Below are 45,232 nucleotides of genomic sequence, written 5' to 3' on the forward strand. Positions count from 1 at the left end.
CGCCGACACCACCCCAGCAATCACACCCCCCACACGATCAACCTCGACCGACTCGACGTCGAGGTGAATGCGTGCTTCCTCCGGCGTCAGCACGAGCTGATACCCCGTGCCGTCGACCTCGGGATAAATGGTCCGAAGGATCTCGTGACGATCGACGACGTCACCGACTGCCGATTCGAGCGCGTCTAGATCGAGGTCTCCGTGCAACCTGACGGGCATCGGAATGTTGTTCGCTGCCGAATCGGTGTCGAAACGGTTCAGGAACCACATCCGCTGCTGCGCCAGAGACAACGGAACACGATCCGGTCGCGCCTGCGCGACCAACGGCACGTGCGTTGCGTCGCCTATGTGTGACGAGAGCGAAGCGGCAAGGCTCTCCACCGTCGACGCTTCGAAGATGGTGCGAACGGCCAGCGTCGTATTCAAGGTCGACCCGAGACGAGCAGACACGCGTGTTGCCACCAACGAGTTTCCACCGAGCTCGAAGAAATCGTCGTCCAAGCCCACCTGTGGCACTCCGAGTACATCGGAGAACACCTGCGCCACGGTCTGTTCGACGCTCGACTCCGGAGCGCGGAACGCTCGAACCTCGAAGATCGGAGATGGCAACGCCTTCCGGTCGACCTTGCCACTCGCATTGAGCGGCACCGCGTCGATCACCATCACGCTTGCCGGAACCATGTACTCCGGCAACCGTTCCCCGGCAGCTCGCCTGACTGCGGCGGTTTCCACGACGAATCCCGGTGCCGGGACAACGTACCCGACCAGTCGATCGCCGAGGAGGTCGTCGTGATGCAGGACCACGATTGCCACCGAAACCGCATCGAGGGCCGAAAGCACCGACTCGATCTCGCCTAGTTCGATTCGCTGTCCCCGGAGCTTGACCTGAAAGTCGGTTCGACCGACGTACTCGAGTTCACCGTGCTTGTTCCACCGAGCCAGGTCACCGGTGCGGTACATGCGGGCGCCACTGTGTCCGTTCGGATTCGCCACGAAACGCTCCGCAGTGGTGGCGAACCGGCCACCGTAGCCGCGCCCGACTCCTACTCCCCCGACGTACAACTCGCCTGCCACGCCCACCGAGACCGGATGGAGTCGTTCGTCCAATACGAACAGATCGATTCCCGGGACGGGTCTGCCGATCGGCACGCCGGCGCTGTCCTCACGTGACGCAATCTGGAACGACACCACGTCTGACGCCTCGGTCGGACCGTAGCTGTTGACGACGGACACTCCTGAATCCATCAGGGCCGCAATGCGATCGATCCTGATTGGTTCTCCACCGAGGAATACGACATCGAGGCCCGTCAGGACACTACCCGAATCGTGCTCCACCAATGCCTCGAATGCACTCGGCGACATGTTTGCCACCCGGACGTCGGCCGGTTGCGCTGCTGCCAGCACCTCGGCCGGTTCGAACCCTTCCGGTGCCAGATGAACTGCCGCACCTGAACTCAGTGCTGCCCACACGTTCTTCTGCGTCAAGTCGAATCCGGGTGCGGAAGCTATGAGCATTCCGGCACCGAGCGGCACCTGTCCGCGGTACCAACGGACGGTGTTCTCGATACCGGCCATCGGCACCATCGTGGGTTTCGGCCGGCCGGTCGAACCAGACGTGGAGATCACATAGCCCAGGTGCGCCAGGGATGTGGGCGCACTCCACGGGTCCTCCAACGACGGGACAGACTCCTCCGGTGTGTGTTCGATCCGATCCACTCGAATCGACGGAACCGGCAGTGTCCGCTCGTTTACGACGATCGCTGTTCGTGCTGCCGTGTCCTCCAGGATCATCTCGATGCGGTCGTCGGGATAGGCAGGATCAACCGGCGCGTACGCGGCACCGGCCTTCCAGACCGCCACCATCGCGACAATCCAATCGATCGAGCGCGGGAGGACTATCGCCACGACATCGTCCGGCCGTACACCGGATTCGATGATTTTGTGGGCGAGGACCGAGCTTTTGGCGTCGAGTTCGGCATAGGTCACCGTGGTCTCGCGCGACAGCACGGCAGACGCGTCCGGACGAGTCGCCACCACCGCAGCGAACTCGGAGATCAACGATGCCGAACGGGCCGGCGCCGGCGCGCCGCTCGTCCAATCGACGATGTGTTCTTTCTCCGTGGCCGAGAGCAGCTCGAGATCGCCGACAACGACCCCGGAATCCTGAACAACCTGATCCACGACCTGTCGGAAGCGCGCTGCGAACGAAGCGATCGTGCTCTCGTCGAACAAGTCGGTTGCATAGTTCCACGTCAACGACAGACCGCCGGCCGTATGGTCCGCAGGTTCCGTGACAGTCAGCTGCAGATCGAACTTGGCCGACTCCAGATCTATTTCTACCGGAGCCACCGATACACCCGGAAGAACCAACTCGTTACTTCCGATGTTCTGGAACGCCAACATCACCTGGAAAAGCGGCGAACGAGCTTGGGAACGAGCCGGGTTGAGAATTTCCACCAATCGTTCGAACGGCACATCGGCGTGACCGAAGGCGCCGAGATCGGTCTCGCGGATTTCGGCCAGCAATTCAGCGAAAGTGGCACCGGAATCGACCTTCGAACGCAGGACGAGAGTATTCACGAACATTCCGACCAGATCGTCGAGCACCTGCGATCCTCGACCTGCGACCGGAGTTCCCACAGCAAGATCGCCGGTACCCGACAGTCGTGAGAGAACAACAGCCAGAGTCGCGTGCACGACCATGAACAGAGACGAATTATTCTCCGTTGCAATATGATTCAATTGTCCGTGCACATCAGCCGGAATTGTGGACAGGTAATCTGCACCTCGGTTGGAGGCAACCGCAGGACGTGGACGGTCGATTGGAAGCTCGAGCAACTCCGGCAGATCCGCCAAGTTTGACCGCCAGTACTCGACCTGTTGCGACATCAGCGACGCAGCGTCGTCCTCCGAGCCGAGAACCGCGCGCTGCCAGAGGGCGTAATCGGCATACTGAATGTCCAGCGGAGCCCAGTCCGCGGCAGTGCCCCGTGATCGCGCCACATACGCAGTCATCACGTCTCTGACCAGCGGCCCCATCGAGAAGCCGTCCGCCGCGATGTGATGCATGGCTACAGCCAAGATCCACTCGGACTCACTCACCCGGAGAAGTCGGGCTCTGAAGGGAATCTCTGATACCAGATCGAACCCTCGGGAGAAGAAATCCGTGAGCACCTGCGAAACCTCCGCAGATGACGATTCGACGACGGTCCACTCGAGCGTTTCGTCTTCGCCCGAGGTGATCCGCTGAAATCCCACACCGTCGAGCGACGGATAGACCGTCCGGAGAACTTCGTGTCGATCGACCACGTCGAAGATCGCGAGCCTCAAGGCATCCACATCGAGCGAGCCGCTCATGCGAAGCGCCAGCGGAATGTTGTCGACAGTCGATTCGGGTTCGAATCGATTGAGGAACCACATTCGTTGCTGCGCAAGTGAAAGCGGAATTCGATCAGGTCGATCCTGCCGAACGAGTGCATGCCGCGCACCGTCCCCGACCGTCGATTCCAATCGTTCCGCGAGTGCACCGACCGTGGACGCTTCGAACATGATTCTCACGGGGACCGACGTATCGAGGGCTTCGCCCAGTCTCGCCGCAACCCGAGTGGCGATCAATGAGTTTCCACCCAGTTCGAAGAAATCGTCATCGAGGCCGACACGTGGTACTCCCAGCACATCCGCGAATACCTGCGCGACAGCCTGCTCGACAGGATCGATCGGCGCACGGAACGCACGAGTACGGAGTTCCGGGATCGGCAGGCGACCGAAGTCGGTCTTGCCGGCGGTGGTGAGCGGAATCGCGTCGAGTACGACGACAATATCGGGAAGCATGTACTTGGCGAGGAATTCCGACGCCGAATCGATCACGCGGTCAGGGTCGACGACGCTGCCACTCGCGGCCACGACGTACGCCACCAGACGGGTACCGTGCACATCGTCCGCGACCACCCGCACGACCACCTGCGAGACCGTGGAGTCACGCAGAAGGACCGCCTCGATCTCACCGAGTTCGATTCGGTATCCACGTACCTTGACCTGTGAGTCCCCACGGCCCACGTACTCGATACCGCGATCATCCGTCCAGCGGACGACGTCACCCGTCCGGTACATCCTCTCACCTGGAGTGCCGTAGGGATTTGCAACGAATCTTGTTGCGGTGAGACCGAACTGATCGAGATACCCACGTGCGATTTGGATTCCCGAGACGTAGAGCTCTCCCACGACTCCGACAGGGACAGGTTGCAGACGCTGGTCGAACACGTACGCGGCCAGGCCGTCGACCGGACCGCCGATAGTGACGCTGTCCTCGGATGTCAGGGCCGTGCTGATGTTCGTCGCCACCGTGGCTTCGGTGGGACCGTAAGCATTGAAGAATTCGCGTCGGCGGCCGTCGGGGAGTTCGAGCGCCCATGCCGCGATCAACGACGGTGAGCATGCCTCGCCACCGACAACCACGACGCGAAGTTCGTCGAGCCCGATCGGATCGACGGACGCCAACGCAGCGGGTGTCACAAAAGCGTGTGTGACGTTCTCGGCGCGAAGGATGCTCGCCAACTCGGCGCCGCCGTACACGGAAGGCGAAACGACGACCATCCGAGATCCGGCCCCGAACGCCATCAGCAATTCGAGTACCGAAGCATCAAAACTGGGGGATGCGAAATGCAGGGTCACGGCGTCAGCAGTAAGACCGAAGCGTTCGATCTGAACTGCCGCAAAATTGGCGACACCGGCGTTCTGGATCGTCACGCCCTTGGGCAAGCCGGTAGTTCCGGAGGTGTAGATGACGTAAGCGGGGTGACGGTGATCGAGCGGACGAATCCGTTCGGAATTAGACACGGGGGCACCCGAAACACGCGCGCAGCGCGCGGAAACGGTCGGATCGTCGATGGCGACCCAGGAAAGCTCCGCCGGGAGCGAACCGATGCTGGCAGCGGTCGACAACCCGAGAACGGCACCGGAATCGCGAACCATGTGCACGATGCGCTCCGACGGGTACGCCGGATCCACGGGAACAAAAGCGGCACCCGACTTCGCGATTCCCCACCAGGCGACAACCGACTCGACAGAACGTGCGATGGCAACAACGACCCGGTCTTCCGGACCGACTCCGTCTTCGATCAGAATTCGCGCAATGCGAGAGGAACGATCGTCGAGTTCTCCGTACGTGAGCGATCGGCCATCGAATCGCACGGCGATCGCGTCCGCGTCGACCGAAGCCGCGCGCGAGAGGATTTCGGCCAAGGTGCCGGAAACCTCCGCACCGCCACGCACGCTCGTGAGCGAGCGACGCTCGTCGGAGGACAGTATCTCGACGTCGCCGATCGTGCGTTTCGGGTCGGCAACCACCTGGTGCAGGATTCGCACGAATCGTTCGGCAAACGCTTCGATCGACTGCGCGTCGAACAAGTCGGTGGCGTACGTGAACTCGGCCAGCATTCCGTTACTGTGACCGTCGCCGATCTCCGACAGAGCCAACTCCAGATCGAACTTTGCTGTTGCCGTGTCGATCTCAGTGGTCTCTACCTCGAGTCCAGGCAGCTCGAAGCTGGTATGCGCCAGGTTCTGGAACGAGAGAACAACCTGAAAGATCGGATGTCGAGATTGGGTTCGATCCGGGTTGAGAGCGTCGACGAGAGTCTCGAACGGCACATCCGCGTGGGCGAATGCATCGAGCGACATCTGAGACGAGCGATCGAGGAGATCCGCGAACGAAATTTCCGGATCCACGGCGGTCCGGAGCACCAGTGTGTTCACGAACATTCCGACCATGTCGTCGAGTACACGTTCACCGCGCCCTGCCACCGGCGTGCCCAAGACGACGTCGCGGGAGCCGCTCAGCCGCGAGCAGAGAATCGCCAGGGCTGAATGCATGACCATGAACAGCGTTGCATTGTGCTCACGTGCAAGGGCATCGAGCGCTCGACGTACGTCGCCGTGAATCTCGAAGCGAGTGCGAGCGCCGCGGAAGGACTGCGCAGGCGGGCGGGGGTGATCGAGGGGTAGTTCCAGTTGATCCGGCGCTCCGGTCAACGTCTGCTTCCAGAATTCGATCTGATCGGACATCAGAGAACCAGCGTCATCCGCCGAACCAAGCAGGTCTCGTTGCCACAACGCGTAATCGGCGTACTGCGCCTCGAGCGGCTCCCAGCCGGGTGCGTCACCCGAACTGCGTGACACATAGGCAGTCATCACGTCACGCGCGAGCGGCCCCAGGGACCATCCGTCGGCCGAAATATGGTGGACCGAGATCGCGAGCACGTGCTCGTTGTCGGCGATCTGGAACAGCTCCATGCGGATCGGGAACTCACGTGTCAGATCGAATCCACGCGAGCCGACCGCCGAGACTGCAGTGTTGACATCAGCTCGGTCGATCCCAATCGGGACCAATGCGATCTGGACTTCTTCGGACGTGCAGACGACTTGATTTGGTGCGCCGTTGATCTCCGGATATATGGTGCGCAACACCTCATGTCGATCAACCACGTCGACGGCTGCTGCGGCGAGGGCCGCAGTGTCGAGCGCGCCGACCAACCGCAACCCGAAGGTGATGTTGTACGCGGCCGAATCCGGATCGAAACGATTCAGGAACCACATGCGCTGCTGAGCCAATGACAGCGGAACACTTTCAGGACGCTTCCCCGCCGCCAGCGGTGTGCGTGATCCACCGTCCACATGTGATTCGACGCGCGAGGCGAGTGCTTCGACTGTCGACGCTTCGAAAAGAACACGAACCGCAACAGTCGCGTTGAGCGCGTCGCCCAACCTAGCCGCAACCTGCGTCGCGATCAGCGAGTTTCCGCCGAGTTCGAAGAAGTCGTCGTCGAGGCCGACCTGATCGAGTCCGAGGACGTCGGAGAACACCCGGGAGACGATCTGCTCGACGACGGTCGTCGGCGCCCGAAACTCACGCTCCTCGAATACCGGATCCGGCAACGCATTTCGATCAAGTTTGCCGTTCACCGTCAACGGCAACGAATCGATGACGACCACTGCATCGGGGACCATGTAACCGGTGAGGAATTCTGCCGCCGATGCGAGGACGTTTTCGGCCGACAGAACTGCTCCACTGACAGGCACCACGTAGGCGACCAGTCTGGCGCCGAATCGTTCGTCCGACCGGACGACAGCCACGGCCTGCGCGACGCCCTCGGCGCGCGCGAGCACAGTTTCCACTTCGCCCAGTTCGATGCGGAAACCGCGAATCTTGACCTGCGAGTCGCTTCGACCGACATACTCGATATCGAGATCCCTGGTCCAACGCACGACGTCTCCGGTGCGATACATACGCCCTGCGGTGCTGCTGAACGGGTCCGCGACGAAACGGCCGGCCGTGAGACCCGGGTTCGCGTGATAACCCCTCGATACCTGAGCACCCGAAAGATAGAGCTCACCCGTCACACCCACCGGAACGGGCTCGAGACTCGCATCGAGTACCAACGCCGACATTCCACGCACCGGGCCACCGATGGTAACTCGATCGCGAATCGTCAACGGGGCACTGATGTTCGACATAATGGTCGTCTCGGTGGGGCCGTATCCATTGTGGAACGCGCGTCCTTCGGCCCACCGAGACACCAACTCCGCGGGAACCGCTTCCCCGCCTGCTATGACCACTCGGAAATCTTTCAGCCCGGTCGGGTCGACCGAGGCCAACGCAGACGGGGTGACGAAGGCGTGCGTGACCCTCTCGTCGCGGATCAGATTTGCGAGTTCGACGCCGCCGTAGATATCGGGCGGCACTACAACCATGGTCGATCCGGCACCGAAGGCCAACAACAACTCCAGGACCGACGCGTCGAAGCTCGGCGATGCGAAGTGAAGAGCTCTGGTGTCGGAGTCGAGTCCGTACCGCTCGATCTGGACCTCGCAGAAGTTCGCAACTCCCGAGTTGGGAACGACGACCCCCTTCGGAAGACCTGTGGTTCCCGAGGTGTAAATCACGTACGCGGCGTTCAGCGGACGCAATTCGCGAATGCGATCGCATTCCAGGATCGGTGTATCCGTGAGCTCGTCCAAACGCTCACGCACACCGGCACTGTCGATCGCCCACCAGGCGACCACGGCCGGCAGATCGTCGGCAACCGATTCAACTGTCAGACCAACGGTTGCGTTCACGTCGGTCACCATGTGGACGATGCGCTCGGAGGGATAGGCAGGATCCACCGGGACAAAGGCAGCACCGGTCTTGGCGACCGCCCACCACCCGACCACCGATTCGACCGAACGCGCGATAGCGATCGCCACTCGATCTTCCGTCCCGATCCCCTCGGCGATCATCAGACGTGCAAGTTGCGACGATCGCGCGTCCAGCTCACGGTATGTCACCGAATCACCGCGGAACCGCAATGCAACAGCGTCAGGCGCCTGGGCCGCCGCGCTTTCCAGAATCGAGGCCAGTGTCCCCGAGGCCGGGGCGGCACCCCGAATTGCCGTCAGAGTCCGGCGTTCGACGGCGTCGAGGATCTCCACGTCTCCAATGCGGACAGCCGGGTCGGCGACAACCTGATCCAGGATTCGCAGGAAGCGTTCCGCGAACCGTTCGACGGTCGATGCGTCGAAAAGGTCTGTCGCATATTCGAACACGGCGTGGGTATCGCCATGCACATCCGGGGAGACGAATGTTTCCGACAGCGTCAACTGCAGATCGAATTTGGCGATGGGAATGTCGAGTTCAGTTGCGACAGCGCTGATCCCGGCAAAATCCAGCTCTCGCGGACCGGACACCTCGGTACTCAGCACAACTTGAATGATGGGGTGGCGCGTCTGGGAACGGGCCGGATTGAGCACCTCGACCAAGCGCTCGAACGGAACACCCGAATGCGCAAAAGCACTCAGATCCACGTCGCGTACCCGTGTCAGGAAGGCCGCGAACGACTCGGCGGCGTTGACCTCGGTACGCAAGACCAAGGTATTGACGAACATCCCGATAACAGTGTCGAGCGATTTGTGACCGCGCCCCGCGATCGGTGAACCGATGGCGATGTCCGACGAGCCGCTGAGTCTGCTCATCAGAATCGTGAATGCCGCCTGCGTGACCATGTACGGGGACGCGTTGACTGAGCGGCCGAGATCGACGAGTTTGCGGTAGGTATCCGCTTCCACGACGAACCGGTGCTTGGCACCTCGATAGCTCGCAACAGCAGGCCGCGGCCGGTCCGTCGGCAACTCCAACTGTTCAGGCGTGCCTGTCAGCGTTTCCTTCCAGAACTGAATCTGGCGCGACACTTCCGAGTTCGAATCGTCTTCGGAGCCGAGGACCTCGCGTTGCCACAGCGCGTAGTCGGCGTACTGCACCTCCATCGGAGGCAACACCGGTGTCGTCCCGTCTACCCGGGCTGTGTAGGCAACCATGATGTCGCGGGCGAGAGGACCGAACGAAAGTCCATCTGCCGCAATGTGATGCAACACCATCACGAGGACGTGATCTTCGGTTCCGACAGATACGAGTGCGACCCGGAAGGGGACCTCGCGAGTCACGTCGAATCCGCGACGAGCAAATTCGTACAGGTATCCCGTCAATCCTGATTCGGTGACCTGAACCGGGGCAAGTTCGAGGTCGCGGAGAACCTGCTCAGCCGGCAAGACGATTTGCTGTGCGTCTCCGCTGATTTCCGGGTAGATCGTGCGCAATGACTCGTGACGGCTGATCAGGTCCGCAAAGGTGTGTTCCAGTGCTGCAACGCTGACCGATCCGGACAGACGAACGGAAAACGGAAGGTTGTACGTGCCCGAATCGGAATCGAATCGATTGAGAAACCACATGCGTCGCTGTGCAAGTGACAGCGGGAGAACATCCGGGCGTTCTCCGGCCACGAGTGCCGGCGCCGCGCGGGTCTTTCCCACCGATGCCTCCGCGCGTGCTGCGAGGGCGGTCACCGTCGACGATTCGAAGAGATCCCGCACCCCCATCTGCACATCCAGAAGCGTTCCCACTCGCGTGACGAGTTTGGTTGCCACCAAGGAATTTCCGCCGAGATCGAAGAAGTCGTCGTCGATACCGACTTCTTCCACCTCGAGGACCTCCGCGAACACCGCGGCAACAATGCGTTCGGTTTCCGTTCGCGGCGCCCGATACTCCTTCGCGCTCGCGAAGACCGGATCGGGCAACGCTGCTCGGTCCAGTTTGCCGCTCGTATTGAGAGGCAGAGCGTCGAGAATCATGAGCGAGGCGGGAACCATGTACGACGGAAGGGACAGGCCCGCGAATTCCATGAGGTCGGACTGAACGACAGCGGTCCCCGGGACGGCCACCAGGTATCCGACCAACTGATCTCCCGTCGGCGTGCCGACAACGAGTACAACTGCCTGCGTGACGCCGGGGTGAGCCGCCAGAACCGTCTCGATCTCACCCAATTCGATCCGTTGCCCGCGGAACTTCACCTGAAAGTCGGTGCGCCCGATGTAGTCGAGATTGCCGTCCTCACGCCAACGGACCAAATCGCCGGTGCGATACATTCTTTCGCCGGGTTCACCGAAAGGTGCGGCCACAAATCTGTCGGAGGTGATGTCCGGACGACCGACGTATCCCCGCGCCAACTGAATTCCCGAAAGATACAACTCTCCGGGCTGCCCGATCGGAGTCGGATGCAGATGTGCGTCGAGGACGTGAGCCTGGGTGTTCCACTCGGGGATACCGATCGGAACCGAAACAGTGTCCTGGCTACCACTTTCGTAGTAGGTGACCGACACTGCCGCCTCTGTCGGTCCATACAGGTTGTGCAGCCCTGCGCTGGACAGATCGCGAAACGCCGAAGCGGTTTCAGGCGGGAGCGCTTCGCCGATCACAAAGACGTGCCTGAGGGAGTCACACGAACCCGCAGGTGCATTCGAAGTGAACAAAGTGAGCATTGACGGAACGAAATCCGTTATGGTCACGCCATGTTCGACGATCTTGTCGGCCACGTACATCGGATCACGGTGACCGTCAGGGGTCGCTATCACCATCGAGGCGCCGACATGCAACGGCATGAAGAACCCCCATAGCGACACGTCGAAGGTCGTTGCAGTCTTCTGCAGATAAACGTCGTTCGCACCGAGTTCGTACTCGGTATTCATCCACTGCAACTGGTTGTTGATGGCAGCGTGGGTGACCGCGACACCCTTAGGTCGCCCGGTCGATCCTGACGTGTATATCACGTAGGCGGTGTTGTCCGCCCGTACCGGCGCCAGACGCTCATGATCTCTGACGGGCCTGTCGCCCAGCAGACTCAGATCTACGACATCGATCTCGAGGAAAGTCGTGCCGACCGGGAAGTCGACCGCGTCACGTGCCGTCGTCAGCACACAGACCGGGCGGGCGGATTCGAGAATGTAGGCGGTTCGATCTGCCGGATGATCAGGGTCGACCGGAACCCAGGCGCCACCGGCTTTGACGATGGCGTACATTCCGATGATCAGGTCGAACGAGCGTCGAATCGAAAGCCCGACAAGAGATTCGGGACCAACACCCATCGTGATGAGTTTCCTGGCAAGCCGGTTTACGCGCGCATCGAACTCCGCGTACGTCAATGTCGCACCCTCATACACCAACGCCGTGGCGCCGGGTGTCTCGGAAACCTGACGATCGAATTCCTGGATCAACGTTCGTGCCGGCACTAGGGACTGCGTCTCGTTCCAGCCGGCGATCTGTCGCCGTTCGTCTTCAGTGGCGACCGGGATGTCCCACACCCGCTGGTACGACGGCGCGGATACGAACTTTTCGAAGAAATCGATGAACCGTAGGTGATTCTGCTGCGCCTGATGCGGAGTGTAGAGGTTGGGATTCGACTCGAAGTCGATGTGCGTACGCGAGTCTCCGACGCTTCGGTAGATGTTGACACCGAGATCTTCGATGAGTCCGGTCGACAAGATATGCAGTTCACCGACCATCGGGCCGAACTGCAGTTCCGACGAGAACAGCATGATGTTGACCCAAGGCCCGAAGAAAGCGCCCTGGCCCGGAACGAATTCGCCGTCCCGAATCATGTCCTCGTGGCGATACAACTGATGACGGAGTGCGCCGGATACCTCTGTAGCAACCGAGCTGAGCAATCCTTTGACCGTTGTCGACGGCGATATGTCGAATCGCAGCGGAACGACGTTGGAGACCATTCCGCCCGATCGCCGAAGTACGGCGGTCGTACGGCCCGAAACAGGCAGACTCAGTGCAACACGCTCGCTACCGGTCATCTGTGCGAGGTATGCGCCGAAGGCCGCGATCACCGCGCTCGCGACCGTGACCTCTTCACGTTCGAGAAAATCGGTGAGCCGCTGCCCGACCTGGTGGCTGAGAGCAGCTGACTCGATTCGACTGCGAGGGGCCGGCGGAGCCGATCGACCGGCCAGGCTGGTCGTTTCGCCGAGCCCGGCAATGCGCTCGGCCCAATACTCTCGGTCGGCCTCGAAACGGCTCGAATTCCGATACTTGATCTCCGCGTCGTAGACCTTGCGAAGGTCGGATGCTTGACTGGGTACCGGCTCTGTATTCGCGACAAGTGCTGAATACAGTTCCGCAACTCTGTTGACGAAGGTCGATGCACCGAGCCCGTCGAGAATCGTGTGGTGGACACGTGTGTACCAAAAGAATCGGTCGTCGCCGAGTTGGACGACGGTCGCCGCGATCAACCGATCGGTCAGCATGTCGATGGGTCGACTGCGATCGGTGCGCATCCAACGCATCGCGGCCTCGAGCGGATCCGGCTCGCCCCGGACGTCGACGAAGCCGAGCGGAGCCTCGAGGTTCGGATCCACCTGCTGGAACGGTTGAGCGTTCACCTCGAAGATGCGAACGAATGCCGATCCGATCTCGAGTCCGGCAGTCGCAGTTGCTTCGCGGAGCACCTCCAATTGAAGCGGTCCACGGAGTTCGACGTACTGTGCAATGTTGACTGGCACACTGGGATCAAGGTGCTGAGCGAACCACATGCCGAGCTGCGCAGCCGAGAGTGGGAATGCGCCTGATCGCTGAACGTCTTCCGGCGAGCTGCCGACCTCCGGCTTGCCGCTCCCCAGTTCTCCGTTACCCAGCGAATTCACGCCCACAGCCTCTCTTCCACACCATTGCGCACCCGCGTGAATCGAACGTCCGGTTCACGCGACTACCGATCTCGCCAACCTGCCGCGAGCCAGAACCACCCATTGTCTCTGATGTGTCAAAGGCACGACAAAGCCACACCGACATATCGAGTTCCTCGCTACGGATTGTTACAGCCGCCCCCGTCACGACGCTCCGGATTCGCCCCCATGTCCGGGAACTCCCGACGTCCTGACTTCATCCCCCTTCGATCCGTTCTCGTCGACAATGTTCGAGAGTGCAGCACCGTCGAACCGTGCCAGAAAGTCGCCGATTCTCGATTGCGCCGACTTGAACAATCTACCCGCTCCATTCGGACTCCCATCCCCACAGGTCGAGACAAGAAGGTCGAAACAATTGCCGGAATTGTCCACTTCACCACAGGGTAGCTCTGACCTCCGACATCCAGACGCGAAAACGCGCCGATCATTGATCGGCGCGTTTCGAGTCCGAGGACTTCGCGGCTCTCAAGACACGGTTACACCCGTCACACTCTGCAGGTGTTCGCGACTGACACCCGGAGCCAACTCCACAAGCTCCAGCCCCTCCGCGGTGACGTCCAGCACTGCCAGGTCGGTGATGATCCGGTGGACGACGCCCTGCCCGGTAAGCGGCAGGGTGCACGCCTCGACGATCTTGGGGTTTCCGTCGCGATCGGTGTGCTCCATCACGACGATGACGCGGCGGGCACCGTGGACCAGGTCCATCGCCCCGCCCATGCCCTTGACCATCTTGCCGGGGACCATCCAGTTGGCGAGGTCACCCGTCTTCGACACCTGCATCCCGCCGAGCACCGCGGTGTCGATGTGGCCGCCGCGGATCATCCCGAACGAGAGGGCCGAGTCGAAGAACGCGGCACCAGGATTGACAGTGACGGTTTCTTTACCTGCATTGATGAGGTCGGCATCGACCTGATCATCGGTCGGATACGGTCCGGTACCGAGGATGCCGTTCTCGCTGTGCAGGACCACCTTGACACCCTCGGGCAAGTAACTGGGGATCAGCGTCGGCAGGCCGATACCGAGGTTGACGTACTCACCCGGCCGCATCTCGGCAGCAGCGCGAGCGGCCATCTCGTGGCGGGTCCAACCGATACGAGTTTCCTCTGCGCTGCTCACTTGGTACCCCCTGAGACGGTCCGCTTCTCGATCCGCTTCTCCTGTGGGCCTGTGTGCACGACCCGCGCGACGAACACACCAGGTAGGTGCACGTGTGCGGGGTCGATGTCGCCCGGCTCGACGAGGTTCTCCACCTGCGCGATGGTGATCCGGCCGGCCATGGCAGCAAGCGGGTTGAAGTTCATCGCCGTCTTGTTGAAGACGAGATTTCCTTCGGTGTCGCCGTAGTCCGCGTGCACGAGCGCGAAGTCAGCGGTGATCGCCTCTTCCAATACATACGTGCGGCCACCGAACACTGCCGTCGCCTTCGGTGGCGACGCCACGGCGATCGAACCGTCCGGGTTGTATCGCCACGGCAAGCCGCCCTCGGCGATCGGTGTGCCGACGCCGGCCGGAGTGTAGAACGCCGGGATGCCGGTACCGCCAGCTCGCAGCCGCTCGGCCAGCGTCCCCTGCGGCGTCAACTCCACTTCGAGCTCACCGGCGAGATACTGGCGCGCGAACTCCTTGTTCTCCCCCACGTACGACGCCGTCACCCTCGCGATCCGGTGCGCGCCGAGCAGAATGCCGAGACCGTAGTCGTCGACACCGCAGTTGTTGGAGAACACCTCGAGATCGGTGGCGTCGCCGTCGGCGATCGCCGCGATCAGTGCGTCGGGAATACCGCACAGCCCGAAGCCGCCCACTGCGAGCCTGGATCCGCTCGCGATGTCGGCAACTGCCTCAGCTGCCGTATTCACGACTTTGCTCATCCGTTAGTTCTCCTTCTGCTGAAAGATTCCGGCTCGGTGAAGAAGCTTCTCGGCGTGACGAAGAACGGGAGCGTCGACCATCTTGCCCTCGAACGCGAACACACCACGTTCAGTAGACACCGCGGCAAGCACTCGTGTGGCCCAGTCGATCTCTTTTTCAGAAGGTGCGAAGGCACCACGGATGACCTCGACCTGACTCGGGTGGATCGCAACCTTCACGTCGAAGCCGACTGCGACAGCATCAGCGGACTCGACGCCCAGGCCTACGAGGTCCTTGATATCGAGATAAACGGAATCGACAGCCAACCGGCCGTAGCTCTTCGCAGCCAGGAGAGACGTCGATCGGACGTGCTTGGCAACGTCGCGGTACGAACCGTTCGGGTGCCTGCTCGAATTACCGCCGAGACCGGCCACAAGATCCTCGGCTCCCCACATGACACCGATGGCGTTCGCAGCAAGCGCGATGTCGGCCACGGCGAGGGCTCCTCGCGGGGACTCGACGAGTGCAACCACGTCCGCCGGTGCGAGCGAGAGGACGTCCTCGGCCGATTCGCACTTGGACAGCATGAGACGCGAATAGTGTGTGCCGTCCAGCGCGATCAGATCGAGTTCGTGATCAGGTGTACCGACCGGATTGACGCGCACGACCGTCCGCTCCGGATCGAGAGGCGTGTCGATCAGGGCTGCACGTGCGGCTTCCTTGTCGGCCGGAGCCACACCGTCTTCGAGATCGAGGATCACGACGTCGGCAACAGCCGCGGCCTTCGCATAGCGCTCGGGACGATCCGCCGGGCAGAACAACCACGCCGGCCCCGGCGGTGTCCATGTCATGAGGACACCTCTGCCGGACGCAGTTGCACCAGTGTCTTGCGCGTGGCCAGTGCGACGACGTCACCGTGCTGGTTACGCCCGGTGTGCACGAGCGTCACGATGCCTTCACCTGGACGGCTCTTCGACTCGCGCTTGTCCGCGATGAGCGTCTCGGCATACAAGGTGTCGCCGTGAAAGAGCGGCTTCGGGAAGCTGATCTCGGAGAAACCGAGGTTCGCCACGATGGTGCCCTGCGTCAACTGCGCGACGGACAGGCCGACGATGGTCGACAGGGTGAACATCGAATTGACCAGCCGCACACCGAATTGAGTGTCCTCGCTGTACGCGGCATCGAGATGCAACGCCTGCGTGTTCATCGTCAAAGTCGTGAACAGGACGTTGTCAGCCTCGGTCACGGTCCGGCCTGGGCGATGCTCGTAGATCGCGCCGACCTCGAACTCCTCGAACCAGAGCCCGCGCTGAGTGATCTTCTTGGGGTTCGTCACAACCCTGCCTCACGGGCGATGAGCATCAACTGCACCTCGGTGGTTCCCTCACCGATTTCGAGGATCTTGCTGTCACGGTAGTGGCGCGCGACGGCGTACTCGTTCATGAAGCCGTATCCGCCGTGGATCTGGGTGGCGTCGCGGGCATTGTCCATGGCAGCTTCGGAGGAGATGAGCTTGGCGATGGACGCCTGCTTCTTGAACGGCTTGCCCGACAACATGAGTGCGGCCGCGTCGTAGTACGCGGTACGTGCGACGTGGGCACGAGCCTCCATACGCGCGATCTTGAACGCGATGGCCTGGTTGTGTCCGATGGGGCGACCGAACGCCTCGCGTTCCTTGGCGTACTTGATCGACTCGTCGACACAGCCCTGGGCGGCACCGACGCTCAACGCGGAAATCGCGATGCGGCCTTCGTCGAGGATGCGCAGGAAGTTTGCGTAGCCGCGGCCGCGCTCACCGAGCAGATTCTCTTCGGGGACACGAACATCGGCGAACGTGAGCGGATGGGTGTCGGATGCGTTCCAACCGACTTTGTTGTACGCCGGTTCGGCCGTGAAGCCGGGCGTCGTGGTCGGCACGAGGATCGTCGAGATCTCCTTCTTGCCGCCGTCCTTGACACCCGTGACCGCGGTGACCGTCACGAGCTTGGTGATGTCGGTGCCCGAGTTGGTGATGAACTGCTTGTTGCCGTTGATGATCCACTCACCGCTGTCGAACTTCGCGGTGGTCTTGGTTCCGCCGGCGTCGCTACCCGCACCGGGTTCGGTCAGGCCGAAGGCAGCCAACGACTTGCCGCTGGTGAGCTGCGGAAGCCACTCCTGCTTCTGTGCCTCGTTACCGAAACGGTAGATCGGCATGGCCCCAAGGGACACACCAGCTTCGAGAGTGATCGCGACGCTCTGGTCGACCTTGCCCAGCTCTTCGAGCGCCAGGCAGAGTGCGAAGTAGTCGCCGCCCATTCCGCCATACTCCTCGGGAAACGGCAGGCCGAACAGTCCCATGTCGGCCATCCCGGCCACTACCTCGTACGGGAAGGTGTGGTTGGCGTCGTGCTCGGCAGCAACCGGTGCCACTACGGTCTTCGCGAAGTCCGCAACCGTCTTGGCGAGCTGCTGGTATTCGTCCGGAAGCGCTCCGGTGGCAAGGTAATCGGACATCAGGCGTCTTCCTTCTGCGTCGTGTTCTCGGTCTTTACTTCTGCAGTCTCTTCGTCCGTGACAGGTACCACGCGGGCCAGAACCTGATCCACCATCACCTGATCGCCCTGACGGACAAGCACTTCCACGATCCCGTCGATCGGGGATGTCAAGGAGTGCTCCATCTTCATGGCCTCGACCACGACGAGTGGTTGTCCCGCGCTCACTGCCGCGCCGTTCTCGACGTTGACTGCGATGACGGCACCGGGCATGGGGCTGGCGATTTCGGCGTCACCGGCGTGCTTGTCCTCACCGCGAACGCTGACTTCGGCAACCTCGCGCACGTGCCAGGTTCCGCCGCCTGCCAGCCACAGACCACCATCGGTCTCGGCGACGACAAACGTGCGTCGGCGTCCGTCGATGACTACCGCCAGTTCGGATCCCGTCAGGGTCGCGCTGAATGCGCGCGACTGTGAACCTTCGACCTCGACCTTTGCATCCGCGGGAACGCCGACGATCGCAACGTGCGACGTTCGGGTGCCGGCGGCGAGCCTGATGCTGGTCGGAGCGGGAGTTCCGACGCGCCACCCACTCGGGACGTCCCAGGGATCAACGGATTCCGAAGTTGTCCATCGCGAGAGCCAGCGATACGCCGCGGCAGCAATGAGAACCTCGTCGGAGGCGTCGGCTGCGACAAAGTCTTCGACGCGACGATCGAGCAGACCGGTGTCGAGGTTGCCCGCGATCACATCCGGATCAGCGAGGAGGAATCGTGCGAACTCGATGTTGGTCACGACTCCGAGCACTGCGGTGTCACCGAGTGCGCGATCGAGTTTGCGCAGTGCGCCTGCGCGGTCGGGAGCATGGGCGATGACTTTGCTGAGCATCGGGTCGTAGTCACTGCCGACGACGGTGCCTGCGAGCAGTCCGGAATCGACGCGCACGCCGGAACCTGACGGCTCGACCAGATCGACGACGCGGCCGCCGGTCGGCAGGAATCCACGGCCCGGATCCTCCGCGTACACACGAGCTTCGATGGCGTGCCCGGTCAGCGTGATGTCGCTCTGGGAGAAGGCCAACTTCTCTCCCGCTGCCACACGGACCTGCCATTCGACCAGATCCAGTCCGGTCACCATTTCGGTGACGGGATGCTCGACCTGCAGGCGGGTGTTCATCTCCATGAAGAAGAACTCGTCCGGCTTGTCGGCGGAGACGATGAACTCCACGGTGCCGGCGCCGGTGTAATCGACGCTTCGAGCGGTGTTGCACGCTGCCGCGCCGATCCGGTCACGGGTCACCTGATCGAGCAGCGGCGACGGAGCCTCTTCGATGACCTTCTGGTGACGCCGCTGCAGGCTGCATTCGCGCTCACCGAGGTGAACGACGTTGCCGTGCTGGTCGGCGAGAACCTGGACCTCGATGTGCCGGGGCCGCAGGACGAATCGCTCGAGGAACAGGGTGTCGTCGCCGAACGACGACGCGGCCTCACGGCGGGCACTGCGAAGAGCCTCGGCCAGATTGGCCGGATCCTCGACCAGACGCATTCCCTTGCCACCGCCGCCGGCCGAAGGCTTGACCAACACCGGGTAGCCGATGTCCTCGGCTGCTGCGATCAGTTCTTCGTCGGTCAGGTTCGGACGAGCGATACCCGGGACCACCGGCACGTCGAACGCGGCAACCGCGTTCTTCGCGGTGATCTTGTCGCCCATCACCTCGATAGCCCGCTCGGAGGGGCCGAGGAAGGCGATTCCGGCGGCCGCGCAAGCAGCCGAGAACGCCGAGTTCTCCGACAGGAAGCCGTAACCGGGGTGAATACCCTGAGCACCGGTGGACTTGGCAGCGTCGATCACCTTGTCGATGACGAGGTAGCTTTCACGCGCCGCGGCCGGTCCGATGTTGACGGCAGTGTCGGCCTCGCGGACGTGGCGAGCATTCGCATCGGCGTCGCTGTAGACGGCGACGCTGCGAATTCCCAATTCACGCAACGTGCGGATCACGCGAACCGCGATCTCACCGCGGTTGGCCACGAGAACAGTATCGATAGTGCGCAACTCAGTCATTTCGCTCACATCCGGAAGACGCCGTAGGAGACCGGCTCGATCGGTGCGTTTGCGCACACCGAAAGGGCCAGGCCGAGAACAGTTCTGGTATCTGCGGGATCGATGACACCGTCATCCCACAGCCGCGCAGTGGAGTAGTACGGATTGCCCTGAGCCTCGTACTGCTCACGGATCGGCGCCTTGAACGACTCTTCATCCTCGGCCGACCATGGATTGCCCGCGCTGTCGAGCTGCTCGCTACGAACCGTCGAGAGCACCGAAGCTGCCTGCTCGCCGCCCATGACCGAGATGCGCGCGTTCGGCCACATCCACAGGAAGCGAGGCGAATACGCGCGTCCACACATGGAGTAGTTGCCGGCGCCGTACGAGCCGCCGATGACAACCGTCAGCTTGGGGACCCGTGCACACGCAACTGCCGTGACCATCTTGGCGCCGTGCTTGGCGATGCCGCCGGCCTCGTAGTCGCGTCCCACCATGAAGCCCGCGATGTTCTGCAGGAACAGCAGCGGCACACTGCGCTTGTCGCACAGTTCGATGAAATGTGCTCCCTTCATGGCGGATTCGCCGAAGAGAACGCCGTTGTTGGCGATGATGCCGACCGGGTGGCCCTCGATGTGCGCGAAACCGGTGACGAGCGTCTTGCCGTATTCAGCCTTGAACTCCTGGAACGCGCCACCGTCGACGAGCTTGGTGATCACCTCGTGCACGTCGTACGGAGTACGAGGATCGGTCGGGACGACGTCGTAGAGTTCGCTTTGATCTGCGACAGGCGGAACCGTGGAGATGACGTCCCACGGGCGCTCGGAGCGGGGGCCGAGCGTGGCAATGATGTTGCGCACGATACGAAGTGCGTCGCGGTCGTCCTCGGCCAGGTGGTCGGTGACGCCGGAAACCTTGGAGTGCAGGTCGCCGCCGCCGAGCTCTTCCGCCGTCACGATCTCACCGGTGGCTGCCTTCACCAGCGGCGGGCCGCCGAGGAAGATGGTGCCCTGGTTGCGGACGATCACTGCTTCGTCGCTCATCGCGGGCACGTAGGCGCCGCCCGCGGTGCACGAACCGAGAACTGCGGCGATCTGGGGAATCCCCTTGGCACTCATGGTCGCCTGGTTGTAGAAGATCCGGCCGAAGTGCTCACGGTCCGGGAAGACCTCGTCCTGGCGCGGCAGGAAGGCGCCGCCGGAGTCGACGAGGTAGATGCATGGAAGGTTGTTCTGCAGCGCAACTTCCTGCGCGCGCAGGTGCTTCTTCACCGTCATCGGGTAGTACGTGCCGCCCTTGACCGTTGCGTCATTGGCAACGATGACGCACTCCCGGCCCGACACACGGCCGATACCGGTGATGACGCCGGCGCCGGGGCACTCGTCGTCGTACAGGCCGTTGGCCGCCAGCGGCGACAACTCGAGGAACGGGCTGCCCTGGTCGAGCAGCGAGTCGACGCGATCTCGCGGCAGCAGTTTCCCTCTGCTCACGTGGCGCTCGCGAGAGCGCTCGTTGCCACCCAGCGCTGCTTGCGCCAGTTTCTTCTTCAGTTCGTCCACCAGAACGGTGTGATCGGACCGGTAGCCCGATCCTTGCGTGATTCCACTGGGAGTCATCCCGCCGCCTTCGCCATGAGTTAATGCTCGATAACTGAAACTAGATTAACTATGATTAACTGAGTTGTCCAGAACACAAGCGAAGAAAGATCGAGAGAATGACCTCTGAGCAGGTAGCAGCTCCGACGCGACGCGATCAGATGAAGGCCGACCGTCGTCGTCAGCTCTTGGATGCCGCCGCACGGTTGATCGCCGAACGCGGATTCGTGAGTGTGCGACTCGAAGACCTCGGCGCGGCCGTCGGTATCAGCGGCCCGGCCGTGTACCGGCATTTCCCCAACAAGGATGCCGTCCTCGTGGAACTTCTCGTCGGCATCAGCACGCGCCTCCACGAAGGCGGTTCTGCGGCAGCGGAGGCAGCGGACTCACCGAGCGCCGCTCTCGACGCACTGGTGGAGTTCCACCTCGACTTCGCGCTCGGCGAGCCGGACCTGATCCGCATCCAGGACCGCGACCTCGAAAGCCTGCCGGCCGACGCGCGTCGACAGGTGCGCCAAACGCAGCGCAAGTACGTCGAGGTGTGGGTCGGAGTCCTCGAGCAACTCGATCCCCAGCTCGACCAGGCGGATGCCCGCATCAAAGCGCATGCCACTTTCGGTCTGATCAACTCGACCCCTCACAGCGCCAACCCAGCTTCGCCGGCACGCGCACGTCGCGTCCTGCGGGATATGACGCTCGCCGCACTGCGCACCCACTGAAACCGGACACGGCACAATCGGTGGCAGACTGGTTACACCAGCTAACAGATGAGGGTGCCGAACGTGGAGGACAGCAGTGGGGTCAGCAGAGCCGATTTCGCCGAACTGCGGACCGAGTTCTCCCGCTTCATGATGTTGTACCAATTCGGAATCTCCGAACTGATGACCAAGGTGAACATTCTCAAGGACGAGTTCACTCACATCAATCAGTACAGCCCCATCGAACACGTGACGTCACGGGTCAAGTCGCCGGACAGCATCCTGCGTAAGGCTCAACGCCTGAACATCCCGCTCACGATCGACGACATCTCGAAGAACATCTTCGACATCGCCGGCGTGCGCATCACCTGCAGCTTCATTTCCGACACGTACCGGATCGCCGAGATGCTCACCAGCCAGACGGACCTTCGGGTGATCGAGCGCGAGGACTACATCGCCGATCCGAAACCCAACGGCTACAAGAGCTTGCACCTGATCGTCGAGGTCCCGGTTTTCATGAGCGACCGCGTCAGGCACGTACCGATCGAACTTCAGATCCGCACCATCGCGATGGATTTCTGGGCGAGCCTCGAGCACAAGATCTATTACAAGTACAACCGCGAGGTTCCCGTCGAGCTTCTCGACGAACTCACCGAGGCTGCTGCCGCGGCACACCGCCTCGACGTCAAGATGGAGCGCCTCAACGACGAGTTCGCGAAAATCAAAGCGCTACCGCATCCCGATGACGAAATCCTCGAGCAGGATCTGCCGGCGCAGTTCCTCGAGGCGCTGCATCTTCAGCGACGGGCGCTCTGAATTCGGTCCCCCTCCCCCTGAGCGAACGCGCCTTTCGGCGCATCTGAGGCGACGAGAGTGCCGTTCGCTCACAACCGGGGTCGGACAACTAGGGCAAGCCAAAAGTGCGCCCTCCCGAACTTCGGGAGGGCGCACTTCGCGAATTGCGTTGGCTTGCTATTTCTTGCCAGTGACGGCGCTGTAGCCGATCGAGAGCACGGCCGCCGCGGCGATGCTGATGATCCAGCGGATCCAGTCGATTCCACCCGTGTCGCCCTTGTCCGAGATCGCTCCCCAGACCCAGTACCCGATAAGCGCTCCGGCGACACCCAGGACGACGGTGATGATCATGCCGTACTGCTGCTTACCTGGCAGTACGAGACGAGCCAGGATTCCGATGACTGCGCCGAAAATGATGGTTCCGATAATTTGCCCCATGACAGCCCCTCTCACACGTCGTGCATGCACGCGGACGGAAGATCACCGCTCAGGGAAACAATAACCACAGTCACACACAACTGTCGCTTGTTGACCGAATTGTTGTCCGAGATGCAACCTCGACGCGTTACATCCACGACATTCGCGAGTTATTTTTTCGCAATCAAGCAGACCTACCGTTCCCATCCATGTCAACTTCCGTAAAACTGCCGAACAGCGAGCTCGCGCGACTCGCCAACAAGCCGCCCTGGTACCGATCACTGTTCGTGCAATTGATCGCCGCTATCGTCATCGGTGTTCTCATCGGCTGGTTGTGGCCGGAATTCGGCGCGAATCTCAAGCCCCTCGCCGACGGCTTCATCAAGCTGATCAAAATGCTGATCGCACCGATCATCTTCTGCACCGTCGTGATCGGGATAGCTCACGTCGGGGATCTGAAGGCCGTGGGGCGTATCGGCGTCAAAGCACTCATCTACTTCGAGGTGGTGACCACCTTCGCCCTGTTGTTCGGGCTGCTCATCGGAAATCTGATGAAGCCGGGTGCGGGATTCGACATCGATCCGGAGACGCTGGCGAACGGTGCGGACGCCGTGGCCGCCAAGACTGGAAGCGGCGAGCTTCCCCACACCGTCGAATTCCTGCTCAATATCATTCCGGTGTCGATAGTTTCGGCCTTCGCCGAGAACGCACTCCTCCAAGTCCTCTTCTTCGCCGTACTGTTCGGGCTCGCCTTGGCCAAGGCAGGTGAGAGTGGACCACCAATCGTGTTCGAACTCGTCGATCGTCTGAGCCATCTGTTCTTCACAATCATCGGCTGGATCATGAGACTGGCGCCGTTGGGCGCTTTGGGCGCGATGGCGTACATCGTCGGCCAGTACGGGATCGCTTCGCTCGGAAGTTACGGAAAGCTGATCGCCGCATGCTATCTCGCCGCCGTCCTGTTCATCCTCATCCTGGCCGCGATAGTCAGGTACTTCGCGGGCGTGAACCTGTGGAAGTTCGTCAAGTACATCAAGGACGAACTCTTCCTCGCGTTGGGAACGGCGTCGACCGAAGTAGTTCTGCCCCGAATCATGGTCAAGCTCACCAACGCCGGATGCTCGCGCACTACAACAGGATTGGTGGTGCCTACCGGCTACTCGTTCAATCTCGACGGCGCCACGCTGTACCTGTCGATCTGCATGCTGTTTCTGGCTCAGGCACTCGGCGTGGACCTGACACTCGGTGAACAGATCACTGCCGTCCTGGTACTGATGCTCACGTCCAAGGGAATGGCCGGCGTGCCGGGATCGTCATTCCTGGCACTGTCCGCCACCGTGGCCGCAATCGGTCACGGCGCAATTCCAGTTGCCGCAGTCGCCCTCCTGCTGGGCGCCGATCGAATCATGGACTCGATGCGAGTCTCGGTGAACCTGCTTGGGAACTGTGTCGCTACCTTCGTGGTCGCAAATTGGGAGGGGCAGCTCGACAAGGAGCGCATGCGCCGAGTGCTCGACGGAGAAGACGTTCCACCGCTCGAGGAAGTCGATCCGATCACCGGGAAAACTGTTCCGGCACCGGAGGCCGAAGCACTCAAGACAGTTTCAACGCCGTGATGCGGTCTTCACTGGAACGCAACAGCACTTTGTCCCCCGCCCACAGCTCCCGCGGCATCGCCCAGGGGGTGAACTCGTCGTCCCCGTCCTGATCCACTCGAACCTCCCAACTACGTTGGCCTGTACGGACATCCGTTCCGTAGACGTTTCCCTCGTCGATAACGACATCGCCGTGCCAGACAACCGCCCCGGCGCGCTCGGCGTTCGATCGCCACAGGACCTCACCGGTGAAGAGGTCCACGAACTGGACCTCGGGTTCGGAACCGGAACGTGTCACGGCAACCACGTTGCCGATCACCGCCAACGACTGTGCGGTGTCGAAGAGTTCACTGTTGGACCACAATTTCTCGCCGGAAGTCCGGTCGAAACCGCTGTGTCCCAGAATGATCGGAGTCGATCTTCCCGCGGGATCATCTCGGCTGTATCGCCCGCCGTAGTACGAGGACTCCGAGGGCAGTTCGTCCGTCCTGGCGAACTCGCGCCCGTTCTGATCGAGCGCGTACTCACTTGTCGGACGGCCATTGCCTTCGCAACCGCCATCCGACACCAATGTCACGCCGTCCGACGATGTATGCGCAGTCGAACAGGTGGAGTAACCGTGTACCCACCGCTGTTCGCCCGTCTTCAGATCGAATCCCAGAGACTCGTCGAGAGCGATCACACCCAGATCGCCGTGCACCGACATCACTGGATCGACGTATCCGGCTTCCCACGATCCACCGACGTCGAACGCTTTGGACCAGTTCGCTTCCGGATCGTCGACGGTTCCGCTGTGCACGCGAACGTCGTTGCTCTCGATATCACCCTCGAGCGCGAAGACCGTGTCACCCGAGACAACCGCGATGATCGGTGCCCACGGAGTCTTGATGTCTCGACGCTCTCCTGTCTCGATATCGAAAAGTGAGTACGAACCACCGGAAACGTACGGCCCGGAGAAACACAGCACCGAACTGCCGAGCAGAGTCTCGGAGCAACCACCGATGTCGACCGCCGACGTGCGCCAACGAACTGTGCCATCTTCGGCGTCCAATCCGACCAATTCTGCGTCGTCCAACGAATACGCCTGACGATCCGGCATGCCGACCATCGTGACCACGAGTGATCCGGCGTCGATGAATCCGCCCATGTCCATGTTGAATTCGGTTCCAACAAGCGGGCTCCGAAATATCGCGAACTCGCGCCCGAGAATCTCGGAGGCCTCGACGCTCCATAGCGGCGACGAGATCGCTGTCGGTTCGGAACTCGTCGACGTGACCACCGTGGCGATGGCGGCAGTGACGGTGACTACGGCTGCGGCGGCCGCGATCCGAAGGCGCGATTTCGGGGAGAATCTGGTGGTCATCGAATCTCCAAGCCTTCGGTCGTCGCGAGAAACTCCAACTGCTCGAACGTCATCGGCACGTTCGGTGCCTCTGCCGAAGAGCTCACCGTTACTCGCGTCCCACCGGGACGGGTAACGACTACCGATCTGTGGACCTTCTCCCCGCGACTCTCATCACGTTCGATCACGGACCCGTCCTCGGCGGTCACCATCGAGAGCGGGTGTCCGTCGTACGAAGGGTCGTACTTGTTCGGAGGTGTGGGAAGCGGTTGTCCGCTGGTGATCGAGATACTCAGACGCGACTCGTTACTTCCCGACCGTGCAACAAGATCCTGGCACGTGGTGGTGTCGTCGTATTCGGCCAGAACCAGATCACCCAGCTGGCTGCCGAGGTCAGGCGCTTCTGGCGGTGCTGCGCGCCAACCCGATCGGAGCGCTTGACCGAGCGCCTCGACGATTCCTCGATCCAGTTTCCGCCCAGATGACTCGTCCGTCCAACCGCCACAATCAGTCTCAAGCGGGGCAGCCCCCGGCGGAGCAGGCGTCGTAATTCGCAGTTGCGGCAGGCTGACCAAGGACACCAGTTCGTCGATGGTCAGTGGAAGCGCGCCGCTTGCCTGAACCTCGGCGCCGACTCGATCGCCAGTGTCATCGAGATAGGCGTGAACTCGTGTGCCATCGATGCCGTAAAGGAACGCCGAACGAGAAAGAGTGCGTTGTCCGTTGATTTCACTCCACGAGTCCTGCACGTCCACAACTGAACCATCCGCGAGTGAGCGACGTTCGACGAGAGAACCGGCGACGCACGGAGGAACCGGCGCCTTACTGCTGTTGACCGAGACCGACAGTCCACCACTGGCCTCGCCTCGAAGTATTGTCGCCGACGCATCAGTGGACGCCAGATCCTCGATCGTCCATCCCTCGGGCAACTCGTCCGAGGTCGACGGTGCCGAGATCGGACCGAACTGGAGTGATCGGCGCGGACTGGCGAACTTGATCTCGACGCCGTCCGGAATCGCATCGGCGACCGAATCCGACATCGATACAGCCTTGGCGCCGGAAAACCACGGAAAACGTGGGTCGTCGTACGCCTCGTCGCCGCCTGTCGATGTGAAGATCGAGATTCCGTGTTCGTCGTCCGGCGCTTCGACGCTTTCACAACCCGGAATCGTTGTCGGGTACACCGCGCTCGGCGTGACGTACGAGAATTCAGGCACGTCTTCCGCCGGAATCTCGTCCGGTGTGGACGTCATGCTGATCGACGAAGTCGCAGTTACCGAGATGTCATCGGACGGCGAACTGCTCCACCGATCCACCAGCCCGGCAACCACTGTCCCGCCGGCGATCAGGGAGACGACCGTCAGCGCGAAGGTCCACTTCTCCACCCGATTCGAATCGGTTTGCTCCTTCGACACGTACCCTCGCAGTCACCGTCACGGCTCGCCCCCGATGCGCGTCGCCTCTGGAATTCCTGTCGCGATCACAGCAATTTCTGTTACCAACCGGATGGTTTCCTATCGCGCGGGCTCCGTATGAACACAGAAGAACGGGTGCCAGTTGCTGTGCAACCGGCACCCCGTTCTGACTGCCTGAGTGCTTACACCCTCACAGGCACCTGATTCGGGTCTGGATCGGAATCCGGATCCTGCTCGATCGGAATCCGTCGAATCGCTTCACCCTCGATGTCGACGTTCGGCAGGATCTTGTCGAGCCACGCCGGCAACTTCCACGCCGAATCACCGAGAATCGACATGACCGCAGGTATCACGATCATGCGGATGATGAAGGCGTCGAAGAAGACTGCCGCCGCGAGGCCGAAGCCCATCATCTTGCTTGTCGTCTCCGAGGACAGCATGAATGCGCCGAACACGGAGATCATGATGATGGCCGCCGACGCGACCACGCGAGCACCATGGGTGTAGCCGGAGATGATGGCGTCCTTGGCTGACAATCCGTGCACGTATTCCTCGCGCATTCGCGTCACGAGGAACACTTGATAGTCCATCGCCAACCCGAAGACCACACCGATCATGAAGATCGGCAGGAACGAGATGATGGGTTGTGTGTGCTCGATCAGCCCGAAGTCGCCCAACTGGAAAATGGCCACCGTGGCGCCGAAGGTCGCACAGACGGAAAACAGGAATCCGAGAGTTGCGGTCAGCGGCACCAAGATCGAACGGAAGACGACCATCATGATGATGAACGCCAGCCCCACAACCACGATGAGATACGGGATGAGCGCGGAACTGAGCTTCGACGACATGTCTGCAACGATCGCGGTTTGACCCGCTACACCGAGTTCTGCGCCTTCCGACTTCACCGTCGATCCGTAGTCCCGGATCTGATTCATCAGCTCGTGGGTTTCGGGGCCGCTCGGAGACATCTGCGGGGTGACCGCGATGAGCGCAGAGTTTGCGCCCGCCATCGGGTTTGCCGCGTCCGGTCCGTTTCCGACCCACATCAACTGATCCGGCGTTGCGACGTTGTCGAGGCCCTTGATGTGCGCGACAGTGCCTTCGGCAATCGCAGTGATGTCGGTACCGTCGGGCGCGTCGAGCACGACGAACAATTCGCCGTTGACGCCTTCACCGAATCCTCGTTGCAGGAGGGCCAGTGCCGGTCGCTCTTCGTCTTGAGTGAACGAGAGTCCGAGTTCGAGCTTCGTCATCGGAATAGCCGCGATCACCAGGAGGACCAGAGCAGCACCCGCGATCGGCCACGGGTACTTGGTGACTATCTTGGCCCAGCGATGTCCGTTGGATTCCATCGTCTCGGGCTCGTCACCGTGGCGAAGCCCGGGAATACGAGGCGAGAACGCGAACCGACCGAAGATGCCCAGAACTGCCGGGATCAACGTGATTGCGCCGAGCACGGCGATGATGACGGCAACCGCTGCCGAGATTCCCATCTGCGTGATCATCGGGACCCCGACCACCGCCAGGGCTGCCAGCGCAACCACAACTGTCAGGCCCGCGAATACGACCGACGAACCGGCTGTACCTACTGCGCGTCCGGCAGCAGCTTCCCTGGTTCCGCCCAGATTGAGCTCACTGCGGTAGCGCGAGACGATGAACAACGCATAGTCGATCGAGACTGCGATGCCGATCATCGTGACGATTCCCGTGACACCTTCGTTGATGTCGAAGAAGCCCGAGCCGAGTGTGACCGTCAGAGTGGCCAGCGCAATTCCCAAAATTGCAGTGAACAACGGGATGAACGCCGCGATGAGTGCGCCGAACGCCACGATCATCACGATGAACGCCACCGCGAAGCCGAGCATCTCCGACAGTCCGCCCGCGGCCTGCACCTGCATCATCGAACCGGTGCCTTCGACTTGCAGGCCACCAGTGCGGAATTTTGCCATCAAATCGAGCAACGCCGTCTTGTTCGCCTGCGTCTGATCCTCGATGCGAATCGACTGATTGAGCTGGATCAGCCCGACCTTGCCGTTGTCGCCGAGAACGGCGGACGCTACCGCCGGATTGGCCTCCGCGAGAGTGACCGGATTGACGATCTTCTCGGGATCGACGATGTCCGGCAACGTCTTCGCCTGTGCGATCAACTGGTCGATCTGATCGCTGTGCGCGGCAAGCCCGTCGTCTGCCGCGATGAGAATGCTGGTCGACGCCTGAGTTTGCTGCTCCGCTGCCGCTGCAAAGTTCTCGTTCATCAACTCGGTCGCACGCTGTGAATCGGTGCCCGGAAGATTGAATTCTTTGGAGAACGTCGGATTTGTGGCGCTGATAGCGCCCCCCACCACCGCGATCACGATAATCCACGCGGCCACCACAAGATACTTGTGGCGGAAAGCGAACTTCCCCAACCTGTAAAGATACGTAGCCAACGTAGGCCTCTCTCGCCGTGGACTGGTCTGTCCGAAGAACACGGAGTCTTTCGGTGCCAAGGTCATACGGTACGGACCGACCGGCTCGTTGGCACCTGGTATATCTGCGAAAACGGCATATCCGGCGCGCTCTCCGTCTCCTTTTCAGACCGCTCGGTACCGTGGACACGACACGGGCAGGCGCCTCACCAGAGCAGACGTCGCGTAGTACGAAAGGCAATCCCATGAATCACGGCCAGGCCGTCGATCGCGATCTCCTCCTTGCAGGCCAACAGCGACTCGACGCGCGGGGGCCACGATTGACGGGATCACCTTCACACCACGCGGTGGTGGAGGAAGTCGCGAACGAACTGACCGAACTGGGCCTCGAAGTCCGGCGTGATTCACACACTTTCGAACGCTGGGATCTACCGGCAACGTCTGACGGACTTCGCATCGAATTGCCCACGGGGCCGATCAAGGTTTCGTCCGCATTCCCCTACTCGGGATTGACCGGACCACAGGGAATCTCCGCTCCCCTGGTCTTCGTCAGCGCGCGACGCCCCAAATGGTCCGCGGCCAAGGGCGCGATCGCGGTGATCGAGGTCCCGCACGTCGATCTTCCCCGCAAGCTCCTGGTCAGCGAGTGGGGTCCGATCGCCACCGACGAGACTCTTCGAAATCCGGTTCTCTCCGCAACTCTTCTGGGCCCGAAACTCGACAAGGCCCGCAAGGCCGGAGTGCTCGGCGTGATCGCGGTGTGGCGTGACATCGCTCCGGACAACGCGCTGGGACAATATCTTCCGTTCACGCAGCCGTACCACGACATCCCCGCCGTCTGGGTGGCCGGCGACGAGGGCAAGAAGGTTGTCGCTGCAGCTCGTTCCGGTCAGCGGGCGACTCTGGTTCTGGATGCAACTCTGCATCCGGACACCCGGACCGACACGGTGTGGGCGGTATCCCCGGGGACATCACCGGAAGAGACGATTCTGCTCATCACTCACAGCGACGGAACCAACGGCGTCGAGGAGAACGGGCATCTGGGAATGTTGGCCTTGGCGCGGCACGCCGTCGCGCAGCCGCATCGACGGTCGTACGTTTTTGTGCTGACGACTGGCCACCTGCGAATTCCAGCGGTGTCCAAGCACGGACAGGCAACCTCCACCTGGCTCGAAGCGCACCCCGAGATGTGGAAGGGCGAAGCCGGTCAGGCGCGCGCAGTAGCCGGGATCGCGATCGAACACCTCGGCGCGCTGGGTGATACCGAGGACACCTCGACCGGCAGCTATGCGTTGGTGACCACTCCGGAACCGGAACTGCTCTACGCGACGAGCCGAGAAGTACACGACATCGTTGCACCGCTGTGGCGCGACATCGGGGCAGGCGATCGCCGAATCGTGGCGCCAGGACCAGTCATTCATTTCGGCGAGGGTGAACCACTGTTCGAGCGGAAGATCCCGGCAGTCGCCTTGGTGACGGCGCCGCAGTACCTGCTCGCTCTGCGCGACGCCGACACAGTCACGCACGTCGATCTCGACGCGATGGTCAAACAGGTCGAAAGTTTTCGCGATCTGCTCGACGCCTTCGACGCAACCGACACCGCGGCTTTCGGTCCGGTGGTCTCGCGCTCGGTGTTCGCGAAGTTCTCGGCGCTACTTCAGTTGATGCAGATTTTGTCGAAAGCCAAGAAATAGTGCTGTGCGCCTTTATTAACCGCCCGCGGTTAATAAAGGCGCACAGCAGTTGTCCTACTTGTCGTGAATGATCACGCCACGGATATTCTTGCCATCACGCAGATCCTGGTAGCCCTGGTTGACGTCTTCGAGGCTGTAGGTGTTGGTGATCAGTTCGTCGAGCTTGAGCTGACCCGCATCGTAGAGACGAAGCAAACGCACGATGTCGTACTGCGGGTTCATTGATCCGAACAATGTGCCCTTGATCGTCTTCTGGTTCAGCGTCAGATCGGTTCCCGACACGTGCACGGTCAGCTTGGCCGGATCGGCGAGACCCGTGATCACCACGGTGCCGCCCTTGCCGATCACTGCTGTCGCTGCACTGACCACGTCCTCGTCGACGGTGCCGACAAGGATGAGCGCCGCGTCGGCGCCCTGTCCCCAGGTCAGCTCGTTGACCTTGGCAGCAGCGCTCTCGGCGTCTGCAAAGGCATGGGTTGCACCGAACTTCAGTGCGGTCTCACGCTTGAGAGCAACCGGGTCGACCACCACGACATACTTGCAGCCGGCCGAAACGGCGCCCTGGACGGCGTTGATGCCGAGACCACCGATGCCGTAGATCACAGCGGTGTCACCGGCGCGAAGGTTACCGGCATTTACTGCCGTTCCCCAACCCGAAGGCACGCCGCAGCCGACGACCACTGCTGTCTCCAAGGGAAGCCAATCGTCGATCTTGACCACCGAGTGCTGAGAAATGGTGGCGCGCTCGGAGAATGTTCCGAGCATGCACATTCCGCCGAAATCCATTCCATTGCCGTGGAAACGGAAGGAACCGTCCGTCATCGAACCTTCGAGGATGGTGGCACCCATGTCACAAAGGTTCTGGCGACCGGTCGAGCAGTAGCGACAGGTGCCGCAGTTGGGGATGAAGCTACACACGACGTGGTCGCCCGGCTTGACCTTCGTGACGCCGGGTCCGACCTCTTCGATGATGCCCGAGCCTTCGTGTCCGCCGACAATCGGGTAACGCGGCGGGAGATCACCGTCGGTCAGATGCAGATCCGAATGGCACAGTCCGGCAGCGGTGTACTTGATCAGTACCTCACCCACCCCGGGGCCGTCGAGGTCGAGTTCCATGATCTCGAAAGGCTTTCCGGGCTCGAGCAGTACAGCAGCTTTGGTCTTCACTGGTGATCTCCTTGATTGTCGGACGAGAGAATGAGCGATGGGGGTCGGTCAGAGGGCGATGTTGACGGCCTTGGTCTGGGTGTAGAGATCGATAGCCGAAGCGCCGAGCTCGCGGCCCCAACCGGACTGCTTGTATCCGCCGAAAGGCATTGCGGTGTCGAAGCCGTTGTACTGGTTGATCCACACCGAGCCAGCCTTGAGACGCTTGGCCGTGCGGTGGGCCTTGGAAATGTCACGGGTCCAGATGCCGGCGGCAAGTCCGTAGATGGAATCGTTTGCGGCAGTGATGGGTCCGTCGTCCGCGTTGAACGGCAGCGCTGCCACGACGGGTCCGAAGATCTCCTCCTGAACGATGGAGAATTCGGGCTTGACGTCGACGAAGACAGTCGGCTCGACGAAGTAGCCCTGATCGCCCCAGCGGTTACCGCCGGTGAGTGCACGTGCGCCGTCGGCGATTCCCTCACGGAGGTAACCGGTGACCTTGTCGAACTGCTCCTGCGAGACCAGCGGTCCGAGCTGGGTGGTGGGATCGAGGCCGGGTCCGATCTTGACCTGGCTCGCTGCGTGCGCGACGGCCTCGGTGAACTTCTCGAAGATGGTGTCCTCGACGTACAGACGGGTACCCGCAACGCAGCACTGGCCGTGGTTGAACAGCCAGGCGTTGAGTGAACCCTCCACAGCGGAATCGAAATCCGCGTCGGCGAATACGATGTTGGGGCTCTTGCCACCGAGCTCGAGCGTAACCTTCTTCAGGTTGCCCTTGGCGGCGTCGACGATCTTCTTACCCACCTCGGTGGAACCGGTGAACGCGACCTTGTCCACGTCGTCGTGGCCGGACAGTGCAGCACCTGCATCGCCGAAGCCGGGAACGATGTTGACGACGCCGGGCGGGAATCCGGCTTCTTCGAAGACCTCCGCGAGAAGCAGTGCGGTGAGCGGGGTCTGCTCAGCGGGCTTGAGGATCACCGTGTTGCCGGCGGCGAGCGCGGGGGCGAGCTTCCACGACGACATCAGCAGCGGGAAGTTCCACGGCACGATCAGTCCACAGACGCCGATTGCCTCACGCAGGGTGTAGGCGTGGAACTCGCCGCCCGGAGAGAAGGGCATCGACACGTTGACGGTGCTGCCTTCGATCTTGGTGGCCCAACCCGCGTAGTAGCGGAAAACGTCTGCAGCCCAAGCCACGTCGACGGCGGTGGCGATGGCAACGGACTTGCCGTTGTCGAGAGCTTCGAGCTGACCGAATTCCTCGGCACGAGCACTGAGAATGTCGCCGACGCGCCAGATCATCCGCTCGCGCTCGTTTGCCTTCATCCGAGACCAGGGGCCGTCCTCGAAAGCCGTTCGAGCGGCGCGTACCGCGCGGTCGATGTCTTCGGCCTGGCCGTGTGCCACGTCTGCGAGCTTCTGTCCGTCAGCCGGGTTGTACGTCGCGAAGGTCTGACCCGAAGCGGCGTCGACGAATTCGCCGCCGATGTAGAGCTTCTTCGGTCCGTTCAGGAAACCCTGTACCGCGGAACTGATGGTGTGTTCGGCTACTGCCGTCATCGGAAACTCCCCTGAAGTAGTGAGGTGCGAATGTGATGCACGCCATACTTCCGCGCTTCCGGGGGTGCTAACTGTCCGAACTTTGTACAACTCAATTCGGACAGCAAACTACACAGTGATGTCGAGCGCCCGCATCCGTGTGTAGAGAGTGCTTCGGCTGATTCCGAGTTGCGCCGACGCGTGAACCTTGTTGCCGCCGCAGTCTTTCAACGCTCCGATGATCGCCTGGCGCTCGGCCTTCTCCCGCCCTGCCAACCGCGACACCTTGGCCGTGGTGCGATAGTCCTCGGGCAGATCGACGACGTCGATGCGATTGCTCGAGCGTTCACCTGAGGCCCGATTCAACACGACGCGCAATTCGGCCAGGTTGCCCGGCCAACTGGCCGCAGCGAGCGCTTCGGCAGCGCTGGCAGTCAACCTCAACTCGGGCGAGATCCCCTCCAACATCGCCTGAGCCAACTCGGCGATCTCAGCCTGTCGCTCGCGCAGAGGGGTGATGACAACCCTGGAGGCGCATCGTGAAAGCAGCGCCGCGATGGTCGGCGGAAGATCAACTGCCGCCCCGCTGGTCAGTACGATCTTCGGCCCCTCGGCGCTGGCGTCAATCAGGTCTGCGACCAGCGGCAACACCGAACCGGGAAGGAGCTGCACCTGTTCGATCACGACCACGCCCGAACGCTTACGGGCTGCTCGCACAAGATCGGTGATCCACTGCTCACGGCCGTCGAACGCGATCCGCGTGGCATCGTGCCAACTGGCGTCGACGCTCCCGACCACGTCCGATGCTGCCGAAGTTCGACCGGAACCTGCTTCACCCGAGATGGCAACTGCGGACGACGAGGCCCGCGCTCGCATGAGGTCTCGGCGCAGTCGCTCCCCCGGAGATGGTGCCCGCTCGTGGGTTCTGCGGATGGGTGCCCGTTCCCGCTGGAGTGGTTCGACCAGGAAGAGTGCGCCGCCGTCGGCCCCGGAAATCCGGTCGGCTTGAACTCGCGCCAGCGCACCGGACGCCAATTCGACTGTCACAAGCCTCGATTGATCAGGATTGAGATCGGCGATCAAGGACCGGAGTGATACGTGGTCGGCGGTGTCGAGCAGATCCAAGGCCGTTCGGTTGCTCAGCAGGATGTCGTCGCCGATGGCCGCGACGGCAATGTGGCGCTGATGTGACACTCGCTGGAATGCGTCGACCAGCCGCTGCTCCGACGCTTTGGAGCCTTCGAGCAGTCGTTTTTCGATATCCGCTGCAGCACGCGCAAGGAAGGGCGCGAACAGCGGGTTTGCCTGCGAGACAACGCCGGTCATGTCGAGAATACCCTCGACGCGACGTGTGACGGGATGCAGGATCGGCTGGCCGTAGCAGCTCAATCCCTTGAGGCTGTCGAGAAAATGCTCGTCCCCGTGGATCACCACGCTTCGACCTACCTCGAGCGGCGTACCGAGTGCATTGGTACCGGCGTGCTCTTCACCGAAGCGTGAACCGTTGACGACGCCCAACCGCTCGATCGTCCGCTCGACGCGGCTGTCGGAGTACACCGAAGCGACCACGCGACATTCTCGATCAGCAAGCAGCACACAGAAACCGGTGCCCGCGATCTGTTGCGACACCTCGTCGAGCACGGGCGCGGCGGCCCGGAGCAGACGAGACTCGCCGTCTTGCTCCTCGGTGTCCACGGCGATTGCCGACGACGGATCGAGGCCACTCAGTCGAGAACGCTTCCAGGAGAGCGCGATCTCGGGGCGTACCGGCTCACGCTCCCCTGGGTTCGCGGACATATGCTCAGGCCTGACCGATCAATTCGATCGCCTGTTCTCGCATCGCGATCTTGCGGACCTTGCCCGTGACTGTCATCGGGAACTCGTCCACGACATGGACGTACCGCGGAATCTTGTAGTGCGCGAGCTTGCCGGTGCAGAAGGCACGGACCGAATCGGCGTCCAGATCGTCTGCACCTTCGCGCATCTGGACCCACACCATCAATTCCTCGCCGTACTTTGCGTCAGGCACACCGATGACCTGCGCGTCGAGAATGTCGGGATGGGTGTAAAGGAACTCCTCGATCTCACGCGGATATACGTTCTCACCACCGCGGATGACCATGTCCTTGATGCGTCCCGTGATAGCGACGTATCCGGCCTCGTCCATGACTCCGATGTCTCCGGTGTGCATCCACCGGGCAGCGTCGATCGCCTCGGCGGTCTTCTCCGGGTTCTCCCAGTAGCCGAGCATGACCGAGTAACCACGCGTGCACAGTTCGCCCGGCTCGCCGCGCGGCACCGTCAGTCCGGTTGCCGGATCTACGATCTTGATCTCGAGGTGCGGCCCCACCCGACCGACGGTTTCGGTGCGCTGCTCGATCGAATCGTCCGAGCGGGTCTGCAACGACACCGGCGACGTCTCGGTCATGCCATAGCAGATGGACACCTCTGCCATGCCCATGCGATCGATGACCTGCTTCATCACCTCGACCGGGCAGGGCGAACCCGCCATGATGCCGGTGCGAAGGGACGACAGATCGAAGCTGTCGAAGTCCGGCAGCGCCAACTCGGCAATGAACATCGTCGGAACGCCGTAGAGGGACGTGCACTTTTCGGCCTGGACGGCCTCGAGCGAAGCGCGCGGATCGAAGGCGGGGCCCGGAATGACCATGGCAGCACCGTGACTGGTGCACGCAAGGTTGCCCATCACCATGCCGAAGCAGTGATAGAACGGCACCGGGATGCACACCCGATCGACCTCGCTGTAGTGGCACAACTCGCCGACGAAGTAGCCGTTGTTGAGGATGTTGTGGTGGCTGAGCGTCGCGCCCTTCGGGAAACCGGTAGTGCCCGAGGTGTATTGGATGTTGATCGCGTCGTCGGCCGACAGCGCGGCCTGGGCTGCGGCGAGCGGAGCCGGATCGTTGGCCTGGGCCGCCAACCCGTCGGCAAGCACCGCGTCCCACTCGGGTGAACCGAGCAGGAGCACCGACGTCAGATCCGGGCACTGCGGCCGCACCGTCTCGATCATCGACGCGTAGTCCGAGGTCTTGAAGCTGGCCGCAGACACCAGCGTCGAGATTCCGGCCTGCTCGAGCACGTACTGCAACTCGTGCGAGCGGTACGCCGGATTGATGTTGACCAGGATCGCGCCGATCTTTGCCGTCGCGTATTGCGTGAACGTCCATTCCGGACAGTTGGGAGCCCAGATTCCCACTCGGTCGCCCTTCCCCACACCACGGGAAAGTAGTCCGGCAGCGAGCCCGTTCACCTGCTCGGCGAACTCCCGGTACGTCCATCGTCGACCGCTGGCGTGGTCGATCAACGCATCGCGGTCGCCGTGTGCGGCAACCGTGCGATCGAGGTTGTCTCCGATGGTGTCGCCCAGCATCGGACCGTCCCATACTCCGGACGTATAGCTGGGCAGCGGCGTACTCATGTGTTCTGTCCTCTCCGGTTACCTGTTCAGGCACCTATGAGAGGGGCCGCCGCAGCGGACCCTCTCATCTACGAATTTACTCGATTCGGTGTGATGCACGACATACTTCCCGGTGCGGGGTGCCTGTAACTGTTCGAAGTCCGGACACCCCACCCGCCTGCTGTGCAGTGTTTACAAGGCGTGGTCCTTGGTCTCGACGAGCGCCCAGGTGCAGACCAGACTCACCACGCCGAGGATTGCCAACATGATTCCGATGGCCATACTCCCGTAGGCCGAGGCCAGCGGTGCGGCGATCAGCGGCGGCACCGCGCCGCCGAGCACTCCGGCGAGGTTGTAGCCGAGGCCGGCTCCGGTGTAGCGGTAGCGGGTCTGGAACATTTCCGGAAGCAGCGCACCGCAGGGGCCGTACGCGATTCCGAAGATCATCAGCGTGCCGAACATTCCGAGGATGAACGCGATCGGTGTTCCGGTGTCCAGGAGCGGGAACAGAATGAGCGCCCACACCACAGCCAGACCACAAGAGATCATGATGACCTTGCGACGCCCGATGCGGTCCGAGTACAAGGCGGAGACGATGATCGCCGCACCGAAGACGAAGGCGGAAGCGATACCGACCGACAGGACGAACGGGCGGGAGAAGCCGAGGGTCTTGGTTCCGTAGCTCGTGAGGAACGCCGTGCCCATGTAGAAGAACGCGAACAGGCAAGCGAGGGCGCCGGCCGAGAGCAGGATTTCCTTGGTCTGGAACCGCCAGGCATCCAGGAACGGAAGGGTGCGAGGTGCTTCGTTCTTCTGCTCTGCGACGCGCTCTGCCTGCTCCGCCTTGAAGACCGGGGTCTCCTCGATGGCGAGTCGCATGTAGAGGCCGATGCCGACCAACACGATGGAGAACAAGAACGGGATACGCCAGCCGTAGTCGAGGAAGGCTTGGTTGGTATCGCCGAGAACAGCGCCGGTGATGAGGAATGTACTGCTCGAGAGCACGAAGGCGATTGCGGGGCCGAGCTGCGGGAACATCGCATACAGACCACGTTTGCCCGGTGGGGCGTATTCCGCGGTGAGCAGAGTTGCGCCTGCCCATTCACCACCGACCGCGAAGCCTTGGCCGAATCGCAAGAGCACCAGGATGATCGGAGCCGCAACACCGATAGTTGCCGCACCGGGTAGCAAGCCGATCAGGAGCGTCGAGATACCCATGAGCAGGAGCGTCGAGATCAGAGTCTTCTTGCGACCGATGCGATCACCGAAGTGTCCGAACAGCATTGCGCCGACGGGCCGGGCGATGAATGCGACTGCGAAGGTCGCAAACGATGCGACGGTTCCCGCGGTGGCACCGAGCGCGGGGAAGAATACCGTCGGAAAGACAAGTGCCGCAGCAGTTCCGTAGATGAAGAAGTCGTAGAACTCGATGGTCGTGCCGATGCAGCTCGCGATCGCGACGCGCCGCACACTGGTGGTCTGCGGGGGTTGTGTCGCGCCTGCGGCACTCGCACCCCCGGCGCCGGCGGCGCTGTTGCCGCCTGTGGGAGAGACTGTGGTCACTCGATTCCTCCGTGGTCCCGTGGTGTCGCCCTGTGGGCATCACCGTCGATAGGAGGAAAGGTAGTGATGTGGCTCACCCCTGCACTACCCCCGAAAGGGGGTAGGAGTGATCTCGGTCACGACTTGTATGCAATGGTAACGAGTTTCACCGCTCTCCACATGCCGTGGGCCGTCCGATTCGTTCACACGAATCGGACGGCCCACGCTGAACTGCGTCAGGGTCCAGCTCTACGAATCAAGCCTTTCCGGCAGCCCCGAAAAGCTCCTGACGGATCTCTCCCCACACCGTGGCGTAGGAGTCGATGATCGGTTCTGAAATCCACTTGGACTCCCCCGCTTGAACTTTCGCGAGAGCATCCGAGAAGAGATCCTGGTAGCGGGACAACCGCGGAACGAATGCCGACAAATCGTCGAACAGGTTTGCAGCCCGGCGGTCCAGCTCGGCAAGGGAATTCGCGTCCGCGTCGTCGATAAGTGCAACGAACTCCTCGTCCAGCGGAACGAAAGCCTCGTACACCTCGCCGATGGAGTCCTCGTCGATCGAGACCCGCTCAGCGTCCAACTGATCTTCGAGTTCCGCGAGGCCTTTCTCGGTCAGGCTGATGGCACCTTCTGCTTCGGCCGCTTTACCCTGCGCGACAAGTGCGTCGTACGCAGCTTGACCGGACGCTGCGCTGACGCCCAAGTGCTCGGCCAGTACAACCGCTCCGACCCGCTCCTTGAGACGTACTGCTTGGAGCAGTGCCAACTCGTCCACATTGCCAGCGAAGGCCATCGATTTCTCCTACTCACGTGCCGCCTCTGCGGCTCCAGCATCACAGCGGACACCCGTGGGTTTCCGCAGCCCGACAAAGGGCTCGAAAGAATCAGATCACACGCCGATCGATCGTTGTGAAGTCACCGCAGCAAGCCGACTGTCACGCGACGGTATCGGCCTGATCGGGGATCACGCTGCCGTCCGCACGAGTTACGGCGCCTTTGGCCCCGGCCGCGTCGGTGTAGGCATCGGTCGAGCAGTGATAGGGAGCATCCGCCTGTGCTTTCGGTTCGATGAACATGGGGTTGACCAGCCATTTTCCGTCACTGTTGTCGTAGGCATTGCACATCAGTTCGGGATTGTTGCGGTTGATCACCAGGCGCGCACCGGTCGCATCTCCGAGGAACGTCACGTCGGTGACAGAATCACCGGCAGCAAACACCTGACGCCGATCGGCAGGCAACTGCTCGAACGCCGTAGGCCCTTGGACCCCGTAGACAACCTCGTTGACCTGACACCGCTTCCCATCGATGTACGGAATGACCGAGTCGTCACCGTCCGCAACCCCACCACATCCCCGCAGGCGCCCCGTCAGAACGCCGCCCTCGACGATCGGCCGAACTCCCATCACGTGATCGGCATCCAATCCCAGCTGCTCCGACCAGACTCGAACGACCGGTTCGGCCGACGCGGAGATGATCCGCACGTCGAATCCATGAGCGCCGAGGGCTTTCACCAAATCTTCGATTTGCGCGTAGTAACGCACCGAGCCGTCGACTTCCGTGGTACCGACGGTCTGATCGGATCCTTCTGCAGCAGCGAGATTCTCAGCACGCGCTGCGCGGGCGTACTCGGTGATCTCGTCCTCGGTGTGCCCTGCCATCAACTGCACCGCCCACGCGTATGCAGCCTTGGTCCGGCGGTGATCGTAGCCGTCGAATGCAACCTGTCCGTCGCGAGTCTTCTCCTCGAGTACCGCAACGATCTCGTCAGCGCAGTCCAAGTCGGTACTGGTTACCAAGGGTTGACCCGGTGCGGTCTCCGAGCCACACGCGGCGGAAAGTGCGGCAGCGCCGGCTGGAGTCATGAAGCGACTGGTGGTTGCCCAGTCCGCTCCGGCGGGCTGTAACACCTTGTTGTTCTTGATCATCCAGAATGCAGTGGCGCTTCCGATGTCGTTCTTGACAACTGTGTTGTCCCAGTCGAAGAGCGCCAACGGTGCGCCGTCATCGACATCACCTGCAGCTCCACACGTTCCGAACTCCGTCATCATGGCATCCAACCTCACACGGTTGTCGCCGTACCACGCCAGACTGGGATCCAACGCCGCGCAGGATGAACCACTCTGCACCGCATCATCTTTCGTGGCACTCTCGGCCGAACTACATGCAGTTGCACTCAACAGGACACTACCTACGGCCAACGCACACAGGGCGCGGGCATGCAGCGAACGGAACATCGATTCCCTCATTTTCGTCGTGATTCGGGTACGACGGCATACCCGAGTGTCGATCGACCCGGGTATGCCGTGCAGCTGTCAACTAATCGAGCGTCAGCACTTCTCCCGACGCAACGGCGTCGGCGCGAGAGGTGTCCTTGAGGTCGACGCCGGAGCGGCCCAATTGGCGCGCTCCCGTCACCAACCCCAGGACGACACGAGCAGCCTGCTCGTATCCGAGGCCCTCGGGTGGGTGGACATTGGAAATGCAGTTTCGATCCGCGTCGGTACGACCGACGCGGGGAAGATGAGTCAGATAGATCCCGACGCTGTCCGCAACGGAGAGCCCTGGACGTTCGCCGATCAGGACGATCGCCGTCTGCACTCCCATCGCGGCGGCGATGTGATCACCCAGTGCCACACGGGCATTCGTGGCGATCACCGGCGGCGCAATCGAGTACCGCTCCCCCAACGCCGTGACCAACGCGGACAGTAGTTGCTCGCCGTGGTCCATCAGTGCTCGCGGGGAGAGTCCGTCGGCGAGGATGAACCCGATTTCCTTGTCGGAGCTCTTGATCGCGCTCAGGTCCGCGGGTTGTCGCCCCAGGTCGGGTCTCCGGAGATACTCGCTGCGAGTGGAGACGCTGCTCGCGACCACCACCGGCGCCCCGATACCCACCCCGTCGACCCGACTGGCGAGAGTCTCGGAATCGAGTGGCTCGTGCACTGCGTCGCGGGCTGCGGCGTGTGCTGCCTTGAATTCGAGAACCCGCTTGGTGGGCAACGAATCTCCGGCACGCCCCAGCCCGATACGCGATTGTGTGGTCTTGCGCAGTGGACCCCAGAAATCGAGGATCGGTGCCTGATCTTCGGTCATGAGTTCACCGTCAAAGCCCGCAGCGGCGACATTTCGGCGTCGATCGGAAGAACCCGACCGTTTGCGTCGGTCATCCCCAAATTGTGGAGCCAGGTCTCGAACTCCGGGGCGGGCTGCAAACCGAGGACCTTACGCACATACAGCGCGTCGTGGAACGCCAGACTTTGATAGCCGAGCATCACGTCGTCGGCGCCGGGCACCGCGATCACGAACGCCGCGCCGGCGACGCCCAGCAAGGTGAGGAGGTTGTCCATGTCGTCTTGATCGGCTTCGGCGTGGTTGGTGTAGCAGACGTCCACTCCCATCGGCAGCCCGAGGAGTTTTCCGCAGAAGTGATCCTCCAAGCCCGCGCGAATGATCTGCTTGCCGTCGTAGAGGTACTCGGGACCGATGAAACCGACCACCGTGTTGACCAGCAGCGGCTCGAGATCTCGAGCCACGGCGTATGCCCTGGTCTCGAGTGTCTGCTGATCGACCGGGGCTCCGCCGGTGCCGTAGTGGGCACCTGAACTGAGGGCGGACCCCTGCCCTGTCTCGAGGTACATGACGTTGTTGCCGACCGTTCCGCGGTTCAAGGAGCGTCCGGCCTCGTTACCTTCGCGCAGTAGCGGAATGTTCACTCCGAAACCGGAATTGGCGCCTTCGGTACCGGCAATCGATTGGAAGACAAGATCGACCGGCACCCCCGATTCGATCAGTCCGATCGTGGTGGTCACGTGAGAGAGCACGCACGACTGAGTCGGGATCTCGAATCGCTGACGGATGTCGTCGAGCAGGTGGAGCAGATCCGAGGTGGCCTGGGGTGAATCCGTCGCAGGGTTGATGCCGATGACGGCGTCGCCACATCCCATCAGGAGACCGTCCAATGTGGCCGCCGCAATGCCGCGTGGATCGTCCGTCGGGTGGTTTGGCTGGAGTCGGGTGCTCAGCCGTCCAGGCAGTCCGATGGTAGTGCGGAACCCCGCGGTGACCGTGATGGCCTTGGCGACGGCGATCAGGTCCTGATTGCGCATGATCTTGCTGACCGCGGCAACCATCTCGGGGGTCAGACCGGGACTCACGGCAGACAAGCGTGCTGAAGCTTCCGGCGCCGACGCAGTCTCGAGCAGCCAGTCCCGTAATCCGCCAACAGTCAGGTGGGCCACCGGCGCAAATGCGAGGCGATCGTGGCTGTCGATGATGAGCCGGGTCACCTCGTCGTCCTCGTACGGAACCAACAGATCTTCGAGGAACACAGTCAACGGAAGATCAGCCAGAACCCATTGGGCAGCAGCACGTTCAGCATCGGAGCTTGCCGCGCAACCGGCTAGTTCGTCACCCGACCGCAGTGGTGTCGCTTTTGCCATCAGATCGACGAGACCGTCGAACGAGTAGTTGGTTCCGGATACCTGCTGGTGATACTTGGCCATCCCGCGACTCATCCCAATTCTTCTTCCGCCTGTGCAAGTACAGCAAACTCCTCGTCCGGCGAGTTGGCAACAAGGTGGTGGCGACTGTAGAGACCGAAGTATGCCATCAGAACGCCGAAGGCGACCAAGGTGAGCAGTGCCGCAACGGGATCGACCAGGAAGGTGGCCACCACCGACACTGCCGCGATCACGAGCGCAAACGAGGTGGTGGCGATACCGCCGGGCGTGCGGTACGGGCGCGGCATGTTCGGCTCACGCTTACGAAGAACGATGTGACTCACCATCATCAGGACGTAGCTGACTGCCGCGCCGAACACCGCCATGTTGAGCAACATGGCACCTTCACCGGTGAGTGAGAGCGCGAAGCCGATGATTCCAGGAACGACGAGCGCGAGAGTGGGGGCCTTGCGCTTGTTGGTCACCGACAGGTTCTTCGGCAGGTAGCCGGCGCGGGAGAGCGCAAACGTCTGGCGTGAGTAGGCGTACATGATCGAGAAGAAGCTCGCGACCAGACCGGCAAGTCCGATGTAGTTGACGGCCTTTGCCGCTCCGCTGTCCCCCAGAGCCTCGACGAGCGGATTTCCAGAGGTGGACAGGGCGTCGGCGCCGAGCGCGCCGGTGGCGAGGAAGAGAACCGTTGCGCCTGTGACGATCAGGATCAACATGCTGATGATGATGCCGCGGGGGACGTTCTTCTCCGGTTCACGCGCTTCCTCGGCGGCCAGCGGCACACCTTCGACGGCAAGGAAGAACCAGATCGCGAAGGGCACGGCGGCCCAGATTCCGAGCAGACCGAATGGCAGGAACGACGAGGATCCGACTGCGCTGGTGTCGACGGCGATATCGGTGAGGTTGGACGAATCAAAAAGGCCGACAGCCGAAACCGCGAACACGACCAGGCCGACGAGTGCAATGGCGGTGATGATGAACATCGCCTTGAGTGCCTCACCGGCGCCGGTGAGGTGAATGCCGATGAAGATCGCGTACACCGCGAGGTACACCCACCACCCGTCGGTGATCCCGAACAGGTTCAGGGACTCGACGTACGCACCGATGAAGGTTGCGATCGCTGCGGGTGCTATCGAGTACTCGATGAGAATTGCTGTGCCGGTGGCAAATCCGCCCCAGGGCCCCATGGCCCGTCTGGCAAACGTGTATCCACCACCAGCGGCAGGAAGTGCCGACGACATCTCGGCCATACCGAGCACCATCGCCAGGTACATCCCCGCGATGACAACCGCCGCGATGAGAAGGCCACCGAAACCACCTTCGGCCAGACCGTTGTTCCAACCGGCATAGTCACCGGAAATCACATAGCTGACACCCAACCCCGCAAGCAGCACCCACCCTGCTGTTCCCTTTCGGAGTGTTCGTTTCTCCAGATACGAATTGTCTTCCGCATGGAAGTCTGCGCCGTCGTGGTGTGCACCCGCGGCACCGGCGTTTTTGCCGGTTGCGTGGTCGGAAAGAGACATGTCCATCCTCTGAATCGGTCAAGAATGAGACGACGCACGGTGGATGCGTCGCGTGAAATGAACGGTATGTGGGCGATGTACGGAGAAGGTCGCCTGGAGATGACCGTGCTGTTAACTGGCTGTCATGTGGGTCAAGTCCAAATGTGTGGTGTGTGAGGACGGGCACTGCGTGATCTCCTCGTTCAGGCTGTCAGTGCAGCAGAGGTAGTCGAGTTCATCTCCTCATC

Annotated in this window: 26 protein-coding genes; 4 read left to right on the forward strand and 22 right to left on the reverse strand. The window is 61.9% G+C overall.

Annotated elements, in window-relative coordinates; all coding sequences use genetic code 11:
- The 8 genes from H7C86_RS32255 to H7C86_RS32290 form a co-directional block, all read right to left on the reverse strand.
- On the reverse strand, window positions 1-13,014 hold a 13,014-nt coding region (locus tag H7C86_RS32255), incomplete at its 3' end, for a non-ribosomal peptide synthetase (protein ID WP_182263014.1).
- Window positions 13,015-13,518: 504 nt separating this feature from the next.
- On the reverse strand, window positions 13,519-14,124 hold the full coding sequence (locus tag H7C86_RS32260; protein WP_182263024.1) for a 3-oxoacid CoA-transferase subunit B: 606 nt from the start codon (window positions 14,122-14,124) through the stop codon (window positions 13,519-13,521).
- A 41-nt stretch (window positions 14,125-14,165) separates the two neighbouring features.
- Window positions 14,166-14,921 (reverse strand): CoA transferase subunit A, encoded by a 756-nt coding sequence (locus tag H7C86_RS32265; RefSeq protein WP_007730192.1) that lies wholly within the window; start codon window positions 14,919-14,921, stop codon window positions 14,166-14,168.
- A 3-nt stretch (window positions 14,922-14,924) separates the two neighbouring features.
- Complete coding sequence (locus H7C86_RS32270) at window positions 14,925-15,752, reverse strand: CoA ester lyase (protein WP_003942031.1); 828 nt, start codon at window positions 15,750-15,752, stop codon at window positions 14,925-14,927.
- Window positions 15,749-16,237, reverse strand: coding sequence for a MaoC family dehydratase (locus tag H7C86_RS32275; protein ID WP_003942078.1), 489 nt, complete (start codon window positions 16,235-16,237; stop codon window positions 15,749-15,751). The genes H7C86_RS32270 and H7C86_RS32275 overlap by 4 nt, the downstream gene beginning before the upstream one ends.
- On the reverse strand, window positions 16,234-17,397 hold the full coding sequence (locus H7C86_RS32280; RefSeq protein WP_007730190.1) for an acyl-CoA dehydrogenase family protein: 1,164 nt from the start codon (window positions 17,395-17,397) through the stop codon (window positions 16,234-16,236). Before H7C86_RS32280 ends, H7C86_RS32275 begins: the two co-directional genes overlap by 4 nt.
- Window positions 17,397-19,436, reverse strand: a complete 2,040-nt coding sequence (locus tag H7C86_RS32285) for an acetyl/propionyl/methylcrotonyl-CoA carboxylase subunit alpha (RefSeq protein ID WP_182263015.1) — start codon at window positions 19,434-19,436, stop codon at window positions 17,397-17,399. Before H7C86_RS32285 ends, H7C86_RS32280 begins: the two co-directional genes overlap by 1 nt.
- A 5-nt stretch (window positions 19,437-19,441) precedes the next feature.
- Window positions 19,442-21,031, reverse strand: coding sequence for a carboxyl transferase domain-containing protein (locus H7C86_RS32290; RefSeq protein WP_021334316.1), 1,590 nt, complete (start codon window positions 21,029-21,031; stop codon window positions 19,442-19,444).
- A 98-nt stretch (window positions 21,032-21,129) separates the two neighbouring features.
- On the opposite strand from H7C86_RS32290, the gene H7C86_RS32295 reads away from it, so the two are divergent.
- Window positions 21,130-21,729, forward strand: coding sequence for a TetR/AcrR family transcriptional regulator (locus tag H7C86_RS32295; RefSeq protein ID WP_003941968.1), 600 nt, complete (start codon window positions 21,130-21,132; stop codon window positions 21,727-21,729).
- Window positions 21,730-21,777: 48 nt separating this feature from the next.
- Entirely contained in the window at window positions 21,778-22,524 is a 747-nt protein-coding gene (locus H7C86_RS32300; RefSeq protein WP_019744227.1) for a GTP pyrophosphokinase family protein, read from the forward strand.
- A 156-nt stretch (window positions 22,525-22,680) separates the two neighbouring features.
- On the opposite strand, the gene H7C86_RS32305 is transcribed toward H7C86_RS32300, so the two are convergent.
- Window positions 22,681-22,941, reverse strand: coding sequence for a GlsB/YeaQ/YmgE family stress response membrane protein (locus H7C86_RS32305; protein ID WP_021334317.1), 261 nt, complete (start codon window positions 22,939-22,941; stop codon window positions 22,681-22,683).
- Window positions 22,942-23,129: 188 nt separating this feature from the next.
- Between H7C86_RS32305 and dctA the strand changes: the two genes are divergently transcribed.
- Window positions 23,130-24,536, forward strand: coding sequence for a C4-dicarboxylate transporter DctA (gene dctA, locus H7C86_RS32310; protein WP_182263016.1), 1,407 nt, complete (start codon window positions 23,130-23,132; stop codon window positions 24,534-24,536).
- On the opposite strand, the gene H7C86_RS32315 is transcribed toward dctA, so the two are convergent.
- The 3 genes from H7C86_RS32315 to H7C86_RS32325 form a co-directional block, all read right to left on the reverse strand.
- Window positions 24,514-25,878 (reverse strand): PQQ-binding-like beta-propeller repeat protein, encoded by a 1,365-nt coding sequence (locus H7C86_RS32315; RefSeq protein WP_182263017.1) that lies wholly within the window; start codon window positions 25,876-25,878, stop codon window positions 24,514-24,516. The two genes, dctA and H7C86_RS32315, sit on opposite strands and share 23 nt — an antisense overlap.
- On the reverse strand, window positions 25,875-27,272 hold the full coding sequence (locus tag H7C86_RS32320) for a hypothetical protein (protein ID WP_182263018.1): 1,398 nt from the start codon (window positions 27,270-27,272) through the stop codon (window positions 25,875-25,877). Before H7C86_RS32320 ends, H7C86_RS32315 begins: the two co-directional genes overlap by 4 nt.
- Before the next feature lie 182 nt (window positions 27,273-27,454).
- Complete coding sequence (locus H7C86_RS32325; protein WP_182263019.1) at window positions 27,455-29,701, reverse strand: MMPL family transporter; 2,247 nt, start codon at window positions 29,699-29,701, stop codon at window positions 27,455-27,457.
- A gap of 224 nt (window positions 29,702-29,925) precedes the next feature.
- On the opposite strand from H7C86_RS32325, the gene H7C86_RS32330 reads away from it, so the two are divergent.
- Window positions 29,926-31,374 (forward strand): hypothetical protein, encoded by a 1,449-nt coding sequence (locus H7C86_RS32330; protein ID WP_182263020.1) that lies wholly within the window; start codon window positions 29,926-29,928, stop codon window positions 31,372-31,374.
- A 54-nt stretch (window positions 31,375-31,428) separates the two neighbouring features.
- Here the strand turns inward: H7C86_RS32330 and H7C86_RS32335 are convergent, their stop codons facing one another.
- The 10 genes from H7C86_RS32335 to eat all read right to left on the reverse strand — a co-directional run bounded on the left by H7C86_RS32335 (window position 31,429) and on the right by eat (window position 45,011).
- Window positions 31,429-32,541: an NDMA-dependent alcohol dehydrogenase gene (locus tag H7C86_RS32335; protein WP_019744235.1), complete on the reverse strand. Its 1,113-nt coding sequence runs from the start codon at window positions 32,539-32,541 to the stop codon at window positions 31,429-31,431.
- A gap of 48 nt (window positions 32,542-32,589) precedes the next feature.
- Window positions 32,590-34,089, reverse strand: a complete 1,500-nt coding sequence (locus H7C86_RS32340) for an aldehyde dehydrogenase family protein (RefSeq protein ID WP_019744236.1) — start codon at window positions 34,087-34,089, stop codon at window positions 32,590-32,592.
- A gap of 108 nt (window positions 34,090-34,197) precedes the next feature.
- Entirely contained in the window at window positions 34,198-35,865 is a 1,668-nt protein-coding gene (locus H7C86_RS32345; RefSeq protein WP_182263021.1) for a sigma-54-dependent Fis family transcriptional regulator, read from the reverse strand.
- A gap of 4 nt (window positions 35,866-35,869) precedes the next feature.
- Complete coding sequence (locus tag H7C86_RS32350; RefSeq protein ID WP_046378243.1) at window positions 35,870-37,507, reverse strand: AMP-binding protein; 1,638 nt, start codon at window positions 37,505-37,507, stop codon at window positions 35,870-35,872.
- 171 nt (window positions 37,508-37,678) lie between these two features.
- Window positions 37,679-39,049, reverse strand: a complete 1,371-nt coding sequence (locus H7C86_RS32355; RefSeq protein WP_019744239.1) for an MFS transporter — start codon at window positions 39,047-39,049, stop codon at window positions 37,679-37,681.
- Window positions 39,050-39,284: 235 nt separating this feature from the next.
- Window positions 39,285-39,824 carry a hypothetical protein gene (locus H7C86_RS32360; protein WP_019744240.1) on the reverse strand — a complete coding sequence of 180 codons (540 nt, stop codon included), beginning with the start codon at window positions 39,822-39,824 and terminating at the stop codon, window positions 39,285-39,287.
- Window positions 39,825-39,966: 142 nt separating this feature from the next.
- On the reverse strand, window positions 39,967-41,265 hold the full coding sequence (locus H7C86_RS32365; RefSeq protein WP_182263022.1) for an HAD-IB family phosphatase: 1,299 nt from the start codon (window positions 41,263-41,265) through the stop codon (window positions 39,967-39,969).
- A gap of 82 nt (window positions 41,266-41,347) precedes the next feature.
- On the reverse strand, window positions 41,348-42,121 hold the full coding sequence (gene eutC / locus H7C86_RS32370) for an ethanolamine ammonia-lyase subunit EutC (RefSeq protein WP_182263023.1): 774 nt from the start codon (window positions 42,119-42,121) through the stop codon (window positions 41,348-41,350).
- On the reverse strand, window positions 42,118-43,542 hold the full coding sequence (locus H7C86_RS32375) for an ethanolamine ammonia-lyase subunit EutB (RefSeq protein WP_019744243.1): 1,425 nt from the start codon (window positions 43,540-43,542) through the stop codon (window positions 42,118-42,120). The genes eutC and H7C86_RS32375 overlap by 4 nt, the downstream gene beginning before the upstream one ends.
- On the reverse strand, window positions 43,539-45,011 hold the full coding sequence (gene eat / locus H7C86_RS32380; RefSeq protein WP_003941913.1) for an ethanolamine permease: 1,473 nt from the start codon (window positions 45,009-45,011) through the stop codon (window positions 43,539-43,541). The genes H7C86_RS32375 and eat overlap by 4 nt, the downstream gene beginning before the upstream one ends.
- Window positions 45,012-45,232 lie beyond the last annotated feature (221 nt).

Source organism: Rhodococcus sp. UFZ-B548, from assembly GCF_903819475.1.
Classification (GTDB): Bacteria; Actinomycetota; Actinomycetes; order Mycobacteriales; family Mycobacteriaceae; genus Rhodococcus_F; species Rhodococcus_F erythropolis.

What these genes read in the sequence shown, in the direction of transcription:
- H7C86_RS32260 (WP_182263024.1), bottom strand. Translation starts at nt 14,124, where the DNA reads ATGGCCGCTCGCGCTGCTGCCGAGATGCGGCCGGGTGAGTACGTCAAC.
- H7C86_RS32265 (WP_007730192.1), bottom strand. Translation starts at nt 14,921, where the DNA reads ATGAGCAAAGTCGTGAATACGGCAGCTGAGGCAGTTGCCGACATCGCG.
- H7C86_RS32270 (WP_003942031.1), bottom strand. Translation starts at nt 15,752, where the DNA reads ATGACATGGACACCGCCGGGGCCGGCGTGGTTGTTCTGCCCGGCGGAT.
- H7C86_RS32280 (WP_007730190.1), bottom strand. Translation starts at nt 17,397, where the DNA reads ATGTCCGATTACCTTGCCACCGGAGCGCTTCCGGACGAATACCAGCAG.
- H7C86_RS32285 (WP_182263015.1), bottom strand. Translation starts at nt 19,436, where the DNA reads ATGACTGAGTTGCGCACTATCGATACTGTTCTCGTGGCCAACCGCGGT.
- H7C86_RS32290 (WP_021334316.1), bottom strand. Translation starts at nt 21,031, where the DNA reads ATGACTCCCAGTGGAATCACGCAAGGATCGGGCTACCGGTCCGATCAC.
- H7C86_RS32295 (WP_003941968.1), top strand. Translation starts at nt 21,130, where the DNA reads ATGACCTCTGAGCAGGTAGCAGCTCCGACGCGACGCGATCAGATGAAG.
- H7C86_RS32300 (WP_019744227.1), top strand. Translation starts at nt 21,778, where the DNA reads ATGAGGGTGCCGAACGTGGAGGACAGCAGTGGGGTCAGCAGAGCCGAT.
- H7C86_RS32305 (WP_021334317.1), bottom strand. Translation starts at nt 22,941, where the DNA reads ATGGGGCAAATTATCGGAACCATCATTTTCGGCGCAGTCATCGGAATC.
- dctA (WP_182263016.1), top strand. Translation starts at nt 23,130, where the DNA reads ATGTCAACTTCCGTAAAACTGCCGAACAGCGAGCTCGCGCGACTCGCC.
- H7C86_RS32315 (WP_182263017.1), bottom strand. Translation starts at nt 25,878, where the DNA reads ATGACCACCAGATTCTCCCCGAAATCGCGCCTTCGGATCGCGGCCGCC.
- H7C86_RS32330 (WP_182263020.1), top strand. Translation starts at nt 29,926, where the DNA reads ATGAATCACGGCCAGGCCGTCGATCGCGATCTCCTCCTTGCAGGCCAA.
- H7C86_RS32340 (WP_019744236.1), bottom strand. Translation starts at nt 34,089, where the DNA reads ATGACGGCAGTAGCCGAACACACCATCAGTTCCGCGGTACAGGGTTTC.
- H7C86_RS32345 (WP_182263021.1), bottom strand. Translation starts at nt 35,865, where the DNA reads ATGTCCGCGAACCCAGGGGAGCGTGAGCCGGTACGCCCCGAGATCGCG.
- H7C86_RS32350 (WP_046378243.1), bottom strand. Translation starts at nt 37,507, where the DNA reads ATGAGTACGCCGCTGCCCAGCTATACGTCCGGAGTATGGGACGGTCCG.
- H7C86_RS32360 (WP_019744240.1), bottom strand. Translation starts at nt 39,824, where the DNA reads ATGGCCTTCGCTGGCAATGTGGACGAGTTGGCACTGCTCCAAGCAGTA.
- H7C86_RS32365 (WP_182263022.1), bottom strand. Translation starts at nt 41,265, where the DNA reads ATGTTCCGTTCGCTGCATGCCCGCGCCCTGTGTGCGTTGGCCGTAGGT.
- eutC (WP_182263023.1), bottom strand. Translation starts at nt 42,121, where the DNA reads ATGACCGAAGATCAGGCACCGATCCTCGATTTCTGGGGTCCACTGCGC.
- H7C86_RS32375 (WP_019744243.1), bottom strand. Translation starts at nt 43,542, where the DNA reads ATGAGTCGCGGGATGGCCAAGTATCACCAGCAGGTATCCGGAACCAAC.
- eat (WP_003941913.1), bottom strand. Translation starts at nt 45,011, where the DNA reads ATGGACATGTCTCTTTCCGACCACGCAACCGGCAAAAACGCCGGTGCC.